The organism is Clostridium sp. CS001, from assembly GCF_020443565.1.
Lineage (GTDB): Bacteria > Bacillota > Clostridia > Clostridiales > Clostridiaceae > Clostridium_AD.
Genome location: NZ_JAIZZN010000027.1, coordinates 1 through 54249, shown reverse-complemented (window position 1 = coordinate 54249; position 54249 = coordinate 1). Strand labels below are relative to the sequence as shown.

Annotated in this window: 52 protein-coding genes, 3 rRNA genes and 1 pseudogene; 22 read left to right on the top strand and 34 right to left on the bottom strand. The window is 31.3% G+C overall.

Annotated features, from left to right (window positions below):
* Together LGK97_RS15655 and LGK97_RS15650 are read right to left on the bottom strand one after the other, a co-directional pair.
* Positions 1 to 94 (bottom strand): 16S ribosomal RNA (locus LGK97_RS15655); the annotation flags it as partial.
* A 427-nt stretch (positions 95 to 521) separates the two neighbouring features.
* Positions 522 to 752 (bottom strand): glutaredoxin family protein, encoded by a 231-nt coding sequence (locus tag LGK97_RS15650; protein WP_226260686.1) that lies wholly within the window; start codon positions 750 to 752, stop codon positions 522 to 524.
* 340 nt (positions 753 to 1092) lie between these two features.
* Between LGK97_RS15650 and hydE the strand changes: the two genes are divergently transcribed.
* A complete protein-coding gene (gene hydE, locus LGK97_RS15645; RefSeq protein WP_226260685.1) occupies positions 1093 to 2133 on the top strand; it encodes a [FeFe] hydrogenase H-cluster radical SAM maturase HydE in 1041 nt (346 codons plus the stop codon).
* A 97-nt stretch (positions 2134 to 2230) separates the two neighbouring features.
* Here the strand turns inward: hydE and LGK97_RS15640 are convergent, their stop codons facing one another.
* A complete protein-coding gene (locus LGK97_RS15640) occupies positions 2231 to 4006 on the bottom strand; it encodes a methyl-accepting chemotaxis protein (RefSeq protein ID WP_226260684.1) in 1776 nt (591 codons plus the stop codon).
* Between the two features lie 472 nt (positions 4007 to 4478).
* On the bottom strand, positions 4479 to 5234 hold the full coding sequence (locus LGK97_RS15635) for an acyl-CoA dehydratase activase (protein WP_226260683.1): 756 nt from the start codon (positions 5232 to 5234) through the stop codon (positions 4479 to 4481).
* Positions 5235 to 5508: 274 nt separating this feature from the next.
* Here LGK97_RS15635 and LGK97_RS15630 point away from each other — a divergent pair, with 274 nt between their 5' ends.
* A complete protein-coding gene (locus LGK97_RS15630; protein WP_226260682.1) occupies positions 5509 to 6660 on the top strand; it encodes a double-cubane-cluster-containing anaerobic reductase in 1152 nt (383 codons plus the stop codon).
* A gap of 31 nt (positions 6661 to 6691) precedes the next feature.
* On the opposite strand, the gene LGK97_RS15625 is transcribed toward LGK97_RS15630, so the two are convergent.
* Both LGK97_RS15625 and htpG read right to left on the bottom strand, forming a co-directional pair.
* On the bottom strand, positions 6692 to 6976 hold the full coding sequence (locus tag LGK97_RS15625; RefSeq protein WP_226260681.1) for a putative quinol monooxygenase: 285 nt from the start codon (positions 6974 to 6976) through the stop codon (positions 6692 to 6694).
* A 43-nt stretch (positions 6977 to 7019) separates the two neighbouring features.
* Positions 7020 to 8900 (bottom strand): molecular chaperone HtpG, encoded by a 1881-nt coding sequence (htpG, locus tag LGK97_RS15620; protein ID WP_226260680.1) that lies wholly within the window; start codon positions 8898 to 8900, stop codon positions 7020 to 7022.
* A gap of 337 nt (positions 8901 to 9237) precedes the next feature.
* Here htpG and LGK97_RS15615 point away from each other — a divergent pair, with 337 nt between their 5' ends.
* The 5 genes from LGK97_RS15615 to LGK97_RS15595 all read left to right on the top strand — a co-directional run bounded on the left by LGK97_RS15615 (position 9238) and on the right by LGK97_RS15595 (position 14286).
* Complete coding sequence (locus tag LGK97_RS15615; protein ID WP_226260679.1) at positions 9238 to 10170, top strand: ATP-binding cassette domain-containing protein; 933 nt, start codon at positions 9238 to 9240, stop codon at positions 10168 to 10170.
* A gap of 11 nt (positions 10171 to 10181) precedes the next feature.
* Entirely contained in the window at positions 10182 to 11330 is a 1149-nt protein-coding gene (locus LGK97_RS15610) for an ABC transporter permease (protein WP_226260678.1), read from the top strand.
* Positions 11321 to 12424 (top strand): ABC transporter permease, encoded by a 1104-nt coding sequence (locus LGK97_RS15605; protein WP_226260677.1) that lies wholly within the window; start codon positions 11321 to 11323, stop codon positions 12422 to 12424. Before LGK97_RS15610 ends, LGK97_RS15605 begins: the two co-directional genes overlap by 10 nt.
* Before the next feature lie 157 nt (positions 12425 to 12581).
* Positions 12582 to 13682, top strand: coding sequence for a sensor histidine kinase (locus tag LGK97_RS15600; RefSeq protein WP_226260676.1), 1101 nt, complete (start codon positions 12582 to 12584; stop codon positions 13680 to 13682).
* Entirely contained in the window at positions 13663 to 14286 is a 624-nt protein-coding gene (locus tag LGK97_RS15595; RefSeq protein WP_226260675.1) for a response regulator transcription factor, read from the top strand. Before LGK97_RS15600 ends, LGK97_RS15595 begins: the two co-directional genes overlap by 20 nt.
* A gap of 89 nt (positions 14287 to 14375) precedes the next feature.
* Here LGK97_RS15595 and LGK97_RS15590 read toward each other — a convergent pair whose 3' ends face one another.
* The 3 genes from LGK97_RS15590 to LGK97_RS15580 are packed head-to-tail and all read right to left on the bottom strand — an operon-like array spanning position 14376 to position 15920.
* Positions 14376 to 15113 carry a permease gene (locus tag LGK97_RS15590; RefSeq protein WP_226260674.1) on the bottom strand — a complete coding sequence of 246 codons (738 nt, stop codon included), beginning with the start codon at positions 15111 to 15113 and terminating at the stop codon, positions 14376 to 14378.
* Positions 15110 to 15592, bottom strand: a complete 483-nt coding sequence (locus LGK97_RS15585) for a permease (RefSeq protein ID WP_226260673.1) — start codon at positions 15590 to 15592, stop codon at positions 15110 to 15112. The genes LGK97_RS15590 and LGK97_RS15585 overlap by 4 nt, the downstream gene beginning before the upstream one ends.
* A gap of 1 nt (position 15593) precedes the next feature.
* Positions 15594 to 15920 (bottom strand): cupin domain-containing protein, encoded by a 327-nt coding sequence (locus LGK97_RS15580; RefSeq protein ID WP_226260672.1) that lies wholly within the window; start codon positions 15918 to 15920, stop codon positions 15594 to 15596.
* A 103-nt stretch (positions 15921 to 16023) separates the two neighbouring features.
* Between LGK97_RS15580 and LGK97_RS15575 the strand changes: the two genes are divergently transcribed.
* The gene (locus tag LGK97_RS15575) at positions 16024 to 16698 is read left to right on the top strand and encodes a Crp/Fnr family transcriptional regulator (RefSeq protein WP_226260671.1); all 675 of its coding nucleotides are present in this window, start codon (positions 16024 to 16026) and stop codon (positions 16696 to 16698) included.
* Here the strand turns inward: LGK97_RS15575 and LGK97_RS15570 are convergent.
* Complete coding sequence (locus LGK97_RS15570; RefSeq protein WP_226260670.1) at positions 16683 to 17714, bottom strand: threonine aldolase family protein; 1032 nt, start codon at positions 17712 to 17714, stop codon at positions 16683 to 16685. The genes LGK97_RS15575 and LGK97_RS15570 overlap by 16 nt on opposite strands.
* 204 nt (positions 17715 to 17918) lie before the next feature.
* On the opposite strand from LGK97_RS15570, the gene nifJ reads away from it, so the two are divergent.
* Positions 17919 to 21443, top strand: coding sequence for a pyruvate:ferredoxin (flavodoxin) oxidoreductase (gene nifJ, locus LGK97_RS15565; RefSeq protein ID WP_226260669.1), 3525 nt, complete (start codon positions 17919 to 17921; stop codon positions 21441 to 21443).
* Positions 21444 to 21511: 68 nt separating this feature from the next.
* On the opposite strand, the gene LGK97_RS15560 is transcribed toward nifJ, so the two are convergent.
* The 6 genes and pseudogenes from LGK97_RS15560 to LGK97_RS15535 all read right to left on the bottom strand — a co-directional run.
* Entirely contained in the window at positions 21512 to 21679 is a 168-nt protein-coding gene (locus tag LGK97_RS15560; RefSeq protein ID WP_226260668.1) for a CDIF630_02480 family spore surface protein, read from the bottom strand.
* A gap of 69 nt (positions 21680 to 21748) precedes the next feature.
* Positions 21749 to 22981, bottom strand: coding sequence for an FprA family A-type flavoprotein (locus tag LGK97_RS15555; RefSeq protein WP_226260667.1), 1233 nt, complete (start codon positions 22979 to 22981; stop codon positions 21749 to 21751).
* A 307-nt stretch (positions 22982 to 23288) separates the two neighbouring features.
* Positions 23289 to 24095, bottom strand: a complete 807-nt coding sequence (locus LGK97_RS15550) for a cyanophycinase (RefSeq protein ID WP_226260666.1) — start codon at positions 24093 to 24095, stop codon at positions 23289 to 23291.
* A gap of 29 nt (positions 24096 to 24124) precedes the next feature.
* Positions 24125 to 26737, bottom strand: coding sequence for a cyanophycin synthetase (cphA, locus tag LGK97_RS15545; protein ID WP_226260665.1), 2613 nt, complete (start codon positions 26735 to 26737; stop codon positions 24125 to 24127).
* A gap of 216 nt (positions 26738 to 26953) precedes the next feature.
* On the bottom strand, positions 26954 to 28075 hold the full coding sequence (locus tag LGK97_RS15540; RefSeq protein WP_226260664.1) for an RNA-guided endonuclease InsQ/TnpB family protein: 1122 nt from the start codon (positions 28073 to 28075) through the stop codon (positions 26954 to 26956).
* A pseudogene (locus LGK97_RS15535) lies at positions 28053 to 28367 on the bottom strand (hypothetical protein); the annotation flags it as partial. The pseudogene LGK97_RS15535 and the gene LGK97_RS15540, both read right to left, overlap by 23 nt.
* Before the next feature lie 406 nt (positions 28368 to 28773).
* Here LGK97_RS15535 and LGK97_RS15530 point away from each other — a divergent pair.
* From LGK97_RS15530 to LGK97_RS15520, 3 genes are read left to right on the top strand one after another with little or no spacing between them, the layout of a single operon-like run.
* A complete protein-coding gene (locus tag LGK97_RS15530; RefSeq protein ID WP_226260663.1) occupies positions 28774 to 29034 on the top strand; it encodes a spore coat associated protein CotJA in 261 nt (86 codons plus the stop codon).
* Positions 29031 to 29315, top strand: coding sequence for a spore coat protein CotJB (locus LGK97_RS15525; protein ID WP_226260662.1), 285 nt, complete (start codon positions 29031 to 29033; stop codon positions 29313 to 29315). The genes LGK97_RS15530 and LGK97_RS15525 overlap by 4 nt, the downstream gene beginning before the upstream one ends.
* 3 nt (positions 29316 to 29318) lie before the next feature.
* Complete coding sequence (locus LGK97_RS15520) at positions 29319 to 29918, top strand: manganese catalase family protein (RefSeq protein ID WP_226260661.1); 600 nt, start codon at positions 29319 to 29321, stop codon at positions 29916 to 29918.
* 88 nt (positions 29919 to 30006) lie between these two features.
* Here LGK97_RS15520 and LGK97_RS15515 read toward each other — a convergent pair whose 3' ends face one another.
* Complete coding sequence (locus LGK97_RS15515) at positions 30007 to 30636, bottom strand: DNA-3-methyladenine glycosylase (protein ID WP_226260660.1); 630 nt, start codon at positions 30634 to 30636, stop codon at positions 30007 to 30009.
* Positions 30637 to 30852: 216 nt separating this feature from the next.
* Between LGK97_RS15515 and LGK97_RS15510 the strand changes: the two genes are divergently transcribed.
* Both LGK97_RS15510 and LGK97_RS15505 read left to right on the top strand, forming a co-directional pair.
* Positions 30853 to 31311, top strand: coding sequence for a hypothetical protein (locus LGK97_RS15510; RefSeq protein ID WP_226260659.1), 459 nt, complete (start codon positions 30853 to 30855; stop codon positions 31309 to 31311).
* A 313-nt stretch (positions 31312 to 31624) separates the two neighbouring features.
* Positions 31625 to 32440: a CAP domain-containing protein gene (locus LGK97_RS15505; protein WP_226260658.1), complete on the top strand. Its 816-nt coding sequence runs from the start codon at positions 31625 to 31627 to the stop codon at positions 32438 to 32440.
* Positions 32441 to 32585: 145 nt separating this feature from the next.
* On the opposite strand, the gene LGK97_RS15500 is transcribed toward LGK97_RS15505, so the two are convergent.
* Together LGK97_RS15500 and LGK97_RS15495 are read right to left on the bottom strand one after the other, a co-directional pair.
* Positions 32586 to 33155 (bottom strand): NADPH-dependent FMN reductase, encoded by a 570-nt coding sequence (locus tag LGK97_RS15500; protein ID WP_226260657.1) that lies wholly within the window; start codon positions 33153 to 33155, stop codon positions 32586 to 32588.
* A gap of 31 nt (positions 33156 to 33186) precedes the next feature.
* Positions 33187 to 34026 carry a pirin family protein gene (locus LGK97_RS15495; RefSeq protein ID WP_226260656.1) on the bottom strand — a complete coding sequence of 280 codons (840 nt, stop codon included), beginning with the start codon at positions 34024 to 34026 and terminating at the stop codon, positions 33187 to 33189.
* 224 nt (positions 34027 to 34250) lie between these two features.
* Between LGK97_RS15495 and msrB the strand changes: the two genes are divergently transcribed.
* Positions 34251 to 34709 carry a peptide-methionine (R)-S-oxide reductase MsrB gene (gene msrB, locus LGK97_RS15490; RefSeq protein WP_226260655.1) on the top strand — a complete coding sequence of 153 codons (459 nt, stop codon included), beginning with the start codon at positions 34251 to 34253 and terminating at the stop codon, positions 34707 to 34709.
* Between the two features lie 52 nt (positions 34710 to 34761).
* Complete coding sequence (locus tag LGK97_RS15485) at positions 34762 to 35403, top strand: pentapeptide repeat-containing protein (RefSeq protein ID WP_226260654.1); 642 nt, start codon at positions 34762 to 34764, stop codon at positions 35401 to 35403.
* A 131-nt stretch (positions 35404 to 35534) separates the two neighbouring features.
* Here the strand turns inward: LGK97_RS15485 and LGK97_RS15480 are convergent, their stop codons facing one another.
* From LGK97_RS15480 to LGK97_RS15460, 5 genes are all read right to left on the bottom strand, one after another.
* A complete protein-coding gene (locus tag LGK97_RS15480; protein WP_226260653.1) occupies positions 35535 to 36296 on the bottom strand; it encodes a lysoplasmalogenase family protein in 762 nt (253 codons plus the stop codon).
* Positions 36297 to 36453: 157 nt separating this feature from the next.
* Entirely contained in the window at positions 36454 to 37452 is a 999-nt protein-coding gene (locus LGK97_RS15475) for a lipoate--protein ligase (protein ID WP_226260652.1), read from the bottom strand.
* Positions 37445 to 39160, bottom strand: a complete 1716-nt coding sequence (gene lpdA, locus LGK97_RS15470; protein ID WP_226260651.1) for a dihydrolipoyl dehydrogenase — start codon at positions 39158 to 39160, stop codon at positions 37445 to 37447. Before lpdA ends, LGK97_RS15475 begins: the two co-directional genes overlap by 8 nt.
* Positions 39161 to 39248: 88 nt before the next feature.
* Entirely contained in the window at positions 39249 to 39605 is a 357-nt protein-coding gene (locus LGK97_RS15465; protein WP_226260650.1) for a carboxymuconolactone decarboxylase family protein, read from the bottom strand.
* An 87-nt stretch (positions 39606 to 39692) separates the two neighbouring features.
* On the bottom strand, positions 39693 to 40115 hold the full coding sequence (locus tag LGK97_RS15460; protein ID WP_226260649.1) for a MarR family winged helix-turn-helix transcriptional regulator: 423 nt from the start codon (positions 40113 to 40115) through the stop codon (positions 39693 to 39695).
* Between the two features lie 239 nt (positions 40116 to 40354).
* Here LGK97_RS15460 and LGK97_RS15455 point away from each other — a divergent pair, with 239 nt between their 5' ends.
* From LGK97_RS15455 to LGK97_RS15435, 5 genes are all read left to right on the top strand, one after another.
* Positions 40355 to 40867, top strand: coding sequence for an RNA polymerase sigma factor (locus LGK97_RS15455; protein ID WP_226260648.1), 513 nt, complete (start codon positions 40355 to 40357; stop codon positions 40865 to 40867).
* Complete coding sequence (locus tag LGK97_RS15450) at positions 40864 to 41322, top strand: hypothetical protein (protein ID WP_226260647.1); 459 nt, start codon at positions 40864 to 40866, stop codon at positions 41320 to 41322. The genes LGK97_RS15455 and LGK97_RS15450 overlap by 4 nt, the downstream gene beginning before the upstream one ends.
* Entirely contained in the window at positions 41303 to 41827 is a 525-nt protein-coding gene (locus LGK97_RS15445; RefSeq protein WP_226260646.1) for a hypothetical protein, read from the top strand. Before LGK97_RS15450 ends, LGK97_RS15445 begins: the two co-directional genes overlap by 20 nt.
* Positions 41820 to 42125: a LiaF transmembrane domain-containing protein gene (locus LGK97_RS15440; RefSeq protein ID WP_226260645.1), complete on the top strand. Its 306-nt coding sequence runs from the start codon at positions 41820 to 41822 to the stop codon at positions 42123 to 42125. Before LGK97_RS15445 ends, LGK97_RS15440 begins: the two co-directional genes overlap by 8 nt.
* Before the next feature lie 196 nt (positions 42126 to 42321).
* Positions 42322 to 42489 carry a hypothetical protein gene (locus LGK97_RS15435; protein WP_226260644.1) on the top strand — a complete coding sequence of 56 codons (168 nt, stop codon included), beginning with the start codon at positions 42322 to 42324 and terminating at the stop codon, positions 42487 to 42489.
* Positions 42490 to 42666: 177 nt separating this feature from the next.
* On the opposite strand, the gene LGK97_RS15430 is transcribed toward LGK97_RS15435, so the two are convergent.
* Complete coding sequence (locus LGK97_RS15430; protein ID WP_226260643.1) at positions 42667 to 45000, bottom strand: PAS domain-containing sensor histidine kinase; 2334 nt, start codon at positions 44998 to 45000, stop codon at positions 42667 to 42669.
* Positions 45001 to 45345: 345 nt separating this feature from the next.
* Here LGK97_RS15430 and LGK97_RS15425 point away from each other — a divergent pair, with 345 nt between their 5' ends.
* The gene (locus tag LGK97_RS15425) at positions 45346 to 45921 is read left to right on the top strand and encodes a TetR/AcrR family transcriptional regulator (protein WP_226260642.1); all 576 of its coding nucleotides are present in this window, start codon (positions 45346 to 45348) and stop codon (positions 45919 to 45921) included.
* Between the two features lie 177 nt (positions 45922 to 46098).
* Here the strand turns inward: LGK97_RS15425 and LGK97_RS15420 are convergent, their stop codons facing one another.
* The 9 genes from LGK97_RS15420 to LGK97_RS15380 form a co-directional block, all read right to left on the bottom strand.
* A complete protein-coding gene (locus LGK97_RS15420; RefSeq protein ID WP_226260641.1) occupies positions 46099 to 46992 on the bottom strand; it encodes a hypothetical protein in 894 nt (297 codons plus the stop codon).
* 17 nt (positions 46993 to 47009) lie between these two features.
* A complete protein-coding gene (locus LGK97_RS15415; protein ID WP_226260640.1) occupies positions 47010 to 47378 on the bottom strand; it encodes a response regulator in 369 nt (122 codons plus the stop codon).
* A gap of 158 nt (positions 47379 to 47536) precedes the next feature.
* Positions 47537 to 47971, bottom strand: a complete 435-nt coding sequence (locus tag LGK97_RS15410) for a hypothetical protein (RefSeq protein ID WP_226260639.1) — start codon at positions 47969 to 47971, stop codon at positions 47537 to 47539.
* 111 nt (positions 47972 to 48082) lie between these two features.
* Complete coding sequence (locus LGK97_RS15405) at positions 48083 to 49471, bottom strand: sulfurtransferase (protein ID WP_226260638.1); 1389 nt, start codon at positions 49469 to 49471, stop codon at positions 48083 to 48085.
* 214 nt (positions 49472 to 49685) lie between these two features.
* Positions 49686 to 51332: a tetratricopeptide repeat-containing diguanylate cyclase gene (locus tag LGK97_RS15400; protein WP_226260637.1), complete on the bottom strand. Its 1647-nt coding sequence runs from the start codon at positions 51330 to 51332 to the stop codon at positions 49686 to 49688.
* 270 nt (positions 51333 to 51602) lie between these two features.
* Positions 51603 to 52328 carry an FG-GAP-like repeat-containing protein gene (locus LGK97_RS15395; RefSeq protein WP_226260636.1) on the bottom strand — a complete coding sequence of 242 codons (726 nt, stop codon included), beginning with the start codon at positions 52326 to 52328 and terminating at the stop codon, positions 51603 to 51605.
* Positions 52329 to 52447: 119 nt separating this feature from the next.
* Positions 52448 to 53767 carry an HD-GYP domain-containing protein gene (locus LGK97_RS15390; RefSeq protein ID WP_226260635.1) on the bottom strand — a complete coding sequence of 440 codons (1320 nt, stop codon included), beginning with the start codon at positions 53765 to 53767 and terminating at the stop codon, positions 52448 to 52450.
* A gap of 184 nt (positions 53768 to 53951) precedes the next feature.
* Positions 53952 to 54068 (bottom strand): 5S ribosomal RNA (gene rrf / locus LGK97_RS15385).
* Positions 54069 to 54146: 78 nt separating this feature from the next.
* Positions 54147 to 54249 (bottom strand): 23S ribosomal RNA (locus LGK97_RS15380); the annotation flags it as partial.

Here is a 54249-nt window from a genome sequence, read left to right as displayed (position 1 = left end):
CGCTAATCCACCCCGAAGGGTTTCATCGCTCGACTTGCATGTGTTAGGCACGCCGCCAGCGTTCGTCCTGAGCCAGGATCAAACTCTCAATTTAAAAGTTTACACTTTTTATTGAAATGTTATAATCTGCGCCAACTGTTAGGTTGGTCACCAACGTTAGTTGGTACGCAAGCTCATTACAATTCTCTTAGTTTATAACTAAGAATTACTTTTTGCTAAAGTAATTAACTGGTTTAACGAAATATTATTTCGTTTCTTTACCTATTTCTCTGTTTAATTTTCAAAGACCAATTTATAATAATAGCTTGTCTATGAAACCACTACCTTTTTCATTCTATCAGTTAACCCCAGCCATGTCAATATTAAAATTTATTATATTTAATATTGTAATCTACAATTTTATTAAATAAAACATAGCCAATAAATATCTATTTGGGAGTATCTATCGGCTATGCGTAATAACTTATTTAAAATATTTTTGTATTTTTATAATAAATATATATGTGTTTATTTAATAGCTTTTATAATCCTAATAAAGTAGTTACTTTTTCCTTATCAAAACCCATCATTTCTTCACCGTTTATATTTATAACAGGTACTGATCTATAGCCCTTTTTTATAAGTTCCTTTTTTGCTTCTATGTCTGTAGAAATATTGTGCTCTGTGTATTCGATACTATTTGCTTTAAAAAAATCTTTAGCCTCGTGGCAAAATCCACAAGTATCACTTGTATAAATTTCAACTTTATTCATAAATAATCTCCCCTTTTAATATCTAGAATAGCTCACGCTAAACAGATGGATTTTTATTGTTCTAACTCAAATTGAATACAATAATACTTCATTTTTATAGTAGCATTTTTCTTTTGCCAAGTCAACAATTCTAAAGCTAAGCTTTTAAGCTGTTCAAGAATCTATATGAACACAATTATCATATTAGTATAACACTAAATTTATTAAAATATCATGATATTTTGTTTATTTTATCTTTACATATATTTTTTATAATATTATGATAGATATAACAGTATATTAAAGAGCAAAGCAGTTTATAACTGTTATTCTCTCCACAGAAATACAAGGAGGTAACATAATGACAGAATTATTAGAACTAATAAATAAAGCAGAAACAAAACATAAATTGAGCAAAAAAGAAATTATCGCTCTACTAAGCACTAATAGTGTAAACCAACAAATATTTAAAGCTGCGGATGAGGTTCGAAAAGAATATTTAGGTGATGAAATTCATCTTAGGGGACTTATTGAGTTTACTAATATATGCAAGAGAAACTGCCTTTACTGTGGGCTTAGACGCGACAATAAAAATGTAATTAGATATAGATTAACAAATGAACAAATTTTAGACTTTGCAACTAAGGCCAAGTCCTATGGCTATAAAACTATAGTCCTTCAAGGTGGCGAAGACGATTATTTCACTAGTGATAGGATTGTTGAAATAATAAAAGCTATAAAGTCTTTAGATTTGGCTATAACTTTAAGTATTGGAGAAAGAACCAATGAGGAATATCAAGCTTTTAAAGATGCTGGAGCTGATAGGTATCTTCTAAGGATTGAAACAACTGATGCAAAGTTATATGAAGAACTTGACCCGGGTATGAGTCATGAGAACAGATTAAACTGCTTAACTACGTTAAAAGAATTGGGCTTTGAAGTTGGATCAGGCATTATGGTTGGTCTTCCAAACCAAACTATAGACTCCTATGCGGATGATATATTATTTTTCAAAAAAATAAATGCTGACATGTTAGGAATTGGTCCTTTTATTCCAAATGAAGACACACCCCTTGCAGATGCTAAGGGTAAAGACTTAACTATGGCACTTAAGGTTATGGCTATAATGCGTTTACTCTTACCAGACATCAACATTCCTGCAACAACAGCTATGGAATCCTTAAATAAAGATGGAAGGCTAATGGCTTTGCAAAGTGGTGCAAATGTAGTTATGCCTAACGTAACTGAGGGTGACTATAGAAAACATTATGCACTATATCCAGGTAAAATATGCACAGGAGATACTCCTGCTCACTGCCGTGGATGCATAACAGGTAAAATTCATAGTATTGGAAGAACAGTTTCAACCCACTATGGTTTCAGAAAAAAATCAACTCACTAAATATACTATAATAAAAAAGAGCCTTAAGGCTCTTTTTTATCGAATTTTTTTCAGTATCCTTCAGTGGTTTAATATTAACTGGTACACCCTCTGAGTACTATAGAATAAACTTCTGTACTATCTGATCTAATTTAGCTACAATTTTCTCAAGATTTTCAGCAGTATTTGATATTTCCTCCATAGCACTAGTTTGTTCCTCCATTGATGCAGATATTTCTTGAGTTGAAGCTGCAGATTCTTCTGATATTGCAGATATTCCTTCTATGGATTGTAATACCTTATCTTTATTTTTATCTACATTATTAATATTAGAACCCAATGTGTCAATTTGAGTGATCATATTACTAATAGCCTTTTCAATGCTATTAAAAGATTCTTTTGATAGTTCCATAGATAAATTTGCTTCTTTATTAATACTTGTACCTTTATTTATGTTCATTGTTACTTTACTAATTTCTCCTTGAATTTCACTAATCATATCTGTAATTTCATTAGTAGCCTCAGCTGTTTTTTCTGCAAGTTTCCTTACTTCCTCAGCAACTACTGCAAATCCCTTTCCAGCTTCACCAGCCCTAGCAGCTTCTATAGCAGCATTTAATGCCAGAAGATTTGTTTGTTCTGCCACAGCTTGTATAGTGTTTATAATCTCGCCAATTGAATTTGATTTATTTGCAAGTACAGATATATTTTCTACTACTTCTTCATTAGATTTATTACTTTCCCTAAATCTTTCAGTAAGTACCTTCATGGATTGTAATCCCTTGGCATTGACTAATTTAGTTTCATTAGAATAATTCTTTAGTAGCTCCGAACTATTTACCGCAGTATTAATTTCTGCCGCAAGATTTAAAAGTTCTTGTGCCCCACTTTGCGCATCCTGTACTTGATTTGTGGCTCCATTAGCCATTTCCTCAATTGCTATAGATACAGCTTCGATAGATTGAACTGTTTCATCAGTAGCTATAGCCATATCTTTTGAGTATTGAAACACCTGCTTAGAATTTTCTTGCAAATTAATAGTAATGTCTCTAAGAGCACTTCTTAAATCAACAACGGCTCGTCCAATAATTCCTGTTTCATCTTTATAATCTAAAACTCCTTCATAAGTCTTATCATAATCCAAATCAAGTTTTGCCGTCTTATCAACTAACTTACTTATAATTAGTATAGGGTTAGATATTTTTTTACTGAAATAAAATGCAATAATTATGGATATTCCAATAACCACTGCAATTAGAATTATAAAGCTAATTACACTTTTAATAAATGCATCTTTCAAAACGGTTTTTTCATTTGCAATAAACTTATCTATGTCATCAACATAATTTCCTGTCCCAATTACCCAATTAAACTCTTTAAAGGCTTTACTGTATGCCCTCTTTGGAGAAGCTGCTTCCTCACCTTTTTTAGGAAACCAGTAATCAGAATATCCTCCTTGTTCTTTTAATCCATTTTCAATTATTTCTTTAATCATTTGTCTTCCATTTACATCCTTTAAATCAATTCTATTTGTTCCTTCAGTTACACTACCAAGAAGTACAACATTCTCTCCTTCAACAGTATCAATCCAAAAGTAACCACCTTCACCGTATTTCATTTCTCTTGTTAAATCAGCCCCAAGTTTCTTTGCGGCATCTAACGTCATTTCTCCTGCTTTATATTTTTTATCAATTCCTTCAAGCATTGTTATAACATTTTCTACCCCATTTTTTATCTTCTCATCATAATCCTTCCTAACAGTGGTATCGATAGTTTTAATAGTATTATTACTAATTTCCGACATACTATACGCTGCCATCCCACCAATCAAAAGTGCTGTTAATAGAACTATAAGAACATTTAAAACAATTATTTTAGTACTTATTTTTTTCATCTAAAATCACCCCATCCTTTTTTTGTAAATTTTACTAGTGCATTCTAACTAATCGATTCCTTTCCCTTTTTCATTAAAATCGACCTAATCACATTTACTGAAAAAGGAAAATCATCAACAAATACAACTTTACCCATTTAACTTTTATTATAGATTTTAGAAATTCATGAATAGGACACATTCACAACAATCGACAAAAAATATATTTTTTAAATTATAAGAAATTGCTTTATCTATTAATCTATGTATATTATATACCTATTTCCATAAATATTCATTATAAATATTCATATTTTTTCAATTTTTTCAATTTATTTTTAGCTATTTAAATTTACAAATACTGTTTTTGGGTTGTTTTGTCGAAAAGCATTCTTCTTTGTCTCAATTCGTAAAAAGAAACAACCCATTTCAGTGAATTAAAAAATCTCATTCTACTGAATTAAGGTTGTCCTTATCGTCTAGTTTTATAAAGTTATAGCTTACTTGCCATTAGCGCAGCTCCTATAGACCCTGCATATCTGCCTAATTCATCGGAACTAATTTCTTTACCTAGTTTTTTTGAAAGACTATTTAAAATATATGTATTTCCAGACAATCCCCCCGTAAGCAAATAATTAAATCCTTCTGAATGTTTTCCACATAAGGAGCTAACTTTAGTAACTATTGAATCGACAACTGCATAAGCTATATCTTGCTTTTTCTCTCCACTACCTATTAGACTAATAACTTCAGATTCGGCAAAAACAGTGCACATTGAACTTATGGTAATTCCACTCCCTTGAGATGCTAATTCACAAAGTGAGTTTATATCTACACCTAATGTATTAGCCATAACTTCAAGAAACCGACCAGTCCCAGCAGCACATTTATCATTCATAATAAAATTTGTTATTGACCCATTTTCGACAGTAATAACCTTTGTATCTTGTCCACCAATATCAATTACTGTACAATCTGTGCTTAATAAATATGCTGCGCCCTTACCATGGCAGGTTATCTCTGTTATAACTTTATCTGCATATGGCACAGATACTCTTCCATAACCAGTGGCTACAACCTTTGAATTTTTTTCATCTATTCCAAGCAAAGTTAACTTTTCTTTAATTGTATTGGCAGTTTGAATGCTATTCCATCCTGTTGGCATAACAAAATTATTTTCTAACTTATCTCCTTTAAATACTGAAACCTTGGCAGCTGTTGATCCTATATCAATTCCTATGTAAAACATAATTACCTCCCCTAATTGCAAATGTATCTTATATATATGTATTAATTATAATATATCTCATTTTTTGTGACGAATAGTCTGAAAGTTGATTGTTTAATTACATTATACATTAACTAGCCTAACCCAACACCATGGTTGTAAATTCTTCTATAGATATTCCAAATATATAATGGACAACCTATCTAAAAACCCTATTAGACTTCATTATATGGAACTCCTATAATTAGGGAGATATAGAATGCTTTTTAAAAATCTTTGAGGAGGATTATTTGATATGAATAATGATTTACCTAAAATATTTAATGAGTTTAATGAAGCAAGACAAAAGGGGTTTGTAGACGTAAAAAATTTAAAAGATTCTGGCAAAAAGATAGTGGGCACTTATTGTACCTACAGTCCATGGGAACTAATCATAGCTGCAGGTGCCATTCCTATTTCTCTTTGTAGCATGAGTGATGAACCTATAGCTGAAGCTGAAAAGCAACTCCCAAAAAATTTGTGTCCACTTATTAAATCAAGCTACGGCTTTGCGTTAACAGATAAATGCCCCTATCTTTACTTTTCAGATTTGGTAGTTGGAGAAACTACTTGCGATGGAAAGAAGAAAATGTACGAATATCTTGGACAACTTAAGCCAATGCACGTAATGCAATTACCTCAAACTAGCAAGGGTGAGGCTGCATTTAATTCTTGGAGAAGTGAAATGGTTTTATTTAAAGAAAGGTTAGAAACGGAATTCGACGTAGAAATTACGGATGAAAAGCTAAAGGAAGCTATTAACCTTAGAAATAGAGAAAGAAAAGCACTAATCGATTTTTATGAGCTAGGGAAAATGTGCCCTCCTCCTATTACTGGAACTGAAATGCTTCAAGTATTATATGGAGCTACTTTTAAAACTGACAAAGAGGCACACATAAAAACTCTTACAAAATTTACACAAGATATAAAAGATGATTATGAAAATGGCAATAGAAAAGTAAGTGAAAGCAAAAAAAGAATATTAATTACTGGGTGCCCTATGGGTGGTGCCACAGAGAAAATCATTAAAATCATTGAAGAAAGTGATGGTGTAGTTGTTTGTTATGAAAACTGCACAGGAATTAAAGCTACCCAGCAATTAGTAGATGAAACTATAGATCCGATAGATGCACTAACAAGAAAGTACTTAGATATTCCCTGTTCTTGCATGAGTCCAAATGACGGAAGGATAACGTCCCTTTCAAATTTAGTAGATGAATATAAGGTTGATGGCGTGCTAGACGTAATTCTTCAAGCTTGTCATACTTATAGTGTTGAAAGTCATTCAATAAAAAAATTCATGGATGAAGTTAAGCATACTCCATACATGAGCATAGAAACAGACTACTCCCAAAACGATGTAGGGCAACTTAAAACAAGAATTGCTGCATTTATTGAAATGCTATAAATAAAAGGAACTGCCTCAGCAGTTCCTTTTATTAAATCATCTTATATAGATTAACTTCTGTTTTGCCTTCTTGGAGTTCTGCAAGTTTAGGAACAATACTAGTATAATGCTCGGTGCAATTATGAAGTTTAATATCCTCTTCACTTTTCCATTCTTCTATGAAGGTTAAAATGTTAGAATTATTAATATCTTCATATAAATTATAGGCTATGCATCCTGCTTCATTTCTGCTTTCATTTATAAGTTTTTCTACTAAGTCCTTAAACTCTTTTGTTTTACCTTGCTTAATTATTTTTTTTGCAACTATAGTAATCATTTAATTTTAAACCTCACCTTCAAAGTAAAATATAAAACTTATGTTATATCATTATCTTGCATATATTATTTGTGAATTCTACTGGGTCACTTATTGGTAACCCCTCAATAAGTAACGCTTGACTATAAAGTATGTTAGTATATAAATCAAACTTAGCTTTATCTTTTTCAAAAGACTCTTTAAGTGCTTTAAACATGTCATGATTTATATTAATTTCTAAAACTTTGTCTGCTTTTACATTTTCATTGTTTGGCATAGCGCTTAATATTTTTTCCATTTCTATTGTAAGGTCACCATCATTTGATAAACATACTGGATAATTTTTAAGCCTTTTTGATGCTCTAACATCCTTAACTTTACCTGATAAAACACTTTTCATTTGTTCAAATAACTCTACGCTCTCTTTTTCATCAGCTTTAGCAACATCATCTTTTTCTTCTGCCTCTATACCTAAATCACCGCTAGATACAGATTTAAATTCCTTTTCTTTATAGGCCATTATCATTCTTATGGCAAATTCGTCTACATCATCTGTGAAGTATAAAATTTCAAATCCACTTTCTGATACCATTTCAATTTGTGGTAATTTTTCAATTCTTTCAATGGACTCTCCTGCAGCATAATAAATATATTTTTGATTCTCTGGCATTCTAGAAACGTATTCATCCAAAGTAACCATCTTTTTCTCAGTTGAAGAGTAGAACATTAGTAAGTCTTGAAGTACATCTTTATTACTTCCAAATTCACTATAAATACCATACTTTAATTGTCTACCAAAAGCTTTGTAGAATTCTTCATATTTTTCTCTTTCATTTTTTAATAAACTATCTAACTCACCTTTAATTTTAGTTTTAATATTTTTAGCAATAAGTTTTAATTGTCTATCATGTTGTAATACTTCTCTAGATATATTAAGTGACAAATCCTCTGAATCAACTATTCCTTTTACAAAACTAAAATAGTCTGGCAGTAAGTCTGCACACTTATCCATGATTAACACACCACTTGAATATAATTCTAAGCCCTTTTCATATTCTTTTGTATAGAAATCGTAAGGCATTTTCTCTGGTATATATAAAATTGCATTATAACTTACAGTACCATCTACACTTATATGAATGTGCTTTGTTGGTTTATCGTAACCATAGTGCTTTTCAGAATAGAAATTATTATAATCTTCATCTGTAAGCTCACTTTTATTTTTTCTCCATATCGGAACCATGCTGTTTACAGCCTTTTCCTCTGAGAAGTCCTCATACTCTGTTTCACTACCTTCTTTAAGTCTTGATGAGCTTATGTTCATTTTAATTGGGTATCTAATAAAATCAGAGTATTTCTTAACAATAGATTTTAGTCCATATTCTTCAAGATACTCATCATAGTTTTCATCTTCTGTATTTTCTTTAATCTTTAGTATAATCTCTGTTCCAACAGTATCTTTTTCACACTCTTCTATGGTATAACCTTCTGCACCATCTGATTCCCACTTATATGCTACATCACTACCAAAAGCCTTACTTATAACTGTAATAGTATCAGCTACCATAAACGCAGAATAAAACCCTACTCCAAACTGACCAATTATATCATAACCATCTTTAATTTCATTTTCTTTTTTGAATGCCAAAGATCCACTTTTAGCTATAACTCCAAGGTTATCGCTAAGCTCCTCTTGTGTCATTCCAATACCTGTATCAGAGATTTTTAATGTTCTTTTTTCCTTGTCATTAGCTATTGTAATATAATAGTTATCTTTATTGAAAGTTAATGATTCATCTGTTAAAGTCTTATAGTAGATTTTATCAATAGCATCACTAGCGTTAGATATAAGTTCTCTCAAAAAAATATCCCTATGTGTATATATTGAGTTAACCATCATATCTAAAATTCTCTTTGACTCTGTTTTAAACTGTTTCTTTTCCACTTAAAGTCTCCCCTTTCGCATCGGTACCTGTTAATTTTATTTTTGTTAGCACTCTTCGTGTTTGAGTGCTAATGATAATTATAAAATACACCTTTTTTTGTTGTTTGTCAATACACTGTTTCCCATTACCATTTATATGTTCTCTATTTTATTACATTAAATCATCACCTTTGAAGCTGCAATATATCTTAATTCACTTCTTCTCAATTATTATTCATGACAAATGTCATATTAAATTATTCCTCATATCACTACTTCGATGCCTCAAAAAATTATATTATATAAGTATAGAAAAGATAATTCAAGTAGAAGTAATGTTACTTAAGGGGGACTTTAAATGTTAGTTGAAATTAAAAACTTAGTAAAAAGATATAATGACAAAATTGCTGTAGATAATGTTAGTTTTTCAATAAAGTCTGGAGAGATATTAGGACTTCTTGGACCTAATGGTGCAGGAAAAACTACAGTAATAAACGCACTTATGGGACTTACTAAAATAGACGGTGGAGAGATAATAATATTTGGTAAAAACTTAAAAAATAACGAAAGGGAACTAAAAAAGGACATGGGCCTCGTGCCTCAAGATATAGCAATTTTTTATGATTTAACTGCTCATGAAAATGTAAGTTTTTTCGGAAAGCTGTATGGGCTTAAGGGTAAAATTTTAAAAGAGCGAGTAGAAGAGGCTCTAAATTTTACAGGTCTTTGGGATAAGCGAAATGAGCTTCCTAAAAAATTCTCGGGTGGTATGAAAAGAAGGTTAAACATAGCCTGTGCAATAGTACATCACCCTAAATTAATAATACTAGATGAACCAACTGTTGGAATAGACCCTCAATCAAGAAATCATATTCTAGAATCAATTAAGCAACTTAATGAAATGGGTTCAACTGTAATTTATACATCTCACTATATGGAGGAAATTGAAACTATATGTAGCAACATAATAATAATTGATAATGGAAAAGTCATGGCAATGGGAACAAAGGAAGCGCTAAAGGAGCTTATATCCTTTGAGGAAAAGATAGTAATAGACCTTGATAATGTAAATTACACAATAGTTGAAAATATAAAAAATATCTCTGGTGTTACGGATTGTTTATTAGATAAAAATATACTTACTGTTACATCGCAAAAAAACAGTAAGAACTTAAATAAAATTATTGATGCAATAACATCTGGTAATGGTGAAATACTTTCACTTAATGTAGATAAGCCAAATTTAGAAGATGTATTCTTAACTTTAACAGGGCGAAAATTAAGGGATTAGGTGGTGATAATATGAATTTTATTAGCATTGCATATTATACAATTTTAAGAAATCTAAGGGATACAAAGACATTGGCAACTATGGTGCTATCTCAAATATTAATAATATTAATTCTTGGTACAGCTCTTGGTAGTGAGTTCCAAATTACCAATATTGATAGGACAAAGGTTGCTTATTTGAATAAAGATAAGCAACTGTCAAGGAGCTTTGATGAATTTCTAAATGAAAAAAAGACTAAGGAATTTGTTGATAGTATTACTGTTTCCAGCTACGAGGAAGGTATGAACCTTGTTAATGAAAAAAAAGTAAGCTCATTTATTATAATAGATGACAATTATACGCAAAAAATATTATCAGGAGAAGATGCACTAATAAAAGTTATAAATAGACAAAAGGGAAGTTTTAGATCATCCATTGTTCAAAATGTTATAGATAGTTTCCTATATACTGCTAATTTAGAAGAGGCCGTATCAATTATTAATGGAGAAAATAAAGGCTATAAAAATTATAAAAATATCCAAGATGTTTCAATTACATCTAGCGGTAAAAAGCCAAAGGCTATAGATTTTTATGCAGTAACAATGCTTGTTATGATGATAATGTATGGGTCAATGTATGGGTCCTTTGAGGTTGGTGAGGACATCTTTGATAGTATAGGAAGGAGAATGAGAAGTACTCCAATTAAATCCTACCAACTTTTCCTAGGTAAAACCATAGGTTCAATATTTATAGTCTATATGGAGGCATTAACTTTAATTTTCTTTGCAAAGTTCGCATATAAGGTGAATTGGGGTTCAAATATATTGATTATTCTATTAATAGCATTTTTAATGTGTGCGTTAACAACAGGATTTGGTATTATGGTTACAATGCTTTGCGCGGATCACTATACTGCAAATCGAATCCTTAATTTAATAACTCCTATATTTACTTTCTTTTCAGGGGGTTTTGTTAGTGTCACTTATGGTGGAGTTTTAGGAAAAATAACAGAATTTATACCAAACAAGTTGGCACATAATGCACTGTTTAATTCTATATATCCTATCTATACTGATTCTATGCATAGGGTTAAATGGTCAATTATGATGATGCTTATAATGATTGTTCTAACATTCTTAATTTCAATCTTATCAGAAAGGAGAATGTCAAAATGTCAATAATGTTAAATAATATAAATCGAATATTAAAGGATAGAAAAAGATTAATGTTTACCTTAATATTTCCTGTTATCTTAATTGCTTTAACTATGATGAAAAGTTTAGGAGGACAACTTGTTGTTGGTGTAATTGATAAGGATAACAGTAGACTAACACAGAATCTAATTAAAAGCATTAGTCTGCAAGGAGAAGTTAAATTAATTAAAGAAGAAGAAGTTCAGACATATATTCTAGATAGTAAGGCAGATTATATAATTAAAATAAACAAGGGTTTTGCTAAGGATATTATAAATGGAAAGGATCCATTTATACAGGGCTATAGCTCTTTAGAAGGAACTGCTTCTTCACCAATTAAAATGTACATTGATGGCCTTATAAATGCTACAAAGAATATAGCAAAGGCTTCAGGTGGTGATGAACAAAGGTTCTATGAGGGTTTTGATTTATACAACAATGGAAGCTATAAAGCAGAATATGTGGCTATAAATGAAAAAAATGATAATATAGATAATACCTTTAAAGCACTTGGTTTGATGGTTATGAGCATATTAATGTTTTGTACAACAACTTCATCAATGATTTTAAAAGATAAACAGGGTAAGATATATCATAGAATTTTTTCTACTCCAATATCTATAAAGAACTATACCCTTCAAAGTATATTAAGCTTTTTAGTTGTGGCAGCATTACAAATAGGACTACTTCTTGGAATTATGGTTTACTTCTTCAAGGCAAAGCTAGGTCCTTCTACTATAAATATGTATATTGTACTTTTAGTATTTTCATTTTCATGTGTTGCCTTAGGGGTGTTAATAAACAGTTTGTCAAAGGACTTAAATCAAGCAAATGCAATAACGTCATTAATTATGATGCCCCTTTGCATGCTGGGAGGATGTTTTTGGTCAACTGAAATCATGCCTGAGTTTTTAAGGAATATAGCAAATTTCTTACCAACTACCTGGGGACTAAAGGCTGCCAGAGAGGTATTATACACAGGAACACTTTCTTCAGTAAAAATAGAATTATTAATAGTAGTTATGTTTGCAGTTGTATTCTTTATGTTAGGTTCTTGGAAAAAAAGTGACGTCGCAGTCTAATTACTAGCATTTTACTTGAAAATCCTATTAATAACAGCAAAATACTTCTTATTAATAGGATTTTTTTTATATTTCCAAATTCACTTGTATAATATTGAAAACTATAGAATAAAAGTCTATAATTAGGTTAAACAAATTATAAATAATGGAGATTTTTATGAAATATATATTTAGAATTACATTTGTATTGTTTCTAATTATAAAGCTTAGTCTAATTGGAAACGTTTCATCAAATGAAGTAATTATACTGCTAGTAATCATAAGTTTAGATGTATTTAAAGAGAAGTTTTATTATTCCGTATATATAGTTATACTTGAATTTGCAGCAATCTTATACATCTCAACAATTAATCCATATTTTCTTATACTCTGTGGACCGTTAATATGCGATGTTTTTTATATGAAAAAATATGGTGGTATAATTCTAGCACTTATTGGAGGTTTTTATTTTTTAAGTTTAGAAAAATTTATTGAGTATGTGTTTTTACTAAGTTTATGTGGATACTTTGCATATATGGACAATTCATTCAAAGAAAATAAAGAGAGGTTTAAGGAGGTATATGATAGAGAAAGATGTTATAGATATGAGCTTGAAGATGCAAAACAGAAGCTTTTAAACTCCTCAAAGGAAATTGCTCATATAACTGAGATAAAGGAACGAAATAGAATTTCAAGACAAATACACGACAATGTAGGCCATAGTATTGCTGGAATTTTAATGCAGCTACAAGCATCTTATAAGCTACGAGGAATGGATGATGGAAAATCTGAAGAGCTACTTGAGAAATCTATAACAGGACTGCAAAATTCACTAACTATATTAAGAGAAACAGTTCATAATATTAAACCACAAGAAACATTAGGTGTAGAATACATAAAGAATATAATAGATAACTTTAACTTTTGCACTGTAAACTTTAAACTTACTGGAGATTTTAATGTTATAGAAGCTAATTCTATTGAAATATTATGTACAAACATAAAAGAGGCACTAACTAACGCCTCAAAGTATTCTAACGCAACAAACGTAGATATAAATATAGATATAACTGATAAACTTACAAGGTTGTATATAAAGGACAACGGAAAAGGGTGTACGTGTATTAATGAAGGGCTTGGAATAAGCGGTATGAGGGAAAGGATTAAAAATGTTGGTGGCAGCTTATCAATAAGCTCAAAGGATGGATTCCTAATGGTTGCAGTAATTCCAAGAAACACATATAAAGGTGGTGTTATTTTTGAAGGTGCTAATAACTGATGATGATGCGCTAATTAGAGATAGTTTAAAGATTTTATTGGACCTTGAGGATGATATTGAGGTAGTTGGAACAGCTTCAACGGGACAAGAAGCCTTTGAAATGTGTCAAAAGTTAAGCCCTGATATAGTTTTAATGGATATAAGAATGCCAGTTTTAGATGGAGTACTTGGCACAAAACTTATAAAGGAACATTTTAGAAGTATAAAGGTTTTGATTTTAACAACCTTTAATGATTACGAATATATAAAGGAAGCAATAAAAAATGGTGCTGAGGGATATATATTAAAAAATCAATCAGCAGATAGTATAATAGAAAGTATCAGAACTGTTTATAAAGGAAATGCTGTTTTTGAGAAGAATGTAGTTGATACACTATCTTCAATGCTGAGAGATGAGAGAAATAGTATACCAGAAGATTTTGATTTAACAGAAAAGGAATTTAATATCTTAAAGTTTGTAGCAGAGGGACTATCAAATAAAGAGATTGCCCAAAAACTTTATTTAAGCGATGGCACTGTACGGAATTATGTAACCAGCCTTCTTGAAAAGCTTGGCCTAAGAGATAGGACTCAACTAGCAATATTTTTCTTGAAAAATTTTTAAAAATATTAGATATGCACAATAAAAAGGCAACTATATTCATAATAGTTGCCTTTTTCACTCCTCTGGCTTTTCTGAAATTCTACCACTTCTTATATATTATTCTTATAGCTAATTGCTTTAGCTGGACATTTGTTTATTGCTAATTCTATATTTTCATTTTCTTGTGATTTAAATACTTTTTGAGTAACCACAGCTGATTTATTTTCAATAATAAAATTAACAGGTGATATTTTTGTACATATTCCGCAACCAATACAATACTGCTTATTTACATAAAGTATGCTTCCATCTTCATTACTTAAAATATCATCTATAGGCATATCCTCTTTTTTTACTATCTTTGATGTAATATAAGCCATAGTAAAAATTGAACTAGTAGTTAAAATCCATCTCATAAACATAAATTTAGGCCCTAAAAACTTTGCTTCATTAGCAAGCATTGGAATTTTAATTACTGCCCAAGTACTCAGCATAACTACAATATTTGAAACACTTGTTCCTTTTTTTAAAAGCATTTTGCATACTGGGAATGCTGCATATATTGGTCCTGCTGAAAAACTTCCAAGCAAGAAAGAAAATATAGCTCCTTTAATTCCCGACCCTTCACCTAGGGCATTTTCTATTGATTTTTTAGGAACCCATGCATCAATAAGAGACGTTAGCACCAATATAACTGGCATAATCATAATCATTTCTTTTATATAATACAAGCTATTATTTAAAGACTGAATAGCTTTGTTAGGCATCAAAACTGCTATTACTATATAGATTACAGCCACTAACGTTAAAAACATATTGTTTTTTATCCTTACCATAATGGAATTCACATTACCACCCCCATTAGCAGAGCAATTACAATAGCAAATATAAAGCTTAAAGAATTTCTTGTTATGGTAAACTTTATACCAAACTCTCTTTTTTCAAGAGGAAAAGTAACCACTCCTACCATGGTTAATGTTGTTAGAAATGCAACCACTGGAACTATATTGGCTCCGGCATTTACAAGAGAACCCACTAGTGGAAAAGCAACAAACGCAGGTATTAAGGTTATACTTCCTACCATTGCTGATATAATTGTGAATATAATAGTATTGGACTGACCCATGTATTTCTTTATTGTATCTGGCGGAATAAAAGTTAATATTAATCCAATTAAAAATAGTATTCCTACTATCTCACCTATCATATTTCTCATCATTCCACTAGACATTTTAATAGAATTTAGTGTTTTCTTTTTATCCTTAACTATTGACCAAATAAACCATGTTCCCGTAATAATCCAAAGTGCAATAGTAAATATATCCATTCTATTTACTTACATAATTCTTAGGATTAGGTGCTTTTATTACGAAAAACTCAAGAATATCATCATTAAAGTTATTTATATTCATTTTTATGTCATAGGGTATGTTTACAATAGTTCCCTGTGGATATTCTTTTTCCTCTTGATCACCTAATCTTATAGTAAGTATCCCTCTTACTACAATCATATACACGTTAGAATTAGAAAAGTGTTCTGGAAGACCTGTTCCCTTAGTTAATGTCATATGATTTAAAAGTAATTCCTCATCATCGATAATTTTTGCAATGTTTTTCTCACTTAAATTTTTAAATTTATAATTTTTTTCTATCATTTTAATTTCCCCTTTCAAAATATCTATACCTGTATTATAATTTAATTTAAAACATAATACAGTTACCATGGTTACTAATTCAAAAAAAGGAGTTAATTAATATATGTTAGACTATATACCTTTACTTAAAACTATTGATTTATTTAAAGATATTTCTTTTAAAGACATAGAATATTTATTCACCAAAGACTTATATGAAATTAAGAAGTACAAAAAGAATTCTGTTATATATTTTCAAAATGAAAGATGCACACAGTTTGATATAATATTAAATGGAACTATAATAGTTCAAGAAATCGATTCACAAGGCAATGTATTAACTATTAGTAATTTTACTGTGGGTGATGTTTTAGGCGGTAATCTACTTTTTTCACATAAAAATTTTTATCCAATGACAATTTCTTCAAAAACTGATACTAAAATACTTCATATAAATAAAGACTTGGTTTTAAAACTTTGTCAATCTAATATTATTTTCTTAAATAACTTTCTTACATCAATTTCAGACAAAACTTTAATATTAACAGATAAAATTAAAGCATTGTCTATGAAAACCATAAGACAATGCATAATAGATTTTTTAGTATATGAAAGTTATTGCCAAGGTAGTCACATAGTAAAACTTCAACTTACAAAAAAAGAACTTGCTGAAAAATTTGGAATTCAAAGACCTTCTCTTTCTCGGGAATTAAATAAAATGAGAAAGGATGGCCTTATAGAATATGATACTCACTTTATAACAATAATTGATATAGGTTCAGCCTATTTGGATGAGTAAATTGTAAGATCTTCAATAAATCTCTTAACTACCTCTTCCCCTGTAGCCCATGATGTTACTAAGCGAATAGCAGAAATGTCACCGTCAATTTTTTGCCATACATAAAATGAATACTTCTCTTGAAGCTTGTCTATTACACTTATGGGTAATATGGGAAATATCTGATTGGATGGTGAATTAGTTAAAAATTCATATCCCAAATCACTGATTCCTATTTTTAATAACTCTGCCATACGGTTAGCATGTTTTGCTAAGTCAAAATAAATATCTTCTTTAAATAGCTCTAAAAACTGAATACCAATTAATCTTCCTTTTGCAAGTAAGCCACCCTTTTGTTTAATGTGGTATCTAAAATCCTCCTTGAGAGAATCTTTGCAAATAACAAGTGCCTCTCCCATTAATGCTCCATTTTTAGTTCCGCCAATATAAAAAGCATCCACAAGTTTAGGCAAATCTGAAAGCTCAATATCGTTCTCCTTTGAGCATAAGGCGGAGCCTAGTCTTGCGCCATCAATGTATAAAATTAAATTATTTTCTCTGCAAAACCCACTTAATTCTTCTAATTCACATTTCTTATATATAGAACCAATTTCTGTAGGATTTGATATGAAAACCATTTTAGGTTTTACCATATGTTCATCTGCATGCTCATTTATTACCTCCTTTATATGAATAGGCTTTAGCTTTCCATCCTCCACCTTTACAGAAATAATTTTGTGACCAGTTGCTTCAATAGCTCCTGTTTCATGAACTAATATATGTCCTGTGTTTGCCGAAATAATAGCTTCATGTGGTCTTAAAAATGCAGAAATAACAGTAAGATTTGTTTGAGTTCCACCACATAACATATGGATATCTACATCTTCACACTTAAGCTTAGATTTTAACAATGAAATTGCATCTAAAGAATACTTATCTTCTCCATACCCCTCTAGCTGCTGCATATTTGTTTCAATAAGAGCCCTTAAAATATTTGGATGAGCTCCCTCGCTATAATCATTTTTAAAACTATACATATTTATTTCTCCTTTTCCTATGTATTATTTAATAAACTTTTTATATCTACCCTATTAAATTATACCACTAAGGCATTCACGCCTTCTATAATTTCGACTATATTAAGAAGAAAAGATGCCTACTACTTAACCTTTATCCTTATGCATAATAATCTTTATATATCTAATAATATACTAGAGTATTACTTTAAGGAGGTCTATTTTATGTCAAAAATTATGAAAACTATGGATGGTAATGAAGCTGCTGCTTACATTTCCTATCCTTTTACTGAGGTTGCAGCAATATATCCCATCACACCATCAACACCAATGGCAGAAAGTGTAGATGAATGGTCTGCTAAAGGCAAAAAGAATCTTTTTGGTCAAAGTGTTTTAGTAAGTGAAATGCAATCAGAGGCTGGGGCAGCTGGGGCTATGCATGGTTCACTGCAAGCAGGTGCCCTAACTACTACCTATACTGCATCTCAAGGCTTACTATTAATGATACCAAATATGTATAAAATGGCAGGCGAACTACTTCCTGCAGTATTCCACGTTTCTGCACGTGCATTAGCTACACATGCATTGTCAATCTTTGGAGATCATCAAGATGTTATGGCCTGTAGACAAACAGGTTTCGCACTACTAGCATCAACAAGTGTTCAGGAGGTTATGGATCTTGGTAGCATTGCACATTTATGCGCAATTAAATCACGAGTTCCTTTTTTACATTTTTTTGATGGATTTAGAACTTCACATGAAGTACAAAAAATAGAATTAATGGATTTTGAAGATTTATCTAAGCTTTTAGATAGAAATGCCGTTGAAGCCTTTAGAAAAAGATCTTTAAACCCAGAGCATCCCGTTGCACGTGGAACTGCACAAAACCCTGATATATACTTTCAAGGAAGGGAAGCTTCAAACAAATTCTATGAAAGGGTTCCAGATTTAGTAGAAGAGTATATGCAAGAAATAAAAAAAATTACAGGACGTGAATATCACCCATTTGACTATTATGGAGCTGCAGACGCAGAGCACATAATAGTTGCCATGGGTTCTGTATGTGACACCATAGATGAAACCATAGATTTCCTTAACGCAAAGGGAGAGAAACTTGGCCGGATTAAGGTTCATTTATATAGACCTTTCTCTGAAAAGTATTTCAATAATGTTCTTCCGAGCACCGTCAAAAAGATTGCAGTTTTGGACAGAACTAAGGAACCTGGTTCTTTGGCTGAACCTCTATATCTTGATGTAGTAAAAATGTTTTATGGCACGGAAAATTCACCAATCATTGTTGGTGGAAGATATGGTTTAGGTTCTAAGGATACAAGGCCTTCTCAGATAATTTCTGTTTTTAACAATCTAAAAGACCAAAATTCAAAAGATCACTTTACCATAGGAATAACGGATGACGTGACCAACACATCACTACCTGAAACAGACTCTATTGAAACAACACCAGCAGGAACAATAAACTGTAAATTCTGGGGTCTAGGTTCTGATGGTACAGTAGGTGCAAATAAATCTGCTATTAAAATTATTGGTGATAATACCCCTCTGTATGCCCAAGGCTATTTCTCCTATGATAGTAAAAAATCTGGTGGAACTACAATATCCCACCTTAGGTTTGGTAAAAACATTATAAAGTCGCCCTACTTGGTTTTTTATGCTGATTACATAGCATGCCACAACAAAGCTTTTATTTTTAATCATAATTTATTGAAAGGTCTAAAAAAGAATGGTACCTTTATATTAAATTGCCCATGGAAAATAGATGAATTAGAAACACATCTTCCTTCAAGTTATAAAAAATATCTTGCAGATAAAAATATAAATTTTTATGTAATTGATGCAATATCCATTGCTAAGGAAATAGGTTTGGGTAATAGAATTAATATGATTATGCAAGCAGCATTCTTTAAGCTCACTAATGTAATACCTATAGATGATGCTGTAAACTTTCTGAAAGCTTCTTTAGAAAAATCTTACGGAAAGAAAGGTCCTGCTATAGTTGAAATGAACAAATCAGCTGTGGATAGAGGGTTATCAGATATTATAAAAATTGAAATACCTGAATCTTGGAGTAACTCCTCTGAAGATGAAATGCCTACTATGTATGCCCCTGATTTCATTAAAAACATTGAAAAACCAATGTCAAGAAATGAAGGCGATGAATTACCAGTTAGTGCATTTAATGGCATAGAGGATGGAACCTTCCCACTTGGCACTAGCGCATACGAAAAACGCGGAATTGCAGTAATGATACCTCAGTGGCAGATAGATAAATGTATACAATGTAATCAATGTTCTTATGTTTGTCCTCATGCTACAATTAGACCGTTTTTACTAAATGAACAGGAATTAAAGGAGGTACCAGATACCTTCGAGACTAAAAAAGCTATCGGAAAAGGTGTTGAAGGCCTTCAATATAGAATTCAAGTTAGCCCACTTGATTGCGTAGGCTGTGGTAATTGTGCTGATATATGCCCTGCGCCAGGAAAAGCACTAATAATGAGTGATGCTGAGCATGAAATTGATACTCAATGTAAAAACTGGGAATCCACCATGAAAATTGGCTACAAACCAAATGTTATGGATGTAAAAACCTTAAAGGGAAGCCAATTTGCGAAACCTCTACTTGAATTTAGCGGTGCATGCCCTGGTTGTGGTGAAACACCTTATATTAGACTGTTAACTCAGCTTTTCGGGGACAGAATGATGATTGCAAATGCCACAGGTTGCTCTTCTATATGGGGCGCTAGTGCTCCATCCATTGCATACACTGTAGATGAATCTGGAAAAGGTCCTTCCTGGGCAAACTCACTATTTGAAGACAATGCGGAATTTGGTTATGGGATGCACCTTGCCGTTAATCAACTTAGAAATAAGTTAGCGGACTTAATGAGAGAGGCCATTAAATCACCTATTGCTGGGGATCTAAAGCAAGTTTTCAATGAATGGCTTAATGTTATGGATGATAGTGAAGGTTCAAAAGTGGCATCCGAAAAAATACTTTCTTTCCTAAAACAGAGTAGCAACACTAATAATGGCATATTAAAAGAAATATTAGATAAAAAAGACTATCTAATTAAAAAGTCTCAGTGGATATTAGGTGGAGATGGTTGGGCCTATGATATTGGCTATGGAGGTTTAGACCATGTTCTTGCCTCAGGTAGCGATGTGAATTTATTTGTAATGGATACAGAAGTATACTCGAATACAGGAGGTCAATCCTCAAAATCAACGCCAACAGGTGCTGTTGCAAAGTTTGCGGCAAGTGGTAAAAAGATAAGAAAAAAAGATTTAGGAATGATGGCTATGAGCTATGGCTACGTTTATGTAGCTCAAATTTCAATGGGTGCAAATATGAACCAAACTATTAAAGCTATAGCGGAGGCTGAGGCTTACAAAGGTCCTTCCTTAATAATAGCCTATGCCCCTTGCATAAATCACGGAATAAAGACTGGCATGGGAACAAGTATTGCAGAAGGAAAAAAAGCAGTGGACTCAGGCTATTGGCATATGTACAGATATAATCCTATGCTTAAAGACAAAGGTGAGAACCCATTCATCTTGGATTCCAAGGCTCCAACTACTTCCTTCCAAGATTTCATAAAAGGAGAAGTACGTTATACCTCGTTAATAAATACCTTCCCAGAAGAAGCAACTACTCTTTTTATAGAAGCAGAAAAGCATGCTAAAGAAAGATACGATAACTATAGAAGAATGACTGAGCAAAAATATTAATTATGAAAACTGGGTACATCGCCTAAAGGTGATGTACCCAGTTTTTTCTCTAAACCATTTTAAAATACTTATTTTTCGTTGATATTTACCCAATCTCTGGCATTCTCTACTGCGAAATCGCTTGGCATTGGAACATTTGAAGTTGGTTGGTTTTCATTTATATCTGCCCAAGCAGCAGTATCATGCTTTTCAATAGGTCGTCTAACAGGTTTTTTTTCAGATACATTCTTTTTCATTTTATCACTCCTCTTATTTATATTGTTTTCAAAAATCATAAAAACTATTATAAATAAGTTAATATTAATTTATATTTTACTTAGCAATAAATCTTTAGTGTAACCCACTGCACGTTCTATATTTTTTATTTCATCGTCCCCCACTGAAAATCTAATTCTTAATGGGAATTCAATATCTGTCATTCCTGTAGATTTTATTATGTCAGAAGTATTTAGTACCTTTAATTTGGTTTTGTTTAAATAATCTTGAACAACTTCTATAGCTTCACCACTCCAGCCATAAGAACCAAAGGCTGCACCTATTTTCCCCTCAAGATTTAGAGTACTAATAGATTTTAGTGAATCTTCCATGTTTCCAGTCATGTCAGCATATTTTGTAGATGTTCCAAAGAATATTGCATCTGCTTTTTCTACAGCCTTAATGATTTCTTCTTTCTCTGCCTTATTTACATCTAAACCTTCACAGTCTATATTTGCTTCTTGGAATTTTTCCTTGAATAACAAAGCAACTTTTTTTGTATTACCGGTTATTGAAGAATACAATACTAATGCTTTTTTATATGTTTCTACATTTTGACTCATTTCATCATAAATATCTATAAACCTTTGAACATCTTCTCTTATAATAAATCCATGAGATGGAGCAATAACCTTCACTTCAAGGTCTCTAATTTTTTCAATCATATTCTGAACATATCTCCTGTGAGGGTGCATAATAAGCTTATAATAGCCAATATAATCAGCTGTAATATCTTCTTTTGCCATATCATTAAAATATTCATAATTTGCTACATGAGTACTAAAAATATCACAAGGGAATAATATTTTATCTTCTTTACAATATGTTATCATGGTTTCCGCTGTATGGAGATAAGGCGTTTCTATAAAACTAAGAGTCTTACCTCCTATATCAAGAGTATCACCATCTCCTACTACTAGAAACTCTCTATTATGAAGCTTGTACATTTCCTTTAACTCATAAACAGCTAGCTTTGAGCATACAATTATAGCATTTTTAGCTTTAGCTGCCAAACTCCCAAGTGCACCAGAATGGTCTGGTTCTGTATGGTTTATTACAATATATCTTATGTTTTCAAGTTCAATTAAACTCTTTAAATTTTCTACATATTCTCTTCCAAAATTCATGTCAACAGTATCTATCACTGTAGGCCTTTCCGTATTTAATAAATAACTATTATAAGTAGTTCCTTTAGTTAAAGTTAATCTGTGAAAAGGTACATCCCTATCGTCAACCTTTCCTACCCAAAATACATTTTCACTAAGCATAATATTTTTTTCCATTATATTTACCCCCTAAATTCTAATTTATTTTCAGTCTCTATTGTTTCCTATGTTCTTATTCTACATTCTTTTTGATTTTTAAAATATGATTTAAATCAAAATAAAAAAATGTTAAGATATTTTTACTTTACAACTACTATATATTTTATACTTATTAATTTATCTAGGACTATAAGTGCTAATAATAATAATAATAATAAGGAGCATCAATTAGGATGCTCCCCTTGCCTGATACATTATTAATGAACTAGCAATACTTTCACGTTATAACATCTTATATGGCTATTCAAAGCAATCAAATCTAATATCACTTTAAAATTAAAGGTCTCCTAGTTTTTAAATCATATTTATTTCCACTTTTTAAAACATGCATCTTAACATCAAAAATAGATAACATATCGTCTTGATGTTGCTCTGAAACATTTGTATAACTTATGTTACTTCCATCTATAATATAGACTGCCCCAGAACCTACTACTCTTAAAGTATTTTCTTTGTTTACAATAATTGAAGTATCCTCATCAATACCGATACCTAACACTTCTGGATTTTCTGCCACCCCAACTAATAACCTTCCTACCCTACCTCTTTGTGCAAAATGCTGATCTATTATAACTCCATTAATTAAACCAAGCCCTGGAGCCATTTTAAGAGTACATTTTCTCGGTGATTCATCATCAATCCCTTTTACTATCATGGTATCGCTCATTACTGATGCTCCAGCTGAAGTTCCAACAAATACACACCCCTGGGTATATCTAAGCTTCATGCAGCTATATAGCGGAGTACCTCCAAGTATACTTGTAATTCTAAGTTGATCACCTCCAGTGAAAAATATTAATGATGCTTTTTCAATGAGTTCTATGTTTTCTGCTTTTAATGCATCTTCTCTACTTTCTACATTAAGAATTCCAATATGTTCAATTCCCATATCATGAAATAAAACACTGTATTCATTCCCTACTTCAATTGGTTTTTCTGTTGCCACCGTTACAATAACTAATAGGTCACTATTCTTTTCAATATGTGCACATACCTCTTGAAGTATCTTTTTATCTCCTTTCTTGTCCTCTGCGCCACCAATTATAATTAATCCTTCCTGTGTATTAATCACAAACACATCACCACCCTAAATAATTACTTTCAAACTTTTGCTAATAACTGCGTTTTCTTAATTTTTCTTTCTATAATATCAATAAGTGGTTCCTGTTTCTCGAAGAAAACAATAACAATGTCTTCAGGCCTCGCAAAATCTAAAGCTGCTTTTAAGGCTTCTGTTTCCACTAACACCTTCTTTATGTTTGTGCTAGGGAATTTTGCAGTGAGAACTCCTTTTTCTAGAAGGTCCGCTATCTCACCCTTCGCCCTACCCCTTTTGTCCATATCCTCTTTTATAAAAATGTAATCAAAGTTTTCTCCAGCACATTTACCTATTTCTAGTATATGGCTGTCTGGCCTATCGCCTGGAACCCCTATAACTCCTATAAGTTTATTGTGCTTTATATGATTAAGTCCATCAATAACACATTTATACCCTTCAATATTATGACCATAGTCTAATACTACCATTGTATTATTAACAAAATACATATTGAACCTTCCTGGGTTTTGCTCTTTATTACAATAAAATGATTTTAATCCTTGCCTAATGATGTCATAATCTACACCTAGTCCTACTGCAGCTGCAGAAGCCGCCATGGCATTTTCAATGTTATATTTGAGAATACCATTCATAGTTATACCAACACTCTTTATGTCTATTAATTTTTCAATGTTGCTATTTTTTTGTATTATTATATTACCACCATCAACGTAGACTCCATATCCACCTTTTCTAATATTACTTTGCATAACTTTATTATCTTTATCTTTTGAAAAAATAATGATATTACTCTTTAATCTATGTAATATACTTATGCTCATATCATTATCTCCATTAATAACCACATATCCATCTTCTTTAACGGCTTCTCCGACAAGCGCTTTTACTTTTGCTAAATCCTCAATAGTATCTACTCCATCTATACCAAGGTGGTCCTCTGTTATATTTGTAATAACGCCAACGTCTGCAAGGTCATAAGCCAATCCCTCTCTTATTATTCCCCCTCTGGCAGTTTCAAGTACTGCTGCATCTACATTTTTATTAGTAAGAACAGTTAAAGCACTTTTAGGACCAGTTGTATCCCCTTTAAATATACATTTACCATCAATATAAATTCCGCTGGTAGTGGTCATTCCAACAGTATGCCCTGCAATTGACAGTATGTGAGCTGTGAGTCTTGTGGTGGTGGTTTTTCCGTTTGTACCTGTTACAGCAACAAGTGGTATATTTCTGGGTATACCTTTGAACAGCTTATCAACTATATTGCCTGCCACATTGCGTTTTGTTCCCATGCATGGATTATGGTGCATCCTAATTCCAGGTGCAGCATTTACTTCTATAATTGCTCCTTTTGTGTCTGCAGATTTACTTATATCTTCACAACGCAAATCTATTCCGCATATATCTAGCCCTATAGCACTTGCAGTTCTTTTACATATTTCAACATTTTCTTCACATATTAAATCCGTGCAATCTATTGCAAATCCACCTGTGGACAAATTTGCATTATCTTTTAAATTCAATTTTTCTTTTTTAGGAAGTATAGTGTCTAATGAGTATTTTCTTTGATTTAAATATGTTATGAGTGTATCGTCTATTTTAATCTTAGTTAATTCTTTTTCGTGTCCTTCTCCTCTTCTAGAATCCTCATTAAGATTCTCTATAAGACTCTTAATTGAACTTATTCCATCTCCTAATATATATGGAGGTATTCTTTCTGAAACAGCCACTATATCTCCATATATGCTACACACTCTATAGTCCCTTCCACTTATATACTTTTCTAGTATTATATCTTTATAATCTTTAATCAAAAGCTTATAAGCAGCTACTAATTCCTCCTCCTTTTTTATATTTGCAATAACTCCTTTACCTTGGTTTCCAAACTGAGGCTTAAGTACTACTGGATATCCAATATCTTTTGCGCACAAAATAGCATCTAGTTCACTTGATATTTTCATCCCCTTTGCCACAGGTAAACAATGAAGTTCTAATATTTCCTTAGTTAGAAGTTTATCCTGTGCTATATCAACAGCTATTGCACTAGTATCGCTTCCTAACGTTGCTTGTATCATTCTTGAATACTTTCCATAACCTAATTGGAACATACTATTTTCACCTATTCTTAATATAGGAATTCCCCTGCTTTTAGCCTCATTACAAATATTTATGGTGCTTACTCCTAGTTGTTCACCCATTAATGTTTCCTTTAGCCTACTAAACCTTAAATCAAAATCAAATATTTCTTTATTAATTAATGAATTAATAATATCTACTGCCATATTTCCAGCCTCTATAGCTGTATTCTTATATAAATATTCATGAATAACATAATAATTATCTCCAGATATTTCTCGAGATTTTCCATAACTTATTTCTATACCGATCATATTGTGGAGAGCTATTATAATATGTTCAGTAATATGTGCCAAATATGTCCCTTCTGTAAGCCTTTTAATAAACCCTTTCTCCTCATCAATCCCACATCTATGTTTGGAAAGCTCTGGCAACATATTGATTAACGTATCATTAAAGCTATAAATATCTTTACTGGGAACTTCACCGTACCCTTCTAAATCCAGGTCAAGCCTTATACACTTCTTATGAGAATATATATTTCTTCCTTGAAAGACCTTTAGATTAACAGTCTTCATCCATTTTCCCGTTGCCAAAAATCTATAAAAATCTATGAATCTTGTTTAATTCCCTATTCAATGTGTCCGATTTTGTAATCCTTTCGGATATACTACTTTCGTTTGATATAACACTCCAAGGGCTTAAATTCCCATACAACGCATGGTACATATTAGTAGTATCGTTTAAGTGATTAAGTATCATCTACGATGCTATTAAGTATCATCTATGATGATCTAAACTACTAATTCATATCTTGATAGATTGACACTTGCATTATAATCTCTATCTATAACGCATCCACACTCCTCACAGATATATGTCCTAACTGATAATGAAAGTTTCAGCTTTATATGACCACACTCACTACAAGTCTTTGATGAAGGATACCATCTATCAGCTTCTACAAACTCAATCCCATTGAACTCACATTTATATTTCATTTGTCTTTTAAACTCATATAAACATTGTTTTGCTATTGCTTTTGATAAATGTCTATTTTTCATCATTCCTTTGATATTAAGTGTTTCCATAACAACTCTTGATGGTTTGGTTTTCACTATCTTACTCGTTGCATGGTGACTATGATTACTTCTTATATTAGCTAATTTCCTATGAAGTAACTTAATCTTCTTTTCGATTTTTATAATATTACTTGTTTTGACAAACTTACTCCCTTCTTTATTCATTAAGTATTTGCGAGATACCCTACGTTGTAATCTACGTAGCCTTTTTTCAAGTTGCTTTGCAACTCTTGTTTTATTAATATTTTTAAACTTCATTCCATTAGAGCATATAGCTAAATCTTTGATGCCCACATCTATCCCAATACTCTCATTTGTTAATTCTACTATTGGGTGCTCTTTTTCTATACCTACTGATATGAACCAATACTTACCATCAAAACTTATTCTTGGATTAGTATATTTACAGTTCATAGGTAGTAAGTTTTTCTTTATATTTATCCAACCAACGTTTTCAATTAGCACCGAGTTTTCTTTAACTTTAAACTTTGATGTATCGTTATAGAAAGACGGTTTAGATTTTCTTCTTCTTTTAAATCGTGGCTTATCTGACAAGTGCTTGAAAAACTTCTTATAAGCTTCGCAACCGTCTTTAACTGCTTGTTTAGCCACATTGTTAGATACTTCATTTAACCAATTAAGTTCCGTTTTCTTTAGCTCCGTTAGTTCTTTTCGCAAATCATTATCAGAAATAAACTTTCCACCATTTTTATAATCTTCTTCTTGTCTTGTAAGTGTCCAATTATAAATAAATCTTGCAGTACCAACTGATTGCCACAATTTTTGTTCATGTTCTTTAGTTGGAAATAATCTAACTTTCTTCCCCATTATCATTCTCCAACAACTCCTTAATACCTGCTAAAGTATTAATCATCTTCTTCGCCTTATGCCTGAACGAAAGTTCAGAAGCTCTTTTGCCTTGAAGCCTACAACTAAATACTGTAACAATTTGAATTAAATCCTCAACTAATTCCTGTTCTTCTGTTCTTTCAGTATTGTCTATGATTTCAATAGTAGTTCCATATTTACTGCATAGGTTTTCTATGATTTCAAAACCAAACCTCAATAATCTATCATTATACAGAATTACTATCTTTACGTCTGTGGTGTTTTTCCTATTAAAGTTGAAAACTCACCTATAGAATAATACTTCATTGATTATCTCCTCAATATAATAACAGCATACAATATAATATTATTCAATATATGTTTATACGTTTTTATATATTTTATTCAACTGTTACTCCCCTCCTGATGGGTTATTTAGCTACCATAATTATGTTTTTTTTAATTCTTTTTATCAGTTTTTATATTTATCTGTAAATCTGCTATAACATTATTTGATTTATATTTTTACCCTTTTCAAATTATTTATTCATCACAATTTATGCCTAATCATATGCACATTATATAAATTTGTTCTTAACATCCACTATTTGAAGCAATACTTTATGTTAATTTTCATGTATCACTTATGCTTTATACGGAATATATTATTGTGTAAGCAACAAACAAGGAGGAAAAAAACTACAATGGCATATATGTCAAAACCAGAGCATAATATGATGAATTTTGTATCCCCGAAACAAATTAACTGTGTGCCACAGGAAACCTGTATAAACAATGTTCAATTAGCTGCAGGCTATGTACCTTTTCAAAAATTTTGCACTACCTTTTCTCCCCTAGAATCATTAATGAAAGGAACAGCTTTTCCTGAACTTTATAGTCCTTTTGAAGGTAATGATCGTAGACTTCCGTATTTAATGGGTTGCAAAAGGGAGGAAGAGATATGAAGCATGATAACAGACTAGACCTTTTAAAACAAATCTCAGTAGCTCATTTTATGCAAGAAGACTTAGCTCTTTATCTTAATACTCACCCTATGGATAAACCTGTAATTGAAAGATACAACTTCTTCGTAATGCAATCTAAGGGGCTAAAAGAGAAATATCAAAGGCATTTTGGAATGTTATCACAACATGATGTTTGCAGTCCTTATCCTTGGCAGTGGATAGATGATCCTTGGCCATGGGAATATGAAGCTAACTTTAGGTTTGAAAGGGAGGATAGATAGCTTATGTGGACATACGAGAAGATGTTAGAATATCCAGTTAAAATTAAAAATCCAAGTCCTAAAATGGCAAAAATAATTATCACTCAATATGGCGGTCCAGACGGTGAACTTGCTGCAGCATTAAGATATCTTAGCCAAAAGTTTTCTATGATCACTCCTCAAGCTATCGCAACATTAAATGACATAGGTACTGAGGAATTAGCACACCTTGAAATGGTAGGCGCTATGGTAACACAACTTATGCGAGGTGCAAGTCTTGAGCAAATAGAAAAAGAAGGCATGAGCGCTTATTACGTAGACCACGGTAGAGGCATATATCCTATAAGTGCTTCTGGTTCACCATTCACTGCAGCCTATATACAATCCAAAGGTGACCCAATTGTTGACCTTACAGAAAATTTAGCTGCTGAGCAAAAGGCAAGGGCTACTTATGAATACTTAATCAATGTAGCTGATGACCCTGATGTTATTGAGCCATTAAAGTTCTTAAGGGAAAGAGAAATTGTACATTATCAAAGATTTGGAGAAGCTCTTAGAATTGTTCAAGATGTTTTAAAAGAGCCTCATCTATTTGTAATGCCAAAACCTGATTTTATGAAATAATTTCATAACAAAAGCCTTGGCATTAAGCGTGTTGCTTTGCCAAGGTTTTTTCTACTTTACTATATATTATTAGTGATATATCCGTTTTTTATTTTACAGATACCCAAGGGTTATTCTTTATGTAAAACCTCCATAGGAAATCCTTTGCTTCCTCGGCATAATCAATGCCAATTCTTTTAGCTTCTACGACTTCAATTTTTTGTAATAAATTTAAGTCTTCTTTTTCTATTGCTTCTTCAATATATAGCTCATTTAAGTATAGATCTTGTTTATTATTTTCTTTATTTATTTTCATTGCCATGCAGAGTTTAGATGGTCCTGAAGTTAAGTTTTTAAATTGAGCTTTTGTAAGTTCACTAATATCTTTCTTGAACCTAAGCTTTGACATTTCTTCTATTCCTTCTATGGGCTCAATGGCCCTAACTAAAACTCCTTCAGGAGAACCTTCTTCTTTGGTTATTACATTAAAACAATAATACATACCATAAATAATAAATACATATGCTATTCCAGGCTTTCCATATAAAGTTTCAGTTCTAATAGTTCTTTTCCCTCCGTAAGCATGTGAAGCCTTATCTATCGCTCCAACATATGCTTCTGTTTCAACAATCTTCCCCTTTAATTTAACTCCATTTACTTCATGGACAAGCACCTTACCTAAAAGATCCTTAGCCACCTGCAAAGTTCCTCTAGCATAGAATTCCTTAGTAAGTTTCATTATAAAGCTCCTTTCCTTATTTACACCTTTAACTTTTAACCCTTATAGTTAAGTCATTATCTTCGATGTTGTTAAACTACCTGATATATTATCTCCTCCAAACCGAAAATTTATTATATAAGATTTGTACTTATCATACTTAAAATCATTAACCTGTAACACATACTTTGGATAACCCATATTATATTATTGTAGTGAAATTAATGGAGGTTTGCAATGTTATACCGAGAAATGGAAGAAGAAGAATTCATGAATATGGAAAATGAAGATTTAATAAGCCCTGAGCAAACACCTATATGCGAAAGTCATATGATGGAGCAACAAATGTATCAAAATCCTACCAATAATAATCCTATGATGCAATGCCCTATGTACCAAAATCTTATGATGCAAAATCAAATCGAACCACAACCAATAACTCAAATGCATCATATTGGTTGTCCAATGATGAATGAGATGTTTAACCCATCAACATACCCTACCCAAATAGAAATGGATGAATATGGTCTAGAAGAAGGTTTTAATGAGAATATGGAAAGGTCACCTTATGATGGCTATTATAACAATAGCTATTATCCTTATAATTCTTACTACCAAAATTCTTACTACCAAAATTATTACCCATTTTCTAACTTTAATCCGCTGCTTATTCCTTTATTACTTGGCAGAGATTAATCATACTGGGAATAAAGAGCATCCATTAAAGTGTTCTTTATTCCCAGTATAAATTATTACTTTACATATTTTATTTAACAACATTTTGGAAGCTTCAATTCTGACATCTTCTATAAGTGGTAGCTACTTAGCCCAGAAAAGTTGCTTAGTGGCAACCTAAATCTGCTTCCAAAGTTGTTAATATTGCAGCATAACAGATGATGGTTTAACTAATTCATTAAACTATAAAATAAACTAATAATAAATTTATTACTTTTTACGAATACTATTAATATGATTTATGAATTTTTTGATAAACTAAGGAGGAATTGTAATGAAAAATAAACCTTTTGCTCTAATTGTGGTCTGTACACTGTTTTTTACAACCTCATGTACACAGCAAACAAATAAACAAAAACAACCAGCCATCGGAGGGATAGAATCATCAAGTTTCCAAAATTCAGATGTTAAAACTATAAAGATAACAGCAACTAAGTCAAATATAAAGGCAGGTTGTTCAACTAATTCTCCCGTAGTCCAATCTTCTAATAAAGATACTAAGCTTGATGTTATAAGCGAGGTTTCTGATTGGTATGCTGTAAAACTACAGAATAATGATATTGGTTTTGTTCCTAAGGAAGACTGTAAGCCCATAGTTGTTGAAGACAATAAAACAAATATTCCACCTGAAGATTCTACAGCAGTTCCACAAGGCACAACTGCCCCTAAAACACCAGCTACAAAAACAGATTCTAGTACACTAACCGCTTCAGAGCAAGAAATGTTAAAGTTACTCAACGATTCTAGAATTCAAAACAACTTATCTCCCTTAAAGGTAGATATGGAATTAACCAATGTAGCTAGAATCAAAGCTCAAGACATGATTGACAATAATTACTTTAGTCACAACTCACCAAAGTATGGCAATCCATTTGATATGATGAAATCCTTTGGTGTAAAATATCTTCAAGCAGGAGAAAACATTGCTGGAAATCAAAGTGTTCAAAATGCTCAAAATGCGTTAATGAATTCTCCAGGACATAGAAAAAACATTCTAAGCCCTGACTTTACTCACATAGGACTAGGAATCCAAAAGGGTGGACCCTATGGAAACATGTTTTCACAAATGTTCATCAGCAAACCTCAATAAAACTTACGTATTCCATTAATTTCAATACAATATTCTACAATCCTAATACAAATAAAAGCATAACATAAATAAGAGCACGTAGAACTATAACTTCTCATACGTGCTCTTATCCTATTGTTGAAATTTAATCTTAAAAATATTTTTCTTAATTCTTCTTAATCTTCTCAGTTTCGCGTACTTTATCAACTAATGCTTCTAAAAGCTTTGAAATAGAGTTGCTTGTAGTTTCATTAACTAATTTACCATCCTTATCAAACTTCGTATCTGCTTTCATAATAAATACTTCCGGTTGATTAAGTGGCAAAAGATCGAGTCTTACACATACCTGACGCAAGTGATATTGCACACGTGAACCTCCAAATATACTAGGTGAAGCACTCATAATAGCTAGTGGCTTTCCGGAAAGTGGCAAATCTGTACCACGAGAAGCCCAATCCAATGCATTTTTTAATACTGGGGGTATAGAATAATTATACTCTGGTGTAGAAATTAAAATAGCATCAGCAGTATCTAGTTTATTTTTAAAGTTTAAAACTGTTTTAGGCATACCTATGGCTTCTACATCCTCATTGAAAAATGGAATATCAGATATATCTACTATTTCAAGCGTTGCACCTTCAGGTAATAGATCTTTTGCTGCATTTAAAGCAGCCTTATTGTATGAATGTAATCGTAGGCTTCCTGTAAAACCTATAATATTAATTGTCTTATTCATAAAACCTCACCATCCTAAAATATTATTGTGCTTATTTAATAAATGTTCCTTCGTTAAGCTCCTTAAAAGCCTTCTTAAGTTCTTCTTGTGTATTCATAACTATAGGTCCACCCCAAGCAATTGGTTCATTTAGTTTCTTTGCTGAAAATAAAAGAAATCTTAAGCCTTTTTCTGATGCTCTAACTAATAGTTCCTCACCATTATTAAAAAGAACTGCACATTTACTAGAAACTAAATTATCATCAGAATCTTCAAAAAAACCTTGACCTTCCACTATATAGATAAACAAGTTTAATTCTTTTCTGGTTTCCAAGCGCCACAACGCACCAGGTTTCATATCCACATCTAAAAATAACATTTTAACATGATCGCCTTGGACCGCGCCAAGTTCGCCCTTATACTCACCTGAAACAATAGCAATTCTACAACCATCTTCTTGTAATTTAGGCACCATATCTGCTCTTATATCATTGTACTTTGGCGCTGTCATCTTTTTATCTTGGGGTAAGTTTAGCCATAGTTGTACTCCTAGCATACGCTCTGAGGGCTGTGGCATTTCTTGATGAAGTATTCCACTACCTGCGGTCATCCATTGGCAACAGCCATCTAATATGCTTCCTTTATTTCCTAAACTATCTTGATGTTCAATATCACCATTTATAAGATAGGTAATGGTTTCAATTCCCCTATGGGGATGCCATGGAAAACCTTTTATGTAATCAACTGAGTCATAGGAGTCAAAAGCATCTAACATTAAAAATGGATCAAACTCCTGAACATCTGGTAGGCTTATAACTCTCACAAGCTTCACACCGTCACCATCATATTGAGTGGTTCCGGTTACTATTTTACGCACCGTCCTAAGTTCCATATTATCTTTCCTCCTTAATTAATTCTATTAAACCCTTCTCATACAATTATATCATACCTCACAACAATTATTTATAACTTTAAGTTATGCAAACTTCCGCCTGCATGTTTTCTTTTATAAGTACTAGTACTTTTATCACGTATATTTATACTAGTAACTTTTTTTCGCATTTCAATGTAATTCTTAAAATTAAAGTAGTATACTTACCTAAAGGAGGCGTTGTTATGAGTAAAAAAGTTTACATTTCAAAAGGTAAAGAAGAGCTAAAAAAGGTATTAACACCAATTCAGTTTAAGGTAAGTCAAGAAAATGCAACGGAACGACCTTTTTCCAGTGAATTTTGGAATAGCAAAGATGAAGGAATCTATGTTGATATAAATAGTGGAGAGCCACTATTTACTTCTCTAGATAAATTTGATGCAGGTTGTGGATGGCCTAGTTTTACAAAGCCACTAGAAGAAGACCATATAAAGGAAAATAAAGATTTAACCCTAGGGATGGAGAGAATAGAAGTAAGAAGCAAATATGGTGATAGCCACTTAGGTCATGTATTCCCTGATGGCCCAGTTGAAAATGGTGGATTAAGATATTGCATAAATGGTGCCTCTTTAAAGTTCATACCTGTAAATAGGCTTGAAGAAGAAGGATACGTAGAATATTTAAAGTTATTTAAAGTTCTTTAAAAGTATGTTAATATAGGAAAGGCAAATAACTTTATTTGGTATGGAGGTAAAAATGGCTAAAAATCAAAGTATTAAGGGAAACTTCACTTACAATAACATAGAGAAAAAAGGTAAGAATTTCATGTATAAAAATCTTGAGAAAAGTAATTGTTATAATAGCGATTTTTCAAGTTCGAACTTCGACTATGTTAACTTTAGGGGTGCACACTTTAAAGCCTGCGTGTTTTTTAAATGTAGTTTTAGATGGACACAGTTCCTAGGAACAAACTTTAAAGACAGCGATTTCACAAATACCACATTTGAGAATGCTATATTTGATTCAGTGAATTTAGATGGTGCAGATTTTAAAGATGCTGAGTTCGAAAACACTATATTTGTATCCACTGACGTCACTAAGGCTAAAAATTTTAGCACTAAAAGACCAGGTGTTAAGTTTTTCAATGAAATCCCCGAACTAGAAATTAGTGAGGATCTTCATGGGGCAGTTCTAAATGCAATGAAAAACAAATATGTAAAAGCTGCAAGGGTTCTCGATACAAAAGATAGTAACATTAACATAATAAGCTTAATGATATTATTGGAAAACTTTGATGAAGAAACTTTAATTAAAGGACTAAATATTGTTGAGACTGAACTTAATTGTGATTTTTATACTTTAAGTTATATAATCAAATTTATAAAAAGCAATATGTAATCGCAGTAACTTTCTTCTGTTATTTTAATAATAGGTAAACAACATAGTACCCTATGTATGTTATACCTATTATTTTTTTACTACATTGATATTCGTATTATTCTTTGTAGGATATCACCTTACTGTCATCTTTAGATGTTATTACTTCCACTTAAAGACAATAGTAACTGTGAAGGAAGGTAGAAAACCCAAATTAGGAATGATGCTATTTGCTGAAGGCTTATGATAAAGTGTGCTTCTATAGGTAGAATTGTAGTTACATTAGATAACGCTACGCATATATCACACAAAAGAAAAAGTATCATGCCTAGCACTACCATGTACTTATTAGGAAGAGGATATAAATTACTTTTAAAGGCCTTTATAGCTTTAATAACACTAGTAAGCAGACATATAGAATAAAATAGTGATATGGGCAACAAAATACTAATTTCTCTAATAAATAATCTAACTGTAAAATATGAAAGCACTATAAATTGAAATGCAATAAAAAAATTTATAAGTGTTACCTTTTGCTTTTTAGGATCATACCTAACAGAATATATGATTTGGACCATAGAAAAAAAGACTACTCCTAGAATATAAAAATCAAATATAACTAAACATAAATCGGCAATGACAGTAATAAACATACCAAATTGAAGTAGTAATCTATCTCTATAATTAGCTATATGTGTATATGAATTGTTAACTATGTCTCGCCCTCCCAGTAGCTTTTTAATAGGAAGTATGGACAGGATAAAACAAAGTATTATGGACATATACTTTATATATTCAGAAGTAATAACTGTTTTTACGTCATAAAGGTCCATATATAAAAATAAAACATATAAAATTAGTATTATTAAAGTTATTACCCTTATTATTAAACCATTGAAATTTTTATCTTTCATTACATATCACCGCACTATAAATTCTTCTTGGAAAAGTATCATAACAGTTACATTTTATCCAAGTAATCAAAACTTACACAAAATATAAATGCTATTAGCAAAATTTTCAATAATAAAAAAGGCTCATGATTAACTTTAATCACAAGTCTTTCCAAATTTAAATTTGTTTTTCATTCAACCACTCAGTAATATCTTCTATGATTGGATGCTTTATTCCATCTACATTTAGTTCCCTAACGCTATTAATAATACATGGCTTTTCAAATTTAATTCCATTTAATTTTTTCGAAATTTCAGTTATAAGTTCATAATCCATGGCATCAGAGTAGACTTTAGAATCTACAATATGTCCATCCTTGCAGTTTAAGCAAATTTCTATTTCACCCCAAGAAAATCTTTTTCGGAAGCTTATGTCAAAGCTTGGACTCTCACCATACCTCCACTGCCAGGATGAATATTTATTATATAGAGAATTAATTTCTTCTTCAAAGAGATTTATATCTGTTGCCTCACCCTTTCCTCCATATAACTTAATAAAGGTACTGTTTAAATTGCTTATTACTTGTTCTAACGTAATTGATCCATTTATTTCCTTCAAGTTTATTACTCTAGACTGCACGGATTCTACACCTTTAGATTGAATTTTCTCTTTAGAAACCTGAAGATACTCACTTAATTTTGAAAAGTCAGAATTTATAAGCAAGGTACCATGATGCAGAGCTGTATTTTTAGTATTGTAGAAAGCATTACCTGAAAACTTTTTACCCTTTACAGTAATGTCATTTCTTCCTGAAAACTCAGCTTCTATATCAATATTTTTCAAAGCTTCGATGATAACCTTTAACTGCTTTTCTAGGTCATATAGCTTTTTATCCATTATAAAGGTAAAATTTAGATTCCCTAAGTCATGATAAACTGCACCGCCACCTGATAATCGCCTTGCAAGTTTCCCGCCATTTTTCTCTAATTCACCACAATTACATTCTTTCCAACAGTTTTGGTTCTTTCCTACTACCACAGTATTATCATTTTGCCACAGGTATAATATTATCTCATTTTCTCTAACATGTGTTAGTAAAAGTTCTTCTAAAGCTAGATTATACCAAGGGTCAAAAGTTGAAGATGTTATTATGCTAGTAATTGTGTTATTATGCAAAATGGATAGCCCCGCCTTCTAAACACAGTGCAGATTCGTGAATTACCTCTGCTGTGGTAGGATGCGCATGTATAGTTTCAGTTATTTCTCTAGCAGTTAAGTTATTCTTAATGGCTAGAGTAAGCTCTGCAATTAAATCTGTGGCATGTAGCCCCACAATACTTGCACCAATTAATATCTTTGTATTTTTATTTCTTATAATTTTAATAAATCCATCACTTTCTCCATAGGATAATGCTTTCCCGTTAGCTGAAAATGGGAATTTACCTATTTCTACTTCCATTCCTTGAAGTTTTGCGGCCTTTTCACCTATACCCACCATGGCAATCTCAGGTTCTGTGAAAATCGCGCTAGGAACTACTGTATAATCCATATCACAAGGCTTACCCATTATATTATTTGCAGCGATAACCCCTTGGTGGGATGCTACATGAGCAAGTAATATAATATTTGTTACATCTCCAATGGCATATATATTGGAAACATTAGTTTGCATTTTTGAATTAACTTTAATTCCCCTTTTATTATTGTTTAATTCTATTCCTGCCCTTTCTAATCCAAGCCCATCTATGTATGGAGTTCTTCCTACAGATAAAAGCACTTTATTTGCTGATATATATTTATCTTTACCGTCCTGTATAAAATGTACTATGCATTCATTATTCTCAGCTTCAATAATTTCTTCTACCTTTGCAGTCGTATATAGTTTAATCCCCTTTTTTTCAGCACTTTTTTTATTTTCTTCACATATATCATCATCACAGCTTATAAGACATTGATCCATAAACTCAACCACTGAAACCTCCGAACCAAAGCTAGCATAAATATAGGCAAACTCCATGCCAATAACCCCGCCACCCACAATTACCAGTTTCTTTGGAATTTCTTTAAGAGAAAGAGCATCGTCACTATTAATTACATTTTTATTTTCAATACCCTTAATTGGTACTACTGCTGATTTTGAACCCGTAGCAATAATAATGTTCTTTGTTTTAATAGTAATTTCTTGTGTATTGCTTTTGGCTAATATAGTTTCATTATCAACAATTTCAGCAGTTCCATTTATAACTTTTATGTTGTTTTTATCCATTAAATACTGAATGCCTTGAACAAGTTGTGTTACAACCTTATCTTTTCTATCAATAACCTTTTCCATTCTAATGCCAATATTTTCAGCATAACATCCAAATTCCTCAGCCTTTTTCAATGTGTCGAAAACCTGCGCAGATCTAACTAAGGTTTTAGTAGGGATGCATCCCCAATTTAAACAAGTACCACCTATTTCTTCCTTTTCTATTAATATAACATTTGCTCCTAATTTAGCAGCCTGAATTGCAGCTACATATCCTCCTGGACCACCACCAATTATGGTAATGTCACTTTCCATTTCGAGTTTTACTGGCTTAATTAAATTTTTAAAGTAGTTAAAGGTATTGGGTGCGGTGCTTGAATTTCCAGTTTTAGCCGCTTGCTCTCCATTTATTTGTGCTAATACCTTATCTGCATTAACTGAGTCTCCTTCTTTCACATTAATACTTTCAATAGTCCCTTGTGCTTTCGAATTAATGGTACTTGCACCCTTTCCACTTTCCACCTCAAAAATCACATCGTTTAGCTTAACAGTATCGCCCACATTTTTTAAAATCTTAATTATTTTTGTTTGATCGTTTTTATTTAAAGAGTTTTCTAATTTAACCTCTATATTCATTTTTTTCCTCCCTTTTATAATAATTGGTAAGGTAGCTAGGCTACCTTACCAATTTTACAACAACTCTACTTTATTTATATTATTTATATTATTTATTAAAGTCGTTTCTGAATTCTTCAATAGAATCCTTAAGTAATGTTACACTATAAGCCATTGAAGGACCGCCACCAAAGGCAACAGAAACCATCGCAGCTTCCATTATTTCTTCTGGTGTTGCACCTGCCTCTAACGCTTTATAAACATGGAATACTATGCAGTATTCGCAGCGGTTGTAAGCTCCAATACCAACACTTATTAACTCCTTAGTCTTTGTATCTAATGCACCTGGTTTATATGTAGTACCAAGTAAATTCATAAATGCGCCTACATGTTCTCCGTTAGTTTGCCCTACTATTTCTAACCCACCCATAAAATCATTTAACATTTCTCTAACATTTTTAGCCATAATATTATTACCTCCTCAAATACTTGCTATGCTAATTATTAGTATAGCAAGTATTTGAGGTAAATGCAATACGTTATGATAAAAACTTCAACTAATATTTTTCATGAATTTTTCAAGCACTCTTTTGAATACTTCAACTTCCTCTTCTGTAATCCCAATTGAAAAAAATTCACTCATTTTTTGCCCTTCTGGTAAAAGTTCTTCAATTCTCTCTGTACCTTTTTGTGTTAGTTTAATATACTTTACTCTTCTATCTTCCTTATCTTTAGTTCTTTGAATTAGCCCCTCATCTTCCATTCTGTCTAAGAGTCTTGCAACAGTGGACTCTTTAGTGCCCATTCTTTCGCCTAACTCCTTTTGGCTCATATCACCATATTTCAACAGATAATACATAGCTATCCACTGAACTCTGGTTACACCAAATGGAATTAATCTTTCATTAAACATATTCGCCATTTTTTTAGATGTCTTACTATTTATAAAACACACACATGATTCAATATCAAACATTATAGCCTCCTAGTTTTTGCAAAAGTATATTTTCTTATTATTATATAAAACTTATTGCTTTTTAGCAATTTATATATAACTATCACTAACTTAACAAAAATTTAAAGCAACTGTTACCTTTGCTATAGTTCTTAATATAGGTATACTAAGATTACAGAAAAATTTCTAAAATTTTTTATAATATATTGAAGTGTTTTTTCTTTGGCAATCGTTATATTAAGTGTAAGGATAAAAAAGGGGTGATGATTATTCAAAAAGAAGAGTTTGCAAACTATATAAAACAGTATGAACGATTGATCATTACTATTTGTCTATCCTTTACAAATAATTACTTTGATGCAGAAGATTTAGCACAACAAACCTTTTTATCAGCTTACGTTAACTATAATAAATTTCAAAGGGAAAATTTTAAGTCTTGGCTTACAACTATAGCCGTAAATAAGTGTAAAGATTTTCTTAAGAGTCCTGCAAGAAATATTTATAGTATATCTGAAGAAGAGTATGAGAACATAAAAGATAAGGGCGATTCACCAGAAGACATTCTAATAAAAAAACATAGTAAGGAAAAGATATTTAGTTTATGTGAAAGGTTAAAAGATCCTTACAAAGCATTATCTATAAATTATTTCTGTAAAGATATTAAACTTTCAGATATGGCAAAAGATACAGGTCAAAGTTTAAAAACATTACAAACTCAGCTTTATAGGGCAAAGAAACTGTTGAAAGTTTTATGGAAGGAGGAGTTTATGTGAATAGTACACTATTTGAAGAAGATGGACATTTAACTAAAATATCATTAAAAGCCCTTAAAGAAGGTTATCTAAGCGATGATGAGTTAGTGTTAATATCAGAACATATGTGCATGTGTGCAAGATGTGCTGATTCTTTAGCTGATAGTTTTTGTGAGGATGAACTTGCTATAGCTCCTTTAGGCTTTCATGAGGAAATTCTAAGTAAAATAGAAAGAAAGAAAGAAAAGAATACGCAGTTTTTGTTTTATTCTCTTAGGGTTGCCATGGCAGCAAGTATCGCTTTAATATTTGTTTTTTCAAATGCACTAAATTTAATTGCAAATACAAAAATAGAGCCACTGAATATTGCTCCTATGAGTTTAAATACTACGAATACAATTAATAAAAGTCTTAATGACTTCTCTCAAAAAATAATTCATTTGGAGGTTTTTAATAATGAGAACGAAAAAAAGTAAATTTTTAACCTTTTGTTTTTCTATGTTACCTGGTGCAGGTCACATGTATATAGGTTTTATGAAGATGGGGCTATCCCTTATGGCAGCATTTTTCTTTGTAATATTTCTTTCTAGTTGGCTAAATATAGGTCCGCTAGTATTCATATTACCGCTAATTTGGTTCTATTCATTTTTCGACTGTATGAACAAACAATATTCAACAGATGAAGAATTTTTGCTTTTAGAGGATAATTATTTATTTTCCCTTGATGAAATAGTAAAAATAGATAAAGGTATTTTTAAAAAGCACAGATTATTTACTGGAATACTTCTATTACTTCTTGGAGTTTACTTAATATGGAACAATATTTTAAACAGTTTGTCTAGGTATCTTCCCAATGAAGTTTACAACGCAATCTATGCTATAACAAAAGTAGCACCACAGATAATTCTAGGTGTTGCCATAATTGCTGTAGGTGCAAAGCTCATTTCAGGCAAGAAAAAGGAGTTTGATACAAATGATTAAGGGACGCAGAGTAGGAACTTTTACCACCGGAATAGTCCTAGTTATGTTTGGAATATTATTCTTGTTACGTTTAACTCCTCTAAATATTAATTATTTAATGATTGCATCTTTTTGGCCTATTGTTTTAATATTTTTAGGAATTGAAATCATTGTATCATACTTAAAAAACAAAGAAGACACAATGAAATATGATTTTCCCGCTATACTTCTTATTGTAATGTTATCCTTATTTGCCATGGGCATGGGTTGTATGGAGTATGTAATTACTCATGTTTCACAATTTAGAGCCATGTTTTAGAAGGGTGAAATACAAATCACTATTAATGGCCAATTAACCAATTAAAATCAATTTCCATATAGCAATTTTTTTGAAACTAAATATTGTAATACTTCGTCTAATAATTAATATAAAGGTTTGGGCTTCCATTTGTGGTATAAAAATACCCCCATGAAAATCCTAAACTTACAAATTAAAGATTTAGGAGGTAGAATTTGTGATATTATCTTTTTTTACAATGAATAAAGTTTTGATTACTAACCTTTCCCTTAACATAAATCAGTCTGAATTCACTGAGTTTTATCCTATAATTTTTACCCTTCTTGCACTTATTGCTTCTTCTGGAGTTCTGAAGATTATCCAAAGAAAAAAAACTTCTAAATAAGTTTTGTTAGAGTATTCTTCAATGATTTGGTAGAAGATGGCAGACTTGAAGCTTCCAAAATGTTGTTAAAAACATAAGGCTATGTTCTTCAATCATTTTGAAGAACATAGCCTTTCATTGTAATATCTGACACTATCTCATATGGAATGCCATTATTAATGATAGCTCCCAACAAAATTATAAAATAATATCCGACAACTCAACTTGGAGACTCTCAACTTTAGTTTTTATCTTACTAGCAAATGACATATTGCCTTGCATTAATTCTGTTGCTGGAAGGACTACAATAAAGCTACTCCCCTCTCCGAATTTACTTTTAACATGTATATGCCCTTCATGCAATTCTACAATGGACTTCACTAAACTTAATCCAATTCCTGTACCTTCGGCATTTCTAGATAGTGATTTATCTACCTGTTTAAACCTCTCAAATATAATGTCTAAGTCATTATCTTCAATGCCTATACCATTATCCTTTACATATATCTCCACAGATTCACCTTTATCTTTAATTTCTACAAGGATTTCATCGCCGACTTCTGAAAATTTTATGGCATTGGATATAAGATTTAATATTATTCTAGCTATTTTTTCTGGATCACAAGCAATAATTTTTTCTTCAATATCCGTATCAAATATAATATTTATCCCTTTTACTTCAGTAAAGTTAGTTACAGACATCACTATTTCTTCCACGACTTCTACTATGTTATTGTTGGAGAGGTTTAATTCAAAGAACCCTGCTTGAATTTTTGATAAATCCACAATGTTATTAATTAATTTCGATAATCTATAAGAGTTTTGCTTAATTGAATTAATATACTTAGTAATGGATTCCTTCCTATGGTCTAATGAACCACTCTCGCAATACATATTAAGCAATTGAGCTGTTGAAAATATAATATTAAGTGGTGTTTTAAGTTCATGAGATATGTTAGCAAATATTTCCTCTTGAGACTTTAGTGCATTCTCCATTATTATGTTAGCCTTTATTTCAGATGTAACATCTATGGTTAACATTAATATTTCTTGAATTTCGCCATTTATATCCATCAGAGGTTCAAATATAAAATTCCAATATTCCTCATTTCCATTTATAAAATGCTTTCTCTTATTCAAATATTTAGTTTTCTTTTCTTCTAGTACTTCGCTAATACAAGTATAATACTCATCTAACGTATCTACATTAAAGAAATACTCAATTGTTTCTCCTTTTATTTGTTTTATTGATTTTACATTAGGTCTTAATAGCCCAATGATTTTAAATGCCTTTTTATTAATATCTACAACCTTTAAATCTGGGCAGGATAATCTAACAACAGGCAAATCAAAAGTATCTATAATTTTATCTAAAAGTTCAAATCTACTTCTTATTGTTTCTTCATGATTAATATAATTTGTCATGTCTCGACTACAAATCACTCCCAATGAAAACTCACCTTTACTGTCATAAATCGGCGTTCCGCTAACATCTAATTGAAGGGTTTTATTAGGTATCTTTAATGTCATTCTCATATTATTGAATTTTTCACCTCTAGCAACCCTAAGGGCTGGTATATCCTCACAATTGACTTTTTCTCCATTACTATCATAAATCTCACATTGTTTACACCCATGGCTGGCTTTATCCATATACTCATAATATAAGAACATGCCTTCTCTCGCAGCCTTGTTAATTAGTGTATACTCTCCTTTTTTATTAACAATAGCTATACCCTCAGATATATTTTCTATTATAGCTTCCAATTCTTTTTTTTGCTCTTCTAATTTTTCATTTTGTTGCTCTATCATCCTATTCTTTCTTCTTATCCCTTGGTTTTTTATAGCCATTTTTGTAACCTCAGTAGCAGTTATATATATATATTTCATATTTCCACTTTCAAATATAGGTGTTAAAACTATATCCCAATAAGATGTTCCATTATCAATATCATCCAATCTAAATTCCTTTATATACTTTGATTTCTGTGTTTCAATAACAATATCCCACATAGCTTGTAAATGACTTCCTCTAACTTTTGATACACATTCTTCAATTGATTTACCTATACTATTTTCCTCTTTATTAAAAGGATACTCCATGAAATCTAAATACCTTTGGTTAACCTTAAGTACTATTTCATCAGCTACACTGTAAATAGCCGCAGCAGATACATTTTCAATGAATGTTAGTTCTACAAATAGCAACTTGTCCCCAAGTCTCGAATTCTCCTTTTCAGTAAATGCATGCACTTTTCTATTTAATCCTTTATCGTAAACACATGATATATTAACTTCTCTTGGTTCTAGTAACTTCGTAAATATAAATGTCGAGTAATCACTCTCTATACTATCAATAAATACTTGTGAATTAAGCCTAATCATATCCCCTAGTTCTACAATTGACTTACCTACCAATTCATCCCATGAAAAACCTATGAAATCAATAAATTCATTATTAACCTCTGTTATTATACTATTACAAGAATACAACCTTGGTTTTGATATTCTTCTATTAATTAAGCATTCCATGATACGCCCCCCATTTTTAAGTAGATGTTGAAATTAGTTTACTGTGATAAAAAGTGTACATCTTTAAATGGATTTTAACATGTATATTTCTACATATTAACATATTTTATGTTAAATTTATATATTTTTCTTTTTTTATTAGTATATTTTTTACTTATTGAATTACCCTTAACTATAATAATAGTTGCTATTATTTTAAGTGCTCTGCAATCTATTTGAAAAATTACGCTAAAGTTGTATAATAGAAAAGTATTCTAATCATATTTTGGTATCACCGCTTTGCATATGAAATTTAAAAAGAATTGAAATAAAAGATTGGTAAGTTTTCGAAAGGAGCTGTTTAGAATGTCATCAATGACAAAAAAGCAACTTACTGTTTCATTAAAAAAATTAATGAGCAAATTGTCTTTAGATAAAATCACAGTGAAGGATATAGCTCTTGACTGCGGTGTCAATCGTCAAACCTTTTACTATCATTTTCAAGACATATATGAATTATTAGGCTATATTTTTAAAACAGAAGCTTTGGGTGCCATTAGAGACTACAAAACCTATGAAACTTGGCAGTTAGGATTTTTGAAAATCTTTAAATATGTAGAAGACAATAAAGCCTTTTGCTTAAGTACCTTTTGCTCATTAGGTCGAGACCACCTCGAACAATTTTTAAATGATGTGACATTTGATTTGCTATATAGCGTGGTAGAGGAGTTATCAAACTCTAACACCACTTCAAGGTCAGGTATTATATCAAAAGAAGATAAAATATTTATCGCAAACTTTTATACCTATGCCTTTGTTAGTCTATTACTGGCATGGTTAAAAAGTGGTGCAAAAGAAAATCCTGAGCACATTATAGATAAATTATCTAAGCTCATAGATGGTGACATAAGTCGAGCTATTGAAAAATATACACAGGTTTAACTACTTCCTTTCTTAATCAAATCAAGAATTAGGAGAAGATTTCCTTAGATTAATTGAGAAACACTTTCAAAATCAACTATTATTTTTAGAATAAGTAAAAGGCAGAATCCTCAAGGAATATTCTGCCTTTTGTTTTTATTATAAATATCGTATTCCTAATATACGTGTAATATAATCCTACACATTAGCCGTTGTACCTGGTACTGTACAGATAATTAATTCTATCTTACCAAATGGCAATTCTATTGGAAGTACATATGAAGGTGGTATTGTCTTTTCAAAAACCACTAACTGAGCTTCCATATCTAATTCTATTCCCATATTAGACATGCCTACAAGATACAGTCCATTATTTAAATTTAAAAATTCTCCTACAGAATCCTTTGTCATTTCATCCATAGAGGATAATTCTTCTTCTGCATATATAGATGCTAGTTTTATAAATACTTCTTCTTCTGCGTTAATATAAGTTTGTAAATTAATTAAATTTTTAATTCTTTGTGTTACTGCACATTTTGTTTTGTATTCTTCTACTTTCTTAATTTCATTTGTATAAACCTCTGAATCTATAAATCGAATTATATTTCGCATAAATAAAGAAATGTAGTGCTTTATTTCTATACTATATTCATCCTGCTGTATATCAATATAAACATTTATAATTTCATCTACGTCATCACTTTGCAATGCAAAAAATTGACACTCAGAGATGTCATAGTCTTTCTTATACTCATTAATTGCTTGTTCAAATTTTTCAAGAGACATATAGTTTTTATCCATTAAAGCTTGTGCTAGTAAAAGATGTCCAAAGCTTTGCGACGAAAGTAATTCCTCTATTTGCTCCTCTTTTAAATATCCCGCTTCAACAGCAAGCTCTCCAAATCTTTTATCAACCTTTGTTTGCATTTCATTTACTAGTTTAGCCTGCTGAGAATTCATATATCCTGCATTTACAGCTAACACTCCTAATTTTAGTCGAACTGATTGTTGATATTCTAGTGCAGTCTTTAATTGAGACAAAGTTAAGTACTCTTTCTTTAATAAGTATTGACCAAAATACTGACTAAACACAGCTTCACACTCCTATCCTATTTTTGATTAACAAGAATCTTATTTATTTCTTGCTTTTCCCAAGGTTTTTGCACAAATTCAAATGCCCCTGCTTTTATTGCTTGTTTTACGTGTTCTTTTGTGCCAGCGGAAGAAGCCATTACTATCTTTGCATTTTTATCAAATTCTATTATTTCCTTAACTGCTTCAATTCCATTTTTACCTGGCATAATTATATCCATGAATACCAAATCTGGACTATTTTCTTTGTATAAATTTATTGCTGTTTGTCCATCATTTGCTTCTATGATATTATTGTATCCACAATCTTTTAATAATTCTTTTAACTTTTTTCTTACTAACATAGAATCGTCACATATTAATATTTTGATTAAACCTTCTTCCATTTTAATTCCCCCCCATAACTTTAAGATGCAAGATTGATACTGCTATATTTCTTACGCATAATTCATTAAATTGCATCTTATTATACTTTCGGCATATTTCTAAAAAAACCTTTTTTTCTTGTATTTTTTTCTAATTAACAAAATAAATTATTTCATTATTAACTAGTAAATTCATTTATAAAGAATGCTTTTACGCATTGAAGAATTACAATTATAAAAATAGCAATTAAAAAAAAATGATATGTAACTAATACTTCAAGTTGTTTTGAAAAAATAACTACTATAGCTATCAAATTTAATATGGTAACCTTAATTGCAGGTTTTAATAAATTATTGTTTATTTTCTTAATGTAACAAATTATTAACAAAATACTGATGATTATAACGCCTAAAATTAACATTAATTTAAACGTAAATATTAATCCAGGTGTAAATATTTCTCTAGAAAATAACATCTTTTTAAAAATCAAATATCTCTTTACTCCCATTTTTTTATCTGACAAATATTGTAATACAGTGGGAATAATCAATATAATCATCTGCAAGGTAGTAATCACATTTCTAATTATTGTTTTTACTACTCGATTTTTCATGTTTAAATCACCTAGCTTCCCTTGAATTTATTATTGAATTAACTGATAACGTATAAAGTTAACGCACAAAGGTCCACATTGTAAATATGACCCTTTGTGCGTTAATGATAATTATTTCTTTGGCTGGCCTATTTCTATGGGATTTGCCGAATTTCCAGTGTTTCCACTCCATTCATTCCAACCACCATCGTAAAGGGATATATTTTTAAGTCCCATAACATCGGCATAGATTAAAACCTGTGCTGCTCTCCAACCTGTTCCACAGAAAAAAGATAATCTTTGCTGCGGTGTGATACCATATTCTTTCCACATCGCAATAATTTCATCTTGATTACGCATTGTATTATCTATGTTTGTATAGTCATTTAAACTACTGTTATCTACGCCTGCGTGTCCCCAAACCGAACCTGCTGGACGCCCCATTGGTTTTATATAATCATATCCAGAAGTTTTACCTATATGCTCATCCCAGCTTCTTATATCAACCAATTTACTATCATCTTTGTCTGCTATTATTTCTTTAGCCTGTGCTAAATCAACAATATATCCTTTATTAACAGGAACTATTGCACCAAATGTAGCTACTGGAGATCTTGGGTTTGATGTTTTTTCTAATTCATACCCTGCTGCCGTCCACTTTGTAAGACCACCATTTAATACTCTAACATCCTTAACGCCCATGTATTTTAATATTGCAGCTATTCTGAAAGCAGGCATTGAATCTGTTCCGTATAATACTACAGTAGTATCCGTTGTTATTCCGTTACTTTCAGCAAACTTTTGTAACTTTTCATCAGAAATACGATTCCATAGCGGCCCCTCTTCTACACTATCAGTGTTGAGATGAACTGCACCTTTTATATGTCCAACTTTTAAATAATCTGGCGAGTCTTTTTCTTCTCCCCAACTTGCTTCAAATACCTTAAATTCTTTCCCACTAAATGTATCCGGTTTCTTTCCTTCTATCAAGTCTTTAACCCATGATGTTGAAACTAACATTTCATAGTTTTCATAAGCGGTCATTGGAAGACTTTCATCCTTAGCCCACTCTTTAATATCATATGTATATAAATTTTTGAAACCCTTTTGTGATAAAAAAGTTGCAACTTCATTTGCATCTTTTCCATTTGCATCGTAAATAACTACGTTCTTTTCATTAGTTATTCCTTTTGTTTTTAAAGCTTCCTCTATTCTTGTGGTTTTATTCTTATCTTCAACTTTTAACCAGGCCGCTGAAAAATCTGTTGCTCCTATTATATGTCCCCCTCTTTTTACCTCGTCAAGTTTCCATCCATTGAAAGCATCATTCTCTCTTGCATCTACTACTACCCAATCACTCTTCTTTAAATTTCCCTGTAAATCTTTCGTATTTATTACTTTAATACCCGATTCAACAGTCTTGGTTGATGTTTCATCTTTTGTACTTGAGCATCCAATAAAAGATACCGCAGTAATAATCGTAATAAGTGCAGCTATGGTAATTCTAGTTGTTTTTTTCATAATAATACCTCCATCTTCTTCAAGAAAAATCTTATCACATAATTACATAAGTCGCAATCGATATACCCGATAGATATTAGCATTCCCATTTGAATTTCCTATAATGAATTAGGTACCAAACGCCCCAATCTTCTTAATCTAAAGCAAAAAAATCTAGCATTTATCTATCATGCTAGATTTCATCATTTAAAAAAGCTGTTTAATTTTATAAACTTTAACGTACATTCGGATTTCTTAAAAAAACTTTGTTTCGCCCTCCATTTTTAGCTTTATAAAGTTCTTCGTCTGCAATTAAATACATATCATTAGAGCTATTAAAATCTGATATGCATCCATATACTCCACCTATACTAATAGTTACTGGATAACAATTAGTATTCCAAATGTAACTAAGACCAATTTTTTCAACAGAACTGCGAAGTAACTCTGAAAGCTCTAAAGCGCCTTTATACCCAGTATCTTTAATAAAACACACGAATTCTTCTCCACCAAATCTTCCAAGTATTCCTTGCCTTTCACCAAAGACACTGTTTAAACAATCCGCAATTTTTTTAAGACAACTATCTCCTTCAAGATGCCCATAACAATCATTATACCGTTTGAAATAATCAATATCTATCATTAATAGTGCTGAACCTGGTGGCGCTATTTCGCGTTCCTTCCACACTTTATTAAGATAACTGTTAACCCCTCTCCTATTTGGAACATTAGTAAGTTCATCAGAAATTGCCTCTTCATTTAAGTTTTTATTTGCTTTTTTCATTACATCCAATAGTGCATTTTTATTACCAATGTCCTTCTCCAATTGTTTGTTTAACTTTGTAATTTTTTGTACTTCCTCTTCACTAAATAGTTTACTTAGCTCAATTTTTATTATTTCAAGTTTATGTGAGATAACCGTAGTTTCTATTTCCTGTTCCACTAAATGATATTTTTTATAAAACACAAGCGATTCTTTAAAATCTTCTTTTCTTTCATAGAATTCAGTTAAAATCTTATACAACTGACATAATTTCTTTCTTGCATTTATCTGTTGTGCATATTTAATAGCTTTATGGATATAAGCTAAGAAACTTTCCTCATGCTCAATCATATCAAGATTCCCAAGGTTTATCAGAACATCTATTGTAAAAAACTTATTTTCTATCTCCTCTAACTTCGCAAGAGCACTATTAAAACATTCCCTTGCTTTATCATATTTCTTCTGGATAAAATAAACTTTTCCTAAACTATTTTCAACATCTGAAAGCGCAGTAATATCATTATGTTTAATTAAAATGTCGTAACTCTTTTTATAACATTTGAAGCTATATGCATAATCCTTATTTATAAAATATATCTCTCCCATATTCTCTAATATAACTGCTATGTTGTTGATATAATTGTATTTTTCGCATAATGTTAATGCTTTTCTGTAAGCAATTAGTGACTCCTCAAAATTGCCTACTTCTTTATATACTTCACCTATATTATTAAATACCCTAGTAATTATAAGGTACTCATCTGTATCTTCTAATAAATGCAATGCTTTTAAAAAATTCTCAAGTGCTAACTCGTACATTGCATTGTAAAAATGTACAACACCTATAAGATTTAAGGCTTCCGCTAGATCTATTGGGTTATTATAAGTCTTAAATATCTTAAGAGCATCTAACGCATAATTAAAACATTCACTGATCTTTGTCATTGATCTACAGGCTAATGCCATGGCAAAAAGTGCATAACCTTCTTCTAGTTTTAACCTATTTTTCTTTGCAGTATTGTAGGCCTCTACACCCATATTAAAAGCAAGTATTGGTTGCTTAAATGATATATTCCTCGCTTCCTTAATTTTACTCATTACAATTTCTGAAATATCCATAATAAGTTTCCTCCACTATATATAATCATTACTTGATAAGTATACATTTATTATTCTAAACTTTCTACCTTTTTCCTTTATATTTAAAAATCAAACCATAAAACTTAATTATTTTGTCCTTATTTGTTTTTAAAACTTAAAAAGTAAATAATAAGGCGTTGCAAAATGCAAAAGATGATTTCTGCATACACAAAAATCATCTCCAAAATTCATTAAATATAACTTATTATAATTCTATATACTCAAGATACTACCTAACTTCTATTATTCTCATACTTCTGACCCAAAAATGGCTACATTTTGATTGTCCAAAACAAATGCACCATTTTCCCATTTTAAAGTATTCAAAACATAGCCTAAAGAATCTGCATTGTATCTTCCAGCTATTTTTTGATATGCCAATAGTTCATATACTTTATTTGAATCAAAGTCTACAGGATATAATCCGCTTAGTGGATTTACAAACCCTTGAATTGGATTTTTTAGTTTTCCATTCTCATCATATATTTCATTTAAATAATCTAATTCTCTATTTGATATATCTATAATATATCTTTCATTATTCTTTATACTGATAACTTCAACTTTGTAGCTGTCTTTATAAGTAATATTGTATTGGTATTCATCGTTATATACATTAAAATCAAACAGTAACCGTGGTACATTATTAATAAATGAATATATATAGTAGTACATTATACCTCCACTACCACCCGTGTTAATGCCAATTAAGATATCATCTACACCATCTCCTGTAAAATCTCCTAAAAATAATGTAGGATTATATCCTGCATTTTCACCAAGCATTATTTTTGTAAACTCCCCTGTTATTCCATGCTGTATCATAAGTGTTATATTTTGAATAAATGGACTGCTGGTTGTTTTTATACCAATTAAATATATATTATCAGGTATTCCATCACCATTTACATCTCCCCTTGCCGAAGATACAGTGCTAGGGTATTTCATATTAGATCTAAAATAAAAGTTATGCATAATTACTCCTTTATATTATAAGCTTTATATAATATATTATGAACTAAGTATCAAATGTATAACATTTCTAAGAACTTTATAATATAACTTAATGAGAAGAACAAATCATAATTATTCTTTTAAATAAGCTTATTTATTACAGTTTGCTCTAATTTGTATTTGCTATTTTTATATCTTTCAAGCTCACTATTAAATTTCTCATACTGAGATAATGTATCTTTGTGTGCCTTTTCTCTAACAATATCAAGTTCATCAAAGTTATTCTTTACTATTTCAACCAGACTACTATCAATTTCATAAGAATCAGCCATTCCAGTCAAAATGCTTATTGTTTCCCCTTTTGACATTGGCTCTCTATAAGGTCTTTTTTCTCTTATAGCGGTGAATATATCTGCAACTGCTATAATCCTTGAACCCAAAGGAATTTCCTCACCCTTAAATCCAAAGGGATAACCTTTTCCATTTAACTTTTCATGGTGAAGCGCACCCCATATTCTAATGGTTTCAAACCCACTAACATTTTCTAAAACCCTATTAGAATGATAAGCATGTGTTCTCATTAATTGAAATTCTTCTTTTGATAGTGGACCCGTTTTTTCAAGTATTTCAGTTGGTATAGCTAATTTTCCTAGATCATGAATGTAACCTGCATATTTTATAAGCTTAGTCTCACTTTTAGTAAAACCAACATATTTAGCAATAAGCTCCGCACAAGCAGCTACAGATGATGAATGCGATGCGGTAAATCGGCTTTTAAAATCAACTAACCGACTCATAAATATCATAAGCTCTTCAAAGTCACTATGGCTAAAATCAACAAAATCATTGTTAATCTTTTGTGCAATAAAGTTTGGTGGGTTAAGATACTTCGTACCTAACCAAAAACTATCTTTCCTAGACATCTCCATGAACGCATCAACTACTTCTGGATGAAATGCATCTCCTTTTCTTTCACATATTTTCTCACGTATTCCATCAGCAGAACTTAGAATGTTTTTATCTTTTTCTTTAATTAGTATAGAAACACGGTCAGCTAAATTTAATATATGGCTTCCAAATGGAATCTTTTCGCCCTTAACTCCAACACAATCTCCATTTAACCAGCTATCATGATGATAGCGGATAATTTGAGAAATTCCTAAACATGGTTTTAATCCGTTTAATAATAGATACCCTCTTTCGGCATGAGAATCTGAATCCTTATAGTCAAATTCAGTAGGTGCAAGTCTTTCTATAAGTGTTAATCCTCCGATATCGTGCAGTGAACCAGCAATTTCTATTTTAATCTGTTCATTACTAGATAATCCTAACTGTTTCGCTAAAGAATAGGAGATATATGCTACTAATTTATGATGATTAGATACAACTGGACTTATTAGGTCTATTGTTTCAGTTATGCTAACTACTAATTCTGAAAATTGAAACGTTAAATTCATCATATGAAAACCTTCCTTTTATACTTAATACTTTTAATAAGTTATTATTACTCTTTATTTATTATTCATATTATACTATTATGTGCGTATTTTTGACAAGAACTTCCGTTTATTATTCCTTATTTTGAGTGTTTCGTAGTATCAAAAAAATAATAAAAAACGTTGTATAAAATACAACGTTTTTTTAACCTGGCGACAACCTACTCTCCCACAAGGCTACCCCTGCAGTACCATCGGCGCATTGAAGCTTAACCTACCTGTTCGGTATGGGAAGGGGTGTTACCTTCATACCATAATCACCAGATGAGAATATAAATATTCTCTGAAAATTGCACAGTGAATGTTTCTTCTTACGAAGATTTCGCATTATTTCTATTTAATTAAGGTCAAGCCCTCGACTTATTAGTATTAGTCAGCTGAACATGTTACCATGCTTACACCTCTAACCTATCAACCTGGTGTTCTTCCAGGAGTCTTACTCACAT

Excerpts from the sequence above, each read along its gene's own strand:
- LGK97_RS15515 (WP_226260660.1), bottom strand. The coding sequence starts at position 30,636 with ATGAAACTTACTAAGGAATTCTATGCTAGAGGAACTTTGCAGGTGGCT.
- LGK97_RS15605 (WP_226260677.1), top strand. The coding sequence starts at position 11,321 with ATGTCAATAATGTTAAATAATATAAATCGAATATTAAAGGATAGAAAA.
- LGK97_RS15410 (WP_226260639.1), bottom strand. The coding sequence starts at position 47,971 with ATGAAAAATCGAGTAGTAAAAACAATAATTAGAAATGTGATTACTACC.
- LGK97_RS15505 (WP_226260658.1), top strand. The coding sequence starts at position 31,625 with ATGAAAAATAAACCTTTTGCTCTAATTGTGGTCTGTACACTGTTTTTT.
- LGK97_RS15390 (WP_226260635.1), bottom strand. The coding sequence starts at position 53,767 with ATGATGAATTTAACGTTTCAATTTTCAGAATTAGTAGTTAGCATAACT.
- LGK97_RS15625 (WP_226260681.1), bottom strand. The coding sequence starts at position 6,976 with ATGATTACTATAGTTGCAAAAAAAATAATTAAGCAAGGTAAAACAAAA.
- lpdA (WP_226260651.1), bottom strand. The coding sequence starts at position 39,160 with ATGAATATAGAGGTTAAATTAGAAAACTCTTTAAATAAAAACGATCAA.
- LGK97_RS15610 (WP_226260678.1), top strand. The coding sequence starts at position 10,182 with ATGAATTTTATTAGCATTGCATATTATACAATTTTAAGAAATCTAAGG.
- cphA (WP_226260665.1), bottom strand. The coding sequence starts at position 26,737 with ATGAAGACTGTTAATCTAAAGGTCTTTCAAGGAAGAAATATATATTCT.
- LGK97_RS15395 (WP_226260636.1), bottom strand. The coding sequence starts at position 52,328 with ATGCATAACTTTTATTTTAGATCTAATATGAAATACCCTAGCACTGTA.
- LGK97_RS15635 (WP_226260683.1), bottom strand. The coding sequence starts at position 5,234 with ATGTTTTACATAGGAATTGATATAGGATCAACAGCTGCCAAGGTTTCA.
- LGK97_RS15495 (WP_226260656.1), bottom strand. The coding sequence starts at position 34,026 with ATGGAACTTAGGACGGTGCGTAAAATAGTAACCGGAACCACTCAATAT.
- LGK97_RS15570 (WP_226260670.1), bottom strand. The coding sequence starts at position 17,714 with ATGTATAGTTTTAAAAATGATTATAGCGAGGGAGCTCATCCAAATATT.
- LGK97_RS15530 (WP_226260663.1), top strand. The coding sequence starts at position 28,774 with ATGGCATATATGTCAAAACCAGAGCATAATATGATGAATTTTGTATCC.
- LGK97_RS15425 (WP_226260642.1), top strand. The coding sequence starts at position 45,346 with ATGTCATCAATGACAAAAAAGCAACTTACTGTTTCATTAAAAAAATTA.
- LGK97_RS15630 (WP_226260682.1), top strand. The coding sequence starts at position 5,509 with ATGAATAATGATTTACCTAAAATATTTAATGAGTTTAATGAAGCAAGA.
- LGK97_RS15500 (WP_226260657.1), bottom strand. The coding sequence starts at position 33,155 with ATGAATAAGACAATTAATATTATAGGTTTTACAGGAAGCCTACGATTA.
- LGK97_RS15510 (WP_226260659.1), top strand. The coding sequence starts at position 30,853 with ATGTTATACCGAGAAATGGAAGAAGAAGAATTCATGAATATGGAAAAT.
- LGK97_RS15585 (WP_226260673.1), bottom strand. The coding sequence starts at position 15,592 with ATGGATATATTTACTATTGCACTTTGGATTATTACGGGAACATGGTTT.
- LGK97_RS15460 (WP_226260649.1), bottom strand. The coding sequence starts at position 40,115 with ATGTTTGATATTGAATCATGTGTGTGTTTTATAAATAGTAAGACATCT.
- LGK97_RS15560 (WP_226260668.1), bottom strand. The coding sequence starts at position 21,679 with ATGAAAAAGAATGTATCTGAAAAAAAACCTGTTAGACGACCTATTGAA.
- LGK97_RS15400 (WP_226260637.1), bottom strand. The coding sequence starts at position 51,332 with ATGGATATTTCAGAAATTGTAATGAGTAAAATTAAGGAAGCGAGGAAT.
- LGK97_RS15575 (WP_226260671.1), top strand. The coding sequence starts at position 16,024 with ATGTTAGACTATATACCTTTACTTAAAACTATTGATTTATTTAAAGAT.
- LGK97_RS15430 (WP_226260643.1), bottom strand. The coding sequence starts at position 45,000 with ATGGAATGCTTAATTAATAGAAGAATATCAAAACCAAGGTTGTATTCT.
- nifJ (WP_226260669.1), top strand. The coding sequence starts at position 17,919 with ATGTCAAAAATTATGAAAACTATGGATGGTAATGAAGCTGCTGCTTAC.
- LGK97_RS15555 (WP_226260667.1), bottom strand. The coding sequence starts at position 22,981 with ATGGAAAAAAATATTATGCTTAGTGAAAATGTATTTTGGGTAGGAAAG.
- LGK97_RS15580 (WP_226260672.1), bottom strand. The coding sequence starts at position 15,920 with ATGATAGAAAAAAATTATAAATTTAAAAATTTAAGTGAGAAAAACATT.
- LGK97_RS15640 (WP_226260684.1), bottom strand. The coding sequence starts at position 4,006 with ATGAAAAAAATAAGTACTAAAATAATTGTTTTAAATGTTCTTATAGTT.
- LGK97_RS15600 (WP_226260676.1), top strand. The coding sequence starts at position 12,582 with ATGAAATATATATTTAGAATTACATTTGTATTGTTTCTAATTATAAAG.
- LGK97_RS15525 (WP_226260662.1), top strand. The coding sequence starts at position 29,031 with ATGAAGCATGATAACAGACTAGACCTTTTAAAACAAATCTCAGTAGCT.
- LGK97_RS15415 (WP_226260640.1), bottom strand. The coding sequence starts at position 47,378 with ATGGAAGAAGGTTTAATCAAAATATTAATATGTGACGATTCTATGTTA.
- hydE (WP_226260685.1), top strand. The coding sequence starts at position 1,093 with ATGACAGAATTATTAGAACTAATAAATAAAGCAGAAACAAAACATAAA.
- LGK97_RS15440 (WP_226260645.1), top strand. The coding sequence starts at position 41,820 with ATGATTAAGGGACGCAGAGTAGGAACTTTTACCACCGGAATAGTCCTA.
- LGK97_RS15480 (WP_226260653.1), bottom strand. The coding sequence starts at position 36,296 with ATGAAAGATAAAAATTTCAATGGTTTAATAATAAGGGTAATAACTTTA.
- LGK97_RS15520 (WP_226260661.1), top strand. The coding sequence starts at position 29,319 with ATGTGGACATACGAGAAGATGTTAGAATATCCAGTTAAAATTAAAAAT.
- LGK97_RS15405 (WP_226260638.1), bottom strand. The coding sequence starts at position 49,471 with ATGAAAAAAACAACTAGAATTACCATAGCTGCACTTATTACGATTATT.
- LGK97_RS15465 (WP_226260650.1), bottom strand. The coding sequence starts at position 39,605 with ATGGCTAAAAATGTTAGAGAAATGTTAAATGATTTTATGGGTGGGTTA.
- LGK97_RS15615 (WP_226260679.1), top strand. The coding sequence starts at position 9,238 with ATGTTAGTTGAAATTAAAAACTTAGTAAAAAGATATAATGACAAAATT.
- LGK97_RS15485 (WP_226260654.1), top strand. The coding sequence starts at position 34,762 with ATGGCTAAAAATCAAAGTATTAAGGGAAACTTCACTTACAATAACATA.
- LGK97_RS15650 (WP_226260686.1), bottom strand. The coding sequence starts at position 752 with ATGAATAAAGTTGAAATTTATACAAGTGATACTTGTGGATTTTGCCAC.
- msrB (WP_226260655.1), top strand. The coding sequence starts at position 34,251 with ATGAGTAAAAAAGTTTACATTTCAAAAGGTAAAGAAGAGCTAAAAAAG.
- LGK97_RS15445 (WP_226260646.1), top strand. The coding sequence starts at position 41,303 with ATGAGAACGAAAAAAAGTAAATTTTTAACCTTTTGTTTTTCTATGTTA.
- LGK97_RS15540 (WP_226260664.1), bottom strand. The coding sequence starts at position 28,075 with ATGATAATGGGGAAGAAAGTTAGATTATTTCCAACTAAAGAACATGAA.